Source organism: Sediminicola sp. 1XM1-17 (assembly GCF_037203765.1).
Taxonomy (GTDB): Bacteria; Bacteroidota; Bacteroidia; order Flavobacteriales; family Flavobacteriaceae; genus Sediminicola.
Genome location: NZ_JBBCAS010000005.1, coordinates 1 through 57,671 on the forward strand (window position 1 = coordinate 1; position 57,671 = coordinate 57,671).

Here is a 57,671-nt window from a genome sequence, read left to right on the forward strand (position 1 = left end):
GTAGTCCGTAGGGGAATCGAACCCCTGTTACCAGGATGAAAACCTGGCGTCCTAACCCCTAGACGAACGGACCATTATTTTTGGTAATGCATTGCCCTCCAAACTGAAAAACAACTCCCAAAAAATATTTCAAATTAAACTTGTAGTCCGTAGGGGAATCGAACCCCTGTTACCAGGATGAAAACCTGGCGTCCTAACCCCTAGACGAACGGACCATTACATTGTGTAATTGCGGATGCAAAAATACAATTATTTTTTACTATTGCAACACCTTCAGAATATTTTTTTAAAATTTAATATGCCTTTGCAAATAATACTCTTTTTGTTGCAGGTTTCCCAGTGACCATGCAACTTCCAACCTCGTCCTTTGCATCTATAGGAATACAGCGGATTGTGGCTTTGGTCTCTTCTTTAATCAATTCTTCTGTTTCTCGGGTCCCATCCCAAAATGCGGATACAAATCCACCTTTATTTTCCAACACTTCCTTAAACTCCTCATAGGAGTTAACCTCCGTAATATGTTCCTTTCTGTAATCCAAGGCTTTCTGGAAAATATTTCTTTGGATGTCCTCCATCAGAAATTCAATTTTAGCAACAACCTCATCAGCGTTGACGGTTTCCTTCTCAAAGGTATCCCTCCTAGCTACTTCATAGGTACCGTTATCCATATCGCGCTGACCGATGGCCAAACGCACGGGCACCCCCTTCAATTCATACTCATTGAACTTGTATCCAGGTTTATGGGTATCCCTATTATCGTATTTAACGGTTATTCCTTTTTTGCGCAATTCTTTGACCAATGGGGCCACCCTTTCAGAAATAGCCTCCAATTGCTCTTCTCCCTTATATATAGGAACAATGACCACTTGGATAGGTGCCAACTTTGGAGGCAATACCAATCCATTGTCATCACTGTGGGTCATGACCAGAGCTCCCATCAACCTTGTAGAAGCTCCCCAAGAGGTTGCCCATACATGTTCCTGGTTTCCTTCCTTGGTCGCAAATTTCACATCAAAGGCCTTGGCGAAATTCTGACCCAGGAAATGGGACGTCCCCGCCTGCAATGCCTTTCCATCCTGCATTAATGCTTCAATACAGTATGTTTCAACCGCTCCTGCAAAACGCTCACTTTCTGTTTTTAGTCCCTTTACCACTGGAACAGCCATATGTTCTTCTGCAAACTCTGCATAGACATGCATCATCTGTTCTGCTTCAGCAATTGCCTCTTTTTCTGTGGCATGTGCGGTATGTCCTTCTTGCCATAAAAATTCGGCTGTCCTCAGGAACAGGCGCGTTCTCATTTCCCAACGCACTACATTGGCCCATTGGTTGATCAACAAAGGTAGATCGCGGTAAGACTGTATCCATCTTCTATAGGTATCCCAGATAATGGTTTCTGAGGTAGGTCTAACGATCAGTTCTTCTTCCAACTTCGCATCCGGATCTACAATGATACCACTGCCATCTTCAGCATTTTTCAATCTATAATGGGTTACCACAGCACACTCTTTTGCAAATCCCTCAACATGGCTTGCCTCCTTACTTAAATAGGATTTCGGAATGAACAATGGAAAATAGGCATTTTCATGACCCGTTTCCTTGAACATTTTATCTAACTGGGCCTGCATCTTTTCCCAAATGGCGTAACCATAGGGCTTGATCACCATACATCCCCTAACTCCCGAGTTCTCAGCAAGATCGGCTTTTACAACAAGTTCATTATACCATTTGGAATAATCTTCTGCTCTTTTCGTTAAATTTTTACCCATATCAGTAAGTTTGGCACAAAACTTGCGACTTTATTCTTATAAAAAATAGTTCGGCAAAACTAACTATTTTTACCATGTTCAACAATTAAATTTACAACGATGATACAAACTACACCCCTTAAAAAAATTAGAACGGCATCCTTTCTTGCCCTAATAGGCATTTTAGGGGTCTCCTGTGGATCATACCAACAGGCATCGTACTACAATGACGGTATTTATTCGGACAACGGACCCGTAGTTGAATCCAGGTCCAGAGTCGTCGTTCAAGAGCCACAAGAAAATGAAACCAATACCTACGGGGACTATTTTGGTCAAAGAGCTGATGAATACCAAGAAATCTTGGAAAGTGATGTATTTACCGATGTAGATGGCTATTACAGCAATGTTGAACAGGACAGTTTGGACATCAACCAAGAGGACAATTACTACGCTTATAACAACACCTACAACGGTCAGCCAGGTTGGGGAGATAACCCGCAATCTGTCAATATCAATATTTACGATAATAACTGGGGCTGGGGCGGCTATGGATTGGGATGGGCCGGCTACTGGGGTTACGGAGATTGGTTTTATGGTGGAATCTATAGTCCTTGGGGCTGGAACCGTGGAAGAGGATGGAACAACTGGGGCTGGGGTGGCTACTATGGCTTCAACAACTGGGGTTATGGTTATGGATGGAACAACTGGGGCTGGGGCTATGGCTGGAACAGACCTTGGTATGGAAACTATTACCAAAACAATTTTTACAACAATTACAATAGGGCATACGGCTATAACAGCGGAAGAAGAGGATACTACAATGGGAACAATTCTATCCGTGATATCAACTCCTCAGCACTTAGGGGCAGATCCAATCTGACCACCTCCAGTACAAGAGGCAACGACACCAGATACAGAAGTTCTACCAATAGATCAAATATCAATAACAGGAGTACCACTTCCAGAAACTCCAGTTTGTACAGAAGTGGCAACACCTCTAGGAGATCCGTTGGCGTAGATGCGGCTCAAAGAAATAGATCTTACCGCACCAGTAGAAGTTCTAGAACTGCGCCTAGATATAATTACAACAACGCTAGGAGTACCCAATCATACAGGGGGACCAGACCCCAGGGCAATTCCTATCAAAGATCTACTCCAAACAGAAGCAGCAACTATTCAAGACCCGCTGCTCCAAGTTCAGGTAGATCAAGTGGAACCTATAGAAGTAGTGGCAGCAGTTCCAGGAGCTCAGGCAATGTTAGGAGTTCCGGTGGCAGCAGCTCTAGAAGTTCAGGAAACGTGAGAAGTTCAGGTGGCAGCAGCTCCAGAAGCTCCGGAAGCGTGAGAAGTTCTAGTGGCGGTAGCTCTAGAAGCTCAGGCGGAACTTCCTCACCACGCTCTTCTTCATCTAGAGGTAGGGGAAACTAAATCCATCACATTCAAACTAAAAAAATCTTAAAGATGAAAAGGAAAATCACTTTAGTAATGGTTTTTGCATGCCTAGTCGCAAATGCCCAGAACATTACCGACGTACTCAGATATAGCACGGAAAACATCCAGGGTACCGCAAGATTCCAAGGACTCAGTGGCGCATTTGGTGCTTTGGGCGGAGATTTATCGGCCCTAAATGTAAACCCTGCGGGCTCCGCGGTATTTAATAACGGGCAGTTCTCCGTTTCAGCATCCAACTATTACAGGGACAACAGGGCAAAATATTTTAATAGCACCTCTTTTTCTGATGCAAACTCCCTGGATATTAACCAGCTGGGAGTTGTATTTGTATTTGACAATACCAGTCCCAATGCGGATTGGAAAAAAGTTTCCCTAGCCCTGAATTATGATGTGGTTCAAAACTACGATGATAACATTGCCATTTCAGGGACCAGCAATCAGGGCATCGACAATTACTTTTTAAACTTTGCCCAAGGCGTTCCTTTTGGTCCCTTATTGATCCAAAATGGCGAATTTATCGAAGAAGCTTATTTGGATATTGGCTCCAGTCTGGGCTTTGTGGACCAGCAAGCGTTTTTAGGTTACTACGGTGGGGTCATAGACCCTGTAGACCCAGATGACAATGACAATACTTCCTATATATCAAATGCACAATACAGTACGGTCAACCAACAATATTTCAAAAGCACCTCGGGATACAACAGTAAATTCACAGTGAACATGGCGACCCAATACCAGGACAACCTGTATATGGGAGCCTCTTTGAATTTTCACAGTGTGTCCTACAACCAGTTGACTACCTTACGAGAAACTGGCTATGATAGCGACTCCGAAATTCAGTTTACGACCTTCGACAATCTATTGCGTACCGAGGGAACAGGATTTTCCTTGACACTGGGAGGGATTGCCAAGTTAAATGACAACCTAAGGATAGGAGGAAGCTACCAATCCCCCACTTGGTACCGATTGACTGATGATACCGCACAAAGAATAAATTCCGATTTGGCCGATGCAGATATAGGTTTTATCAATTTCAACATCGTAAACCTTTTTGAACGATATAATATAAAGACTCCGGCCAAGGTAACCGGAAGCATGGCGATCATTTTTGGCAAGAACGGATTGTTGAGCCTTGATTATGGATACCAGGATATGTCCCAGGCAGAATTAAGACCAACGAACGACCCGGCCTTCCAGTCTGAAAATGCTTTTATCGCCAATGAACTTGGAGGTGTGTCCACCTTAAGACTTGGAGGAGAATACAGACTTGACCAAGTGAGCTTGAGGGCCGGTTACAGATACGAGCAAAGTCCGTACAAAAACGGATTTACCGTTGGAGACCTCAACGGATATTCTGCAGGTATAGGCTATAACTTTGGAGGTAGCAGATTGGATCTAGCCTATAACAAATCTGAGCAGGATATGGATCAGCAATTATATAGCACGGGATTGGTTACGCCGGCTTCCATTAATAATAGGAATACCAATATCACCTTGGGTTATACCTTGAATTTTTAAGGCTCTACCATTCAATGGAATACAAAAAAACCAGCGATTGCTGGTTTTTTTTGTTATCGGACCAAAGAGAAATGGGTCCTTAATGTTTTGGCTACAATGATACCCTGTTCATCCCTGGAATATTCTATCTTAAACCAATAGTCGGACGAAGGCAAGGGCTTCCCCAAATACGTACCGTCCCATCCCAAAGTGTTCTGGTTCATTTGTTTTAAGAGTTTCCCGTAGCGATCGAAAATAAAAATTACGGGATCTACCAAGGTCTCTATTCCCTTTATATTCCAAAAATCATTGGCCCCATCGGTATTGGGCGTAAAAAATTTGGGATAGCCCACTACCAAGAAAGGAATTGGGTCTGTAGTTCCACAACCATTCTTATCATTGATGATAACGGTGTTTTCTCCCGGGGGCACATCCAAAAATATCGGGGAATCCTGATATTCACCCCCATTGATGGCATATTCATAAGCACCGTCCCCATCTACTACTATTTCAATATTATTGCTATCTGACATATCTGCCAGGATAATAACTTCATTCAAGACAGGTGTCCCATAATAGGTAATCAATATATCATCAGTAATGACGGTTGCCAAGCTTGTCTGAATCTCCACATAATATCTTCCAGAGTTGGGATTGGTGACCGTTAATTCAGTTGCTGTAGGACCTGATGCCAATACTGCATCAATAGTTCCATCGTCATCATAGTCCACGCTCCATGTAACATTGACAATATCCGGACCGGCCGAAGAGTTCAGGGCACTCAAGACTATATCCGGATCATCCGCACAAGCATAGATATCCAATCCCAAGAACTCATCCCTCAATGTACAATCCAAAGCAGAATCCTGATCTGCATCTACGGAACTTCCCGTAAAGGTCAAAGAAAATGGTTCGGGATCCCCATCAAAGTTGGTATTGAAATTATTGATCAGCAAATAGTAGATTTCCCCTGCCCTAACATCCAACCACTCGTCATAGGTGTTTTGACTGCCCGTTAAAAACGGAGCTCCCTCCTGTCCTGTGGCCGGATTGACCCCTACACCCGTAAAATCTGTATTGTTGACCTCGTAATTACATCTTATTGGCTGGGCATTTCCGCTACTGATGGCACCGCAATCCACATCGGGACCATAAAGTGCAAAATCCCATTCGGCCGTTGCCGAAAGCGCTTCAATATCAAAACCGATCTGTCCGTCGGTACCCGCCCTAAAAACATACCAAGAAGTGTTGTTTTCAATATTTGCGGAAGCCACACTGCCCTTTTCCAAACAGCCTGATTGACGGATCACATCCGGATCAAAATCGTCCACATCTCCACTGCCATCGGTCTGGGAGAGAATGGGTGCATCGGCACAAACAGGTATGGCACTTCTACAATCAGGGGAATTCTGAGCCATGGCTACCCAAGTACATAGGAACCAAAAACACACTGAGTAAAAAAGAATTCGCATAGATTATGGGGCTAGCGTGATACAAATAATCAGTATTATAACTCACGCTACCCAATTTTAGTATACTTCACCCAAAATTTTATACACTTTATCGATGTATGGATCCCCAAGAGGATAATCATTACCGCTTTAGGGAAAAATGACTATTGATGTATTTTGCCGTGGTGCGCTGTCCCCTTGCATCTATGTAGGTGAGTTTAAACCAGTAATCGGATGGTGGCAAACTATTGCCGTTCACTTCACCATTCCAACCCATACTGCCCATATTCATCTGCCGCAACAATTTACCGTATCGGTCATAAATAAAAATGACAGGATCTTGGAGGGCCTCCATACCAACAACAGTCCATACATCATTTCTTCCATCCCCGTTAGGAGTAAAAAACTTGGGAAATCCGACGACCACAATCGGTTCAGAGACCGATCCACAGCCCTTTAAATCGTTTATAGTTACCACATGGTCCCCGGGCGGAACATTGGTAAAGGTATTTTCTTTTTGATACGGACCATTGTCCAATTGGTATTCAAACTGTCCTTCCTGATCAGTTATTACGGTTACCGTGTTGTTGTCCTGTACATCCTCAATGACCACATCCGTAATGGTCGGTGTTTTGGAAATGACTACGGTTATAGGTACCACGCGCTCACAGGAAAATCCGTTTTCCTCATAATCCATGGTCAGGGTGTAAATTCCACCTTCATGTACCTCAATACTAGGGGTTACAGCCCCAGTATCCCAGGAATAGCGATGAGCACCATTGGGATTTAATTCCCCAATAACCACCGAATTACTGTTTTCACATAAAAATATTTCTGTTGGAAAAGCAACTTCCGGTGTCTGCAATACCTTTAATTCAAATTCTTGGGAAACATCAAAGCATTGAGGGTTGGCCACGGATGTGGTCCGAACATAGATTGTTTGCGTACCAGGCCGAATAGGATGCTCCTTGGGCAATTGTCCTGATCCATCTACAGCATCGGTCAAGGTAAGGTGGTAACTGACCCTGAAATCTGTTGGTGACTGATTCCCCAAAGCCTCCTGATCCTTTTGAAAAAGGTCATAAAAACCCAGATCGGAACAGGAAACATCATCTGTTAATGCAAAAGTGGTCGGAGCGGCGATCAATCCTATTTGGACATCGCTAAATATTGTTTCACTTGTAGTACTTACCTTTACCCTGTAGAAAGCAGAAAGGCTCACATTTAAGGTAGGTCCAGTTTCCTCAACAAGCAATCCGAATCCGCTGCCCGTATCGGCAAACCACTCATACTGCAGGGCATCCGTTGTGGTAGCATCCAGAACTATAGTTTCATTGTCACAGGCTACCATAGGCGGACCCAATAAGTTGGTAATTATGGAACAATCCAAGGCATCATAGGGATTCGTTTCAAAAATATTTCCTGAAAACTGAATGGAAAAACCGGAATTACTGTTACTGTAATTGTTGATCAGCAAATAATAATCCTCTCCAGCGACGACCTCCAACCACTCATCATACAAGAGTGACTCTGTATTTCCAGTGGGGTCCTCCCCTACGCCCATATAGATCAATTCATCCCTGTTATCAAAGAAATTACATCTTACTGGCTCCCCTAGGGAACCACAGTCACTGGCTTTATAAAGGGCAAAATCCCAATCTTCGGAAGCATCAAAACCTATATTGAATCCCAACTGACCAGTAGCTGCTGTTTTAAACCGGTACCATGCGGAGTTATCCTCAATGAAGCCACTGAGAGAAGTCTCCAAGCAGCCCGAGGTGGCGGCACCGTTAAAATCGTCTATCCCATAATCGTTTGTTCCACCGTTGACTGGGGTGTTGCTACAAATAGGAATAGCACCACTACAATCTGGTGATATCTGTCCCAAGACAGCTTGTACCCCAAAAAATAATGGCAACCATAGCAGTATAGTAGCCCTTTTCATAAATCAATTCCTATTTGACTGGTTCAAAAATAATCAGAGTCGGACCTTAACACTAATTTATGTTGTCAAACACCCTATACATGGCATAAAGTGGCATTTAATGTATATCTTTGCCTCTTTAAAAAGTCTTAAGTAAATGAAAGTGGATAGCGCATTAGAAGAGCATTTTGAGGAGATGGGAGACAACCATGCTTCTTCCGCTGAGGATACACCCTTGAGGGAGGATGCCTTCGTTTTGAGTGATGAAGAAAAAATAAAAAGAATCAAAGGAAGCATCAAGGAAATTATGTTGACCCTTGGTCTGGATTTGGACGATGACAGCCTTAAGGGAACGCCGAACCGAGTGGCCAAAATGTTCGTAGATGAAATATTTGGCGGGCTGCACCCCAATAGGAAACCAAAATCCTCCACCTTCGAAAATAAATATAAGTATGGTGAAATGTTGGTTGAGAAGAATATAACCCTCTACTCTACCTGCGAACACCATTTATTGCCAATCGTTGGAAGGGCACACGTGGCCTATATTTCCAATGGAACCGTGGTTGGTCTGTCCAAAATGAACCGAATTGTGGATTATTTTGCCAAAAGACCACAGGTACAGGAGCGATTGAATATTCAAATTGTACGCGAATTGCAAAAAGTATTGGGCACGGAGGATGTTGCCTGTGTCATAGATGCGAAACACCTTTGTGTTAATTCCCGAGGTATACGTGATATTGAAAGCAGTACCGTTACGGCGGAATACGGTGGAAAATTTAAAGAGGACGCAGTGAGAAAGGAGTTCTTGAACTTCATTAATCTGGATACCAACTTTTAATCCTACTATTGGAATGCAACTTTACAAATCCCAAACCCTAAAGGTTTACAATTCCCTAACAAGCAAAAAAGAAATTTTTGAGCCTATAAACGAGGGCCATATCGGCATGTATGTTTGTGGCCCAACGGTTTATAGCAATGTGCACTTGGGTAATTGCCGGACTTTTATGTCTTTCGATATGATATTTAGATATCTGAAGCATTTGGGGTATAAGGTCAGGTATGTACGAAATATCACCGATGCCGGGCATTTGGAAAATGATGCCGACGAAGGGGAAGACAAGATTGCCAAAAAGGCGAGGTTGGAGCAGATAGAACCTATGGAAGTGGTGCAACGATATACGGTTGACTTCCACAATACCCTTCAAAAATTTAATTTATTGCCCCCCAGTATTGAACCTACTGCTACAGGGCATATTATAGAACAGATTGAGATCATCAAGGGCATCCTGGAAAAAGGGTTGGCCTATGAGGTAAACGGATCTGTTTATTTCGATGTAGCGAAGTTCAACGAATCTTATGAATACGGGAAGTTGAGCGGGAGAAAACTGGAGGATATGATTGCCAATACCCGAGAGTTGGCTGCCCAGGATGATAAGAAAAGCCCTCAGGATTTTGCCCTATGGAAAAAAGCGGAACCACAGCATATCATGCGTTGGCCATCCCCTTGGGGAGATGGTTTTCCTGGATGGCATTTGGAATGTACTGCCATGAGCACAAAATATTTGGGAGAAACCTTCGACATCCATGGCGGTGGAATGGATTTAAAATTTCCCCACCACGAGTGTGAAATTGCACAGGCAGAGGCAAGCAACGGCCATGCTCCCGTAAAATATTGGCTACATGCCAACATGCTTACCCTCAATGGCAAGAAAATGGCCAAATCCACGGGAAACAATATTTTTCCCAATGAGATGTTTTCTGGAGAAAACGATATTTTAAGCAAGCCCTTTACTCCATCGGTGGTTAGATTTTTCATGATGCAGGCCCATTACACCAGTATTTTGGATTTGAGCAACGAGGCACTATTGGCTTCCGAAAAAGGTTTTCATAAATTGATGGATTCCCTGGAGTTATTGGACAAGCTGGAAACGGCTCCTGCTTCAGATTTTGATGTGGCAACGTGGAAGCAGAAATGCTACGATGCCATGAACGATGATTTTAATACCCCGATCCTTATTGCAACGCTTTTTGAAGCCGTAAAGCATATCAACCTGATCAAGGAAGGGAAAGAAAGCATTGCTGAGGCCGACAAAAATGCGCTGAAGGAAACCATGCACAATTTTATTTTTGAGGTGCTCGGCCTTGACCATAAATTAGATGCACAAGGAGATTCCGATAAGCTACCGGGCGTAGTGGATTTATTGATCCAATTGCGTAACGAGGCCCGTGCCAATAAAGATTTTGCCACCTCGGACAAGATCAGGGACCAATTGGCTGCCTTGGGCATTCAACTGAAAGACGGAAAGGAAGGTACTACCTTCAGTGTATCCTAGTAAGGGGCCCAAGCAAATTGACCTGGTATTATTCTTAAGGGATTGCAACAAAATTAAATCTGCATTATCATTATACAAAACATGGGCAAGCTTCGATTAAAACATATCGCCATTGCCCCTTTTGTATTCTTGGTAAAAGTATACCAGAACCTTATTTCTCCACTCACCCCTGCCAGCTGCAGATACTCCCCCACCTGCTCACAATATACCTTGGAAGCCTTAAAAAAACACGGTTTGGGCAAAGGCGGATGGTTGTCCATAAAGCGTATATTCAGCTGTCACCCTTGGGGCGGCAAAGGTTACGACCCTGTTCCTTAGCAGGTTACCGCACTTGTTTAAAATTATCATTGCAACAAATTCCTTTTACCGCTAATTGGTTATCTTAGCTTCTTAAAATTTAGATGCTAATGTATTTTTTAGGCTTCACCTGGAACCCCAACGAAACGTTGTTCAATTTAGGTTTCCTTCAAATAAAATATTACAATCTCCTTTGGATTACAGCCTTTGCACTTGGCTGGTTCATCATGAAGAAAATCTTTGACCGGGAAAATAAAACTGCCGAACAGCTGGACTCCCTATTCATCTATACCGTGTTGGCCACTATGTTGGGAGCGCGTTTGGGGCATGTCTTTTTTTATGACTGGCCTTATTACAAAGACCATCTATTGGAAATATTGTTACCCATTAGAGAAAGTGCGGACAGCACTCTTTTTGGTTTTATCAATGGCTATGAGTTTACAGGCTTTGCAGGCCTTGCTAGTCATGGTGCTGCCATTGGTGTGATTATAGGCATGTACCTTTACACCAGGAAGTATCCAGAATTTAAATTGTTATGGATCTTGGACCGAGTGGTCATCCCTGTTGCTATTGGCGCCTTTTGTGTGCGTTTGGGCAACTTTTTCAATTCTGAGATCAACGGAAAGGTAGTGGATAAATCCTTTGCCTTCGCTACCAGATTTGTTAGGGATTCTGACGATCTATCCGCTTCTAGAGCACTGGCCATTACCAAAGAAAAAACGGTAAGTGCGGCCTACAATGCCATTGAAACAAATCCGATGTTTTCAGATGTTCTAGAGGCCATCCCATATCGCCATCCTGCCCAATTGTACGAGGGGGTATGCTATATTTTTGTGTTCCTATTATTGTATTTCCTGTACTGGAAAACCGATAAAAAAGATAAGTCCGGCTACCTTTTTGGACTTTTTCTGGTGCTCCTTTGGACCATTAGATTCTTTGTGGAATATGTTAAGAAGAGCCAAGGCGGATTTGAAGAATCCCTGGGTCTATTGTCCACTGGTCAATGGCTGAGTATCCCATTTATTATTATAGGACTTTATTTTATGTTCCGTCCCCAAACCTCAGGAGCCAAATAAAAGCAAAAAAAAACATGAAATTCACCTCAAGGTTGTTATTGTTTCTTTTACTATGTGGTTTGGTATTGCAGACCTCCTGTAGGGAAGAATCCAAAAAAACATTGGAAACGGCTCCCATTACGTTTACCAAAGAGGGGGAACTATCCCTGATCCAGAAAGATCAGGATTCCTTGATCACCACCATGGCCATCGAAATAGCGGAAACTGAATATGAAACGGCTACGGGCCTGATGTATAGAAAGAGTATGGAAGAAGATCAGGGGATGTTGTTCATCTTTCCGGATGTGGCCTTACATTCCTTCTATATGAAGAACACAGAGATCCCATTGGACCTTCTTTTCATTGATGAAAACTTAAAAATTGTCCATATACACCAAGGTGCCAAACCTTTTGATGAAACTGGTATTTCTTCTGAAGTACCCATTAAATATGTTTTGGAAATCAATGCCGGTCTGGTAGACCAATGGGCCTTGGAGATTGGTGACCGCATTGCCTATGACCGCCAATAGGAGAATGGTTTCTTTTCTTGAGCTAGGACCCACGGTAACACACAATGGTTATTACAGCTCAGCTTTAGCTAAATTGACCAAGAATCCCTAAATTCATCACCACTACCCGATGATAAGCTATTGAGGGAAATAAACTGCAAATCGTATGAAGCACTGGGGTATTTTAATGGATAATTCAACTCCCAAGGTCGATTTTGTCCAAGCCCTTTTGGAAAATCAAACAGCAAGTCCTTTCGAAGCCCTTAAAAACAAAAAAGGCGCGTTATTTTCGCCTTTGGAGCTGAGCAGGCTTATTGATGAAGAAGAGCGTCACGATATTAAAATAGTCAATCTAAAGTCCACCCAAAGCTTACGATCCATGTCGAGCGGAGAACGCAAAAAAGCACTTTTGGCCCATATTTTGGACAATAGGCCCGACTTCATTGTTTTTGACAACCCGTTTGACAATTTGGATGCTTCCTCCCAAAAAGAACTCACGGTAAAACTGGAAGAGATTTCCGATAAAGTTTCCATTATACTCCTCATTACAAGAAATGCAGACAGACTCCCATTTATAGACCAGTACTACCATTTTAATGGCGATGTAGTTGTGCCGGATGAGGCACCTTTAAAACCTTCCAATTCCCGCCAATTGGATAGATTGGCCATACCCCGGGCATTAAACCAAGATCCATACCATGGGAAAGTACTGATTGATTTTAAGGATGTGAACGTCTCATTTGACAAGAGACCCATTCTGAACAATATCAATTGGACTATACGTCGTGGTGAGTTTTGGCAATTAAAAGGTAAAAATGGAAGTGGAAAATCCACCCTCTTATCCATGATCACCGGGGAAAACAGCAAAGGGTACGGACAGCAGCTTTGGTTATTTGGCCAACAAAAGGGAAGCGGGGAGACCATCTGGGAGATCAAGGAGAAACTGGGCTATTTTACACCATCCATGGTTGATTCATTTTCCGGACACCATACCGTGGAGCACATGCTGATTTCTGGACTGTACGATTCGGTAGGACTATACATATACCCAACGGAGGCCGAACTGCAATTGGCCAAAGAATGGTTAATGGTCTTGGACCTTTGGGACCAAAGAACCACCTATTTCCACGATCTATCCTTGGGACAACAACGTTTGGTCATGACTGCCAGAGCCATGATCAAACACCCTTTACTGCTATTATTGGATGAGCCCACTTCTGGTTTGGACGACAAGAACAGCGCCCTTCTCGTAGCCTTGGTAAATAAAATAGCAGCAGAAAGCAGTACTACCGTCATCTATGTTTCCCATCGGGAAGAGGCCGGGCTGCGGCCCCAATATATCTTTGAACTTGAGATGACCGATCAGGGTTCTGTCGGCAAAAAAATAATCGCATAAAAAAAGGGCTACTTTACAGTAGCCCTTTTTATTTATATCGAATAATATTCTTATTCTGTTTCTTTACCCAATTTAACATCCTTCTTCAATAAATCGAACATTACTGGTGTTGCGATAAACAAAGATGAGTAGGTACCCACAACAATACCGACGATCATAGCGAACATAAATCCTCTCAAGGACTCACCTCCAAAAATGAAGATGGCCAATAATACTACCAAAGTAGTCAAGGACGTATTCAAGGTTCTGCTCAACGTACTGTTCAAGGCCAGGTTAGTGTTTTCACCAGCCTTCCAACCTCTCTCCGCAATGATCTCACGAATACGGTCAAATACAACCACGGTATCGTTCAAGGAGTAACCGATAACCGTCAAGATAGCTGCAATAAATGCCTGATCTATCTCCATGCTAAATGGCATGATCTTACCAAAGATGGAAAAGATCCCCAATACAATCATCACGTCATGGAATACTGCCGCTACAGCTCCCAATGAGAACTGCCACTTACGGAAACGTACCAAGATATAAAGGAACACTACAAACAATGATCCAATAATAGCCAAGAACGCGTTGTTCTTGATATCATCTGCAATAGTAGGACCTACTTTTACAGATTGCATGATACCAATGGCGCTTTCTCCACTACCTCCAACTTTAAAATCTTCGAAACTTGTACCGTTAGGCAAGTACTTCTGTAAGGTGGTGTATAATTTGTTTTGGATTTCACTGTCAACTTCAACACCTTCAACATCCACTTTGTAAGCTGTAGTAACTTTTATCTGGTTTGCTTCTCCAAACGTCTTCACATTGGTGCCGCTTCCGAAAACAGTTGTAAGCTCAGAGGCAATTTCTGATGGGTTTACCACTTTTTCAAAACGTATCTGATAAGAACGTCCTCCCACGAAATCTACACCCTGCTGCAAGCCTTGTGTGAACAAAGAGAACAATCCGATCAATACCAATACAGAGGATAAAACGTAAGCGAGCTTTCTTTTGCTCAAGAAATCAATGTTGGCATTCTTGAACAAGTTTTTGGTAACCGGGGTAGAGAAATCCAATGTTCTTCCCTTACCTGCAATGTACCAATCTACCAACAATCTTGTAATAAAGATAGCCGTGAACAACGATGTTAAAATACCTATGATCAATGTAGTCGCGAAACCTTTAATAGGTCCAGTTCCAAAAATCAAAAGGATCAAGGCCGTAAGACCTGTTGTAATGTTCGCATCCAGAATGGAGGAAAGGGCATTGCCAAAACCATCTGATACAGCCTGACTCTTTCCTTTTCCTTTTGCCAATTCTTCCTTGATACGCTCAAAGATAAGTACGTTCGCATCCACGGACATACCTATGGTCAATACGATACCTGCAATACCGGGCAAAGTAAGTACGGCATTTAAACTTGCCAGTACACCAAAGATCAATACGATGTTCAATATAAGGGCCACGTTAGCAAACAAACCACCTTTACCATAGTAGAAGATCATCCAAAGCAATACGAAGGCCATTGCGATCAAGAAGGACATAAAACCACTGTCAATAGCTTCCTGTCCCAAAGATGGACCCACAATCTCTGATTGAATGATTTCAGCTGAAGCAGGAAGTTTACCTGCTCTAAGCACGTTTGCAATATCTTTTGTCTCGTTTACGGTAAAAGAACCTGTAATTTCAGAACGTCCACCAGAGATGGGTCCGGTTGAAACACCTGGAGCAGTATATACTTTGTTATCCAATACAATGGCAATTCCCGTTTGGTTATTGAAGGCATCACCTGTAAGCTTTTCCCATTCTTTAGCACCTGTAGTATTCATGGTCATGGATACAGCGGGTCTGTTGAACTGGTCAAAATCTGCCCTTGCATCACTAACTACGTCACCACTGATTCTAGGCGTGGCATCACGGTTGGATTTTAAGGCGTACAAATCTATTACCTCAGAATCTGGAGAAGGACGCTCCCATGCAAATTTCACGAATTGGATATCTGCAGGAATCAAGCGGCGGATTTCTTTCATTCTTAAATACTCCCCAACTTTGGCAGTATCGTTAATAGCAAATTTAGCAATAGCATAACCATCACCTTGACCTTTGATCAAATCCAACAATGGATTCACTTGATTTGTCATGTCCAAAGAATCCTGGGCTACGTCAGATAACAAAGAATCCAATTCAGATTCTGGTTTCGCCATTTGCGCATCATCTTCGGTAACCACCAAGGATTTTAATTTCTCATTGGCATCCACCAAGAAATTAGAAATACTTGGGTTGTTAGGTGTGTAAGTCTCCCAAAACTCCAATTGGGCCGTACTGGAAAGCAGGTCCTGAGCCCTAGCGATATCCTTAGCCCCTGGCAATTCTACCAAAATACGACCAGAATTTCCTTCACGCTGAATGTTTGGTTGAGTCACCCCAAAACCATCAATACGTTCACGCAATACTTCAAATGCAGAAACAATGGATTCGTCTATTTTCGTTCTAATGATCGGTTTTACCTCAGCATCCGTCATTTGGAAATTGATCACATCACTAAGCCCTTTATTTGCAAAAATATCGGGTGATGCCAATTTTGTATCCCCTTTATTGGCGTCAAAAGCCTCAAAAAACAATTCTAAATACGTATCGTCACTATTTTTGGAAGCAGCATCTGCATCAGCCAAAGATTTGTTGAAGACCGGGTTTTTGGTATTATTGGCAAGACCTTTCAAGATATCCTTTACCGATATCTGCAAGGTTACGTTAATACCCCCTTTAAGGTCCAAACCTTTGTTCAATTCCTTCTTTTTGGCCTCGTCATAGGTAGTATATCCCATAATGGAATTACTTCCGATTGAGTCCAAATACCTGGCTTCCAAGGCATCTCTCTTGGCTGCGTATCCATCTTCCGATTCGGGGATACTGCTAGCAGCAAAAACTTTTGCGTCCTTTTCAATTTTACTGGTAATAAAAGTGTAGGATAGCTGATAAATACTAACAATCCCAAACAAGAAAGCAAAAAGCTTTATAAGTCCTTTATTCTGCATTAGTTATTATGTTAATTATGGTATTTTTTAATAGCGAGCAAATATATCATTTCCCATAGGAACTAACAATATATTTATTTAGATTTATAAAATAAGGGCATCCACCTACGGTGAACGCCCTTATTTTAACAAATTAACGGTGATCCATTAAACCTCCAAGAGTCCGTTGGTAGCTCTTACCCCAACTGCACTTTCTTGCATTTTGGCCTTTTCGGCATCATCCAGATCGATATCAACGATTTTCTCAATTCCATTTTTTCCCAAGATAACAGGTACTCCTATACATATATCTTTTAGTCCGTATTCCCCATCAAGCAAAACTGAACAAGGGAACATTTTCTTTTGATCACATGCAATGGCCTGAACTAAGGAAGATACTGCTGCGCCAGGAGCATACCAAGCACTTGTACCCAACAATTTGGTCAAAGTGGCCCCACCTACCTTTGTATCTTCGGCTACTTGGGACAATCTCTCTTCTGAAAGGAATTCAGAAACCTTTACACTATTTCTGGTAGCGTGTCTGGTCAATGGCACCATTCCGGTATCACTATGTCCACCGATCACCATACCATCTACATCAGAGATAGGCGCCTCTAGAGCTTCGGCCAAACGGTATTTGAACCTTGCACTATCCAAAGCCCCACCCATTCCAATAATTCTATTTTTAGGCAATCCTGTACTTTTATGGACCAAATAGGTCATGGTGTCCATTGGATTACTAACTACGATCAATATGACGTTGGGCGAATGTTTGATTAAGTTGGAAGAAACCGTTTTTACGATACCGGCATTGATACCGATCAATTCTTCCCTGGTCATCCCTGGTTTTCTAGGAATCCCCGAGGTGATCACGGCTATATCACTCCCTGCTGTTTTTGAATAATCATCTGTTACACCAACAATTTTGGTATCAAAACCATTTAAGGAAGCGGTCTGCATGAGGTCCATGGCCTTACCTTCGGCAAATCCCTCCTTAATGTCCAATACTACTACTTCTGATGCAAAATTCTTAATAGCAATGTACTCTGCGCAACTTGCGCCCACAGCACCTGCCCCAACTACGGTTACTTTCATTATATCGATTTTTTAGTGTGATTCTTAGAGGTCCAAAAATACTGATTTTAAAAATAATAGCTCAGGGATAACCTTATATATTTTAGAATATTTACACCAAAAAACCCTATCTCTCAGAATTTACTAAAAATGTTAAAAAAATTTGCGGTTCAACGAGTATTGGGTCTTTAGGAGGTCGTTCATCGAATTTTTATAATAGTCCCATCCAAATAGGCGTTAACCTAATACCCGAATCCTACAAAACCTAATTATGAAAAAAATTACCTTTTTCATGGCTATGGCAGTTTTGTTGACCATTTTCGCCTGCTCCCAAATAGCAGAGAACAACGATCCCGTAATTGGGATCTGGACCGATGAAGCCATATCCGCGAAAACAAGTACCAAAGGCCCCTCGGGCCGACAAGAATGGATCTTCAATGATGCCTATTTAGGCAGATATCACGGCTACGAAGGCCATGAGATCAAGGTCCAAACAGATTTCAAATGGAAAAAAACCGATGAAGTTTACATTATCTCCTATCCAGGAACCGATTTCCAAGATGACATTGTGACCATGGAGGAATCAGAGGAAGGCATTATTTTATTGGAGATCGAAGGAGAAGTCCTAGCGGTCAAGGAATAAGAAATGTCCCATCTAATTAAAAGTGCTGCAGTTAACGTTCTGCAGCACTTTTTTTTTACCCTAAATCCAACATGGGTAGCACCTAATACTTGGGCAACCTTTCTATTTTCCATGGAATACAATGCAAGCAATGACCTCCCATAGTTATCATGAAAAGCCTGATTCCTTAGAAGCTGGACCTTATTACAAACTAGCTTCCTTCATATCCGATTAAGCAATACGGATGCACCCTAGAGAGGAATTTCCTTTCTTCGAATGTGTAAGATCAATCGTTTTACCTTTTTCCACTGGACACCCAGGTCGGTGATGGGAAACTTAAAACCAAAAAGGGCGCTGAGATATCTCAGCGCCCTTTTTTATTTTACTATATCAGCTTTCTACCTAAACCCGAAATTAACACCAACCGCAAGGTTGTTGAACTCGGCAACGGTATAATCCACATTGAGCCTAAAGAATCCAAGCTTTAACTTGGCTCCAATGTTACCTGTTACACCACTTACTTCAGATTGGAATGAAAAGGGATCGGTATAGGTCTCAGATTGGAAAGGTCCGGATTGCACCCTATAGGTACCCAAAATATCTGTACTGGACTTTCCGGTGATATAACCCAAACCACCATAAAAATTGATGATAGGCAATTTGGTAGAGACTACGGCCTGAAATGCCCAAGTGTCCATATTGGTATCAATTTTTTGGTTTTCACCATCTACTACACTGGTATTGGTAAAGTCATAGGTACCATTCAAGTGGGTATATCCCACTACGGCCGATACCGCTACAGGCAATACCTTGTCGGCAGGCAAATGTTTGGTCAATTCGTGCTGAACCCCTATTCCATAGAGTCCAACGGCCACTTCTTCGGTGTCTATTTTAGGTAAGAACCTGACTTTTATCTCGGTCGCCTTGATAAGGCCCATACTGACTTGCAAATAAGCCGATGGCACAAAATCTATACCTTCAGCGGACAAACCGGATGGAAGTATAAAATCTTCCCTTGCGGTGATCCCCGGCGCCACTTCCCCTTCCACAAAGACACCTACTCCCTCTATATCCCCCAAAGCGGTGGAAACCAATTTAGAGGAACTGCCATCTTGGAATTGCAAATTGTTATAATCTGCCGTATTTAAGGTAAATGTTTTTTTGTCCTCTTTATTTTTAAAAGAGGTCATGTTACCGATGACAGATATTTCAAACCCCAACAATGGCTTGGCATCTGCAGTATTGTACCACCCATTGGAAATACTGTACAACGCTCCCTCGGAAACAGGATTCAGATAATTATTTAAAAATTGTTCGGCATCGTCTACCCCGGCAGCAAAAATATCGCTGGCATTTGATTGGGCCGAACAGACCATCCCAGTGGCCATACATAATAGCAAAAGTATTTTTTTCATCTATTTCAAGTTTTTTTTCCTGTTCATATAACCCAAAAAGTTGAAAATAATTGTCCGCGTAGGGGTGTTATTCGATAAAATAATGGCCTAAACGAAAAAACTCGCACCTGGGGTGCGAGTTTTAAATTTATAAATGCTTAATGTTATGCGTCAATGTTGGCGTAAACAGCATTCTTCTCAATGAATTCCCTTCTAGGAGGAACCTCATCACCCATCAACATAGAGAATACCCTATCGGTTTCCGTTGCATTGTCAATGGTGATCTGCCTAAGTGTCCTGAACTCCGGATTCATGGTAGTATCCCATAATTGCTCCGCGTTCATCTCTCCAAGACCCTTATAACGTTGAATTCCCACGCTACCGTTAAAACTTTCTGCAATTTCATCACGTTCCTTATCGGACCAAGCGTAGCGTTTTTTGGTTCCCTTTTTCACCAAATATAAAGGTGGGGTCGCAATGTAAACGTGTCCTCCTTCGATCAACTCCCTCATATAGCGGAAGAAGAATGTCAAAATCAATGTTTCAATGTGGCTACCATCAACATCGGCATCACACATGATGACTACCTTGTGATATCTCAGTTTATCCAAGTTCAATGCCTTGCTGTCCTCTTCGGTTCCTATGGTTACCCCTAGGGCAGTATAGATATTCTTGATCTCCTCGTTTTCAAAAACCCTGTGCTGCATGGCTTTTTCCACGTTGAGGATTTTACCCCTCAGCGGTAGGATGGCCTGGAAATTACGGTCCCTACCTTGTTTGGCCGTACCACCTGCCGAATCTCCCTCCACTAGGAACACTTCACATTTTGAAGGATCCTGTTCGGAACAGTCGGATAGTTTTCCGGGAAGTCCACCAATACTCATGACCGTCTTACGCTGCACCATTTCACGTGCTTTGGTAGCGGCGTGTCTTGCCTGTGCGGCCAAGATAACTTTCTGTACGATGGTTTTGGCATCTTCAGGATTCTCCTCAAGATAGTCTGTCAACATTTCGGATACTGCCTGGCTTACCGCGGCAGATACTTCCCTGTTACCCAATTTTGTCTTCGTCTGACCTTCGAACTGTGGTTCGGCAACCTTCACGGAGACAATGGCCGTAAGACCTTCTCTAAAGTCGTCCCCTTGCACTTCGAATTTCAATTTCTCCAACATCCCGGAGGCATCGGCGTACTTCTTCAAAGTAGTGGTCAGTCCCCTTCTAAAACCAGAAAGGTGGGTACCACCTTCATGGGTATTGATATTGTTTACATAGGAATGCAAGTTTTCCGTGTAAGAGGTGTTGTACACCATCGCTACTTCCACTGGAATATCGTTCTTCTCCCCTTCCATGGAGATCACCGTCTTGATCAGGGGCTCGCGGTTTCCATCCAAAAACTTGATAAATTCCTTTAATCCTTCCTCGGAATAGAATCGTTCACTTAAAAATTCCCCTTTGTCATCTTTCTGACGTTTGTCCGTCAAGGTGATGGACACTCCTTTGTTCAAAAAGGAAAGCTCTCGCATCCTATTGGCGAGAGTCTCATAGCTGTATTCCACGGATTGGGTGAAGATGGTATCATCTGGAGAGAAGGTCACTACAGTACCCCTCTCGGTAGTTTCACCGATACTTTTCACTGGATAAAGGGCTTTTCCCCTTTCGTACTCCTGCTCCCAAATTACACCGTCCCTATAGACCGTGGCCCTCAAATGATTGGAAAGGGCATTCACAACAGAAACCCCAACCCCGTGAAGTCCCCCAGAAACCTTATAGGAGTCTTTATCAAATTTACCACCGGCACCAATTTTGGTCATAACGACCTCCAGGGCAGAAACTCCTTCTTTCTTATGAAGGTCTACAGGTATACCCCTACCGTTATCCTTTGTGGTTATAGAATTATCTTCGTTTATGATGACTGATATGGCATCACAATGGCCACCCATGGCCTCATCAATGGAGTTATCCACTACCTCATATACCAAATGGTGAAGCCCCCTGATACCTACGTCCCCAATATACATGGAAGGACGCATACGTACATGCTCCATTCCCTCTAGAGCCTGAATACTATCTGCTGAATAATTACTCTTTTTTTGCTCTCCTTTATTTGCTTCTTCGCTCATAAATTAATGGTTGTTTCATTATAATTTTAGCAATCCTACAAATATAAGCAATACCCCACAGATTATGGTTTTAATACCAAAAAACCACTTCAAGTTATCAACAAAAATTGTGGAAAATGTGGGCAATCCTCAAAAAGTTGAGAATTGCGCTTAAAATAGCTTAAAACCGTCAGAATTAAGGGTTTTCAACTTGCTCGCAAAGATCAAAAATGCAAAAACAAAAGAAGCACCTATAAAAGGTGCTTCTTAAGGACTAATTATAATTAAAAAACTGACTAAAAACAGCTTACCAATTAAAGATACTAAAAAATTTATTTCTGATAGGCATCGGCATGAACTTTAGCAACCGCCCTTCCCGATGGGTCGTTCATGTTTTTAAATGCCTCGTCCCATTCCAAGGCCACAGGGGTACTACAAGCTACAGAAGGCACCGATGGCACACATAATGCCGCAGCATCCGAAGGGAAATGTGATTCAAAAATTGTTCTGTAATAGAATTCCTCCTTGCTCGTTGGTGTCTGCAGCGGGAACCTGAACTTGGCATTTGCCAATTGCTCATCGGTCACCTCTTTGGCAACTACTTCCTTCAGGGTATCGATCCAGCTATAACCTACCCCATCTGAAAACTGCTCCTTTTGTCTCCAAGCCACACTCTCTGGAAGCATGTCTTCAAAAGCCTTACGGACCACCCATTTTTCCATGCGCTCGCCGTTGATCATCTTATCCTTAGGGTTTATACGCATGGCAACATCCATGAATTCCTTATCCAAAAACGGTACCCTGCCTTCTATTCCCCAAGCAGCCAATGATTTGTTGGCCCTCAGACAATCGTACATATGCAGTTTATCCAACTTGCGTACTGTTTCTTCATGGAAATCTTTTGGACTCGGCGCCTTGTGGAAATAGAGGTATCCTCCAAATAGCTCATCCGCCCCTTCTCCCGATAGTACCATTTTAATTCCCATGGATTTTATTACCCTCGCCATGAGGTACATGGGCGTAGAGGCCCTAATGGTAGTAATATCATAGGTCTCCAGGTTATAGACCACGTCTTTTATGGCATCCAATCCTTCCTGAATGGTAAATTTTATCTCGTGATGTATGGTGCCAATATGTTTTGCCACTTTCTGTGCCGCAGCCAAATCCGGTGATCCTTCCAAACCTACCGAGAAAGAGTGCAGTTGAGGCCACCAAGCTTCCGTGGTATCATCGGACTCAATTCGCTTTTGCGAATATCTTTTTGCAATGGCTGAAGTAACTGATGAATCCAACCCCCCTGAAAGCAATACCCCGTAAGGCACATCCGACATCAATTGTCTGTGTACCGCAGCCTCCAAGGCTACCTTGATCTCATCAATACTGGTCTTGTTCTCCTTTACAGCCTCATAATCCATCCAGTCCCTAGTGTACCAGCGCTTCAACTCACCGTCCTTACTGTGAAGGTAATGCCCAGGAGGAAACAATTCAATTTTGGTACAGGTACCTTCCAGAGCCTTTAGTTCCGAAGCAACATAAAAGGTTCCGTTCTGATCCCAGCCCATGTACAGGGGAATGATTCCCATATGGTCCCGGGCCACAAAATATTCATCCTTTTCAACATCGTAGATGGCAAAACCAAATATTCCGTTCATCTCGTCCAAAAATTCAACACCTTTCTCCTTGTAAAGGGCCAGAATGACCTCACAATCTGATTCGGTCTGGAAATTATAGGTATCCTTAAATTGCTTGCGGAGCTCTCTATGGTTATATATTTCACCATTCGCGGCAAGTATCAATTTCTTGTCTTCACTAATCAAAGGTTGTTTCCCGGAAGCTGGATCCACAATAGCCAGACGCTCATGGGCCAAAATAGCCTTTTCATCTGAATATATCCCACTCCAATCCGGACCTCTGTGCCTCACTTTCTTGGACATTTCCAATAATTGAGGTCTTAACACTTCTGTGCTCTCCTTAACATCAAACGCACAAACTATTCCACACATAACAATGAATTTATATCAATTATAAAGCAAAGATGCACTTAATGTTTCAATTGAAAAACACAAAACACAATATAGATTACAATTCAAAACATAAAAACATCAAAAACAACCATATCATAATCTACCTCAGCATGAGTGGCTTTAAATAAGAACATTTTGTAAGTTGAAGAAACTTTTCCGACTTTTATAACCACAATTATGGATACACCATTTTATAATAATCTAAACAAGTTCAATACCATGAAAAAATTAATCACACTAGCGGTAATCGCTTTGACATTTTCTTTCACCTCTGTTACTGCACAGGAATTCAGCGGCTTGGATAAAAGTCCGGCTGACATTGCCTCTTACCCATCCAGTTACAAAATTGCAGATAAATATGTGAAGGTCGTATACGGCAGGCCACAATTGAAGGGACGCTCCCTTGCCGAATTGGCTCCTGCCGGACAGGTATGGAGAACTGGTGCCAATGAAGCAGCAGAAATTACGTTTTACACCACCGTTAAATTTGGAAATGAAATGATTCCTGCAGGTACGTATTCTTTGTTCACCATCCCAGGTGACAACGAATGGACCGTGATCATCAACAGCAAATTGAACCAATGGGGTGCTTATTCTTACGACAAAGGTGCCGATGTTGCCAGAGTTATGGGCAAGGTAAGTCAGGGTTCAGAAACACTGGAAGCTTTTTCCATTGCGTTCGACGAATCAAACGGAGGTTCCACTATGGTAATGGGATGGGGAACTACAAGGGTAGCAGTTCCGTTTAGCGTTCCTATGTAATATTTTCATCATTGAATAATAAAAACCGGAGCTTATGCTTCGGTTTTTTTATTGGGTTAAGATACCGCCCGATAGGATGACAAATATTGCTTTAGATCAAGAATACACACCCAATAAGTAATTAACTTTACACCATGCTAAAAGACTACCTAAAATGGAGCTGGCTGTTTCTAAGAAGTTCTAACTTCTATAGAGGACTTCTTTTGACAGTTGCCGTATTGATCCCGCTGATCGGATTTAATATCGCAGGTCAATTGGCGTTTGGTATTTCCATTGCCATGGGGGTTTTTCTCAATGCTCCCAGCAATACCCCTGGCACTTTTAAAATAAAGACCATTACTACCCTTTTAAGCATAGGCCTGACCATGTTGGTCACCTTGGTGATGAATTATGCGAAAGTTCATTTTATCGTTCTTATCGCAGCACTGTTGATGGTCTCCTTTTTTGTTTCATTGATCGCCGCATATGGATTTAGAGGTTCATTGATAGCCTTTTCAGGACTTTTGGCCATGACGTTGGCACTTGCCAGGGATATTTCCGATTTTGGCATCTGGCTGCATGTATGCCTTATAGGTGTGGGTGGACTTTGGTTCCTGGTCATGTCCTGGGCATTTCAATGGCTGTCCCCTAAAAAGGATGAGGATCAATTGCTGTCCGAGACCCTTTATCTCACCGGTAGTTATCTTAAAATAAGGGGGAAATTATTGACCAAAAGGACCAATCGGGGAAAATTATTGGGTAAAATATTGAATTTACAGACCCAATTATCGGAAAAACACGAGGTATTAAGGGAACTCTTGCTCAGTGAGAGGCAAAAAGTTGGACGTTCAGGGTTTGATGAAAAAAGGCTGCTTATCTTAATTACCCTGGTAGACATTCTGGAGCTCGCCTTGGCAAATACCTTGAACTACAATAAAATAGATGATCTTTTTGGAGATCAACACCACCTGCTTCCCTTTAGGAACCTGAATGTAACCATGGGGAACCACCTCCAGGTCCTGTCAGAGATTCTGGTACGGAAAAAAAAGGTACAGAACAAGGATGAACTTTTGGCCGCAGTTGATCAGGCCCAAATTGCCATTAGGGAGTATCTACAGGAAGTACCATTGCCCGAAGGGCGCGAGGGAGCCATTATCCTGAGAAATCTCTTGGATTATCAGGAACAACAGATAGAAAAAGTACGTTCTATAAGACGTGTCATGGCCAATGTGGAGGATGCGAATAAAATTACCCTTAAAAAAAAGGATGCCAAGCAATTTATTACCACCCAAGAATACAGCCTAAATATCCTACTGCAAAATTTGAGTATTGATTCCCCCATTTGCAGGCATGCCCTGAGACTGACCATAGCTGTTGGGGTAGGTTTTCTGTTGGGCACCTTATTGGGAATACGTAATCCGTATTGGATTGTGCTTACCCTGATAGTCCTGATGCGCCCAAGTTTTGGCCTGACCAAGGAACGCGCCAAAGAACGTATTATTGGCACCCTGATCGGAGCTGCCGTGGCCGTGATCATCATCCTGATCACCGACAACACTTTGGTATATCAAATATTGGCGGTTATTTCCTTGACCTTGGCTTTTTCACTTATTGTACAGAGCTATCGTTCTGCAGCCGCTTTTATCACCCTGTTCATCATTTTTGTTTATGCCCTGATAAATCCCAATAGTTTCCAAGTTGTCCAATATCGGATTTTGGATACTGCCATAGGAGCAGTATTGGCTGTGATTGCGAACTATACCCTTTGGCCAACCTGGGAATTTATGAATATCGATGGTTTTATTCAGGCGATGATCAAAAAGAACAAGGCCTACCTATTGGCCATAAAACAACTTTATCATTCCAAAAACATAACAAGTCTGGAATATAAAATACCACGAAAGGAAGCATTTTTGGCGGTCAGCAATTTAAACGCCGCTTTTCAAAGAATGACACAGGACCCCAAATCAAAACAAAAAGAAATGGGCCTCATATACGACCTGGTAACCTTGAACAACACCTTTCTATCTGCCTTGGCTTCTTTGGGCAGTTTTATACAAAACCACAAGACTACGGCGCCCAGTCCTTATTTTGATGCCTTTATTGCCAATATCCAAAATAATCTGGAGGAAACTGAAGCATTATTGGACAAATCCAAAAGTCCAGTATTTTTGGAGCACCTGGATATGGAGACTGCAAAACAAGAGCTTAAAAAATCATATGACGCTTTGGTCACGGAGCGCAATGAGCAGATACATGCGGGGAAAACTGATATTGGTCAAGATATGCGGGTATTGTTGCAAGAGGCACATTTGATCTCCAATCAGCTCATATGGCTAAAAAGCCTTTCTGAAGATATTAAAAAGAACACCGCCAAATACGAAACCGTATTCAGCGGGTGATCTATTTTTTTAATTGACTTTTTTCCCGTCAATGAACACTTGTTCGGCACGGATTGCGGGAATTTGGTTCTCTGGGACTTCCATGATATCGGAATCCAGAATGACAAAATCTGCCATTTTTCCAACTTCTATACTTCCTTTTTCCTCCTCTTCAAAATTGGAATAGGCCGCCCAAATGGTCATTCCCTTTAATGTTTCCTCCCTGGTCAGGGCATCTTTCATCTGAAAACCCCCTTCTGGGTAATTGTCCGTATCTTTTCTAGCGACAGCAGCATAAAAGGTCAAGAACGGACTTACCTGCTCTACCGGGAAATCTGTCCCCAGCACCACCTTTCCGGCACGGTTTAACAATTCTTTAAAGGCGTAGGCCCCTTTCACCCTTTCGTCTCCCAATCTATCTGCTGCCCAATACATATCACTGGTAGCGTGGGTAGGCTGAACGGATGGAATGATTCCCGTTTCAAAATAGTCAAAATCTTTGGGTGCGATCACTTGTGCGTGCTCCACCTTCCATCTTCTGTCCCCTTTTCCTTTCAAAGCTTCGGCATAGGTTTTCAACACCACAATATTGGCCGAATCACCAATGGCATGGGTGTTCATTTGATAGTCCGAAGCGACAATCCTATCCACTAAGGTCTGTATATCCTCCACGGATGTTACCATGGCTCCAAAATGACCGGGCTTATCCGAATAGGCTTCCTTCATGGCAGCTCCTCTTGATCCCAGGGCACCATCACCATATACTTTTACCGATCTAACATTGAGCTTCTCGGTCTTTACAATACCCTTGTCCAAATAATAGTCAAGGTTTGCCGGGGTATTGCTCACCATGGCGTACACTCTGATGTTCAATTCCCCTGCCTGCTGCAGGCTATCTATCAATTCAATGGTACTGCGGTCCAGTCCGGCATCATTGACCGTAGTGAGGCCATAACTTAAACTGATGCGTTCGGCATCTTTGAGGGCCTGTATCTGTGTGGCCTTATTTGGGGTCGGGACCACGGCATCGATCATCCCCATGGGGTTATCTACCAAAATACCGGTGATCTGTCCGTTCTCCTTTACGATCTCTCCACCACTAACCATGGTCTTGGCAGTAATCCCGGCCATATCCAAGGCCTTTTGGTTTACCAGATAGGCATGCCCATCTACCCGTTCCAGGGCAACGGGAGTATCTGGAAAAAGGGCGTCCAATTCCTTTTTGGTCGGAAACTCCTTTACTTCCCAGTCGTTTTGATCCCATCCCCTACCACGAATGAAATCCGCAGGGTTTTTGGCTTGAAATGCCTGTACCCTGTCCAATACTTCCTGGTAACTTTTGGTCCCTACCAAATCAACAATCTGTTGGTTGAGGCCCAAACCATAGAAATGGCAATGCCCATCTATAAGACCCGGGGTTATGGTCTTGCCTCCGGCATTTATAGTTTTTAGGGAGGTGTATTTTTCATTGATCTCGTCAGCAGCACCAACGGCTACAAATTTACCGTCCTTAACGGCAAAAGCATCGGCTTTTGCAAAGGCATCATTTACGGTATACACATTGGCGTTGACAACGATGAGATCAACGGTTTCTTTGTTTGGGGCACAACTGGCCAAACTTATGGCCATGAGAAGTAGAATCTTTTTCATGAATTTTAAATTGATTTTCCCAAAAATAAGGATTTATAAGAAGTATTTTGGCATTGGATATTTTTAATAGAGCCAACGGCCAGTTCCATCATAGGCCGGGCATTTTCAATATTGGAACATTCCCCTTTTATTGCACTTCTTTGCTCAAAATGAATTCTACGCGACGGTTGCGCTGCCTTCCTTCTTCCGTACCATTGTCGCCAATAGGTATAGAAGCTCCAAAACCCTTCCATATGATTCGCTCTTTTTCAAGCCCAGACTGGAGCAGGTAATTGGCTACTGCCTCGGCCCTTTTTGCCGATAGTTTCTTGTTGTAGGAGGCAGATCCAATTTTGTCCGTATGTCCCTTGATCATCACCTTAAAAGAAGAATTGGCCATTAAATGGGCATAGAGGGCATCGATCCCTTTTTTTTCAGTTTCAAGAAGGTGTGACCTATCAAACTCAAAGAGCACATCTTTAAAAATATGGGTCTTATTGAGCTCATAATCCTGTTCCACGACCACGTCTTTATCGATGCCAACCAAGGAGACCATGTCTATATAATAATAGGCACCGATCTGAAGGTCTTTTTTTGTTTCTATTCTTCTGGTTGTCGTATTATTGTTGAAATTGCCCAGAATCATAAAATTCTCACTGCCCAGAGCGGTAAACTCTGTACTGAGCTTCACCCATTTTTTTTCACTCGACATAAATTTGGAACTGCTCACTTCTTGAAAATTGAACGAATTATCCAAAATGGAATAGATCTGGGTTTTGGACAGATAATTTTTACTGTTCATGGCCACCTTTTTTTCAGCAAACAAAACGCCAAGCTCACGGATGGCATAATCAGATTTTTCGGCCAAACTCACATAAAACGAAATACGGTACTTTTTGCCCTTTTTCAAGGTACTCGATATCTCTGCCTGAATATATTCCCTATAATCTTCGGGAGCAATGACATACAATCCGGCATAGCCCTTGCCGTGAAAAGGCTCCTGTTTGCCCTTAAAATTATCATTGGTCCCCATTAGGGTACTGCAGGAATTGAAATAATCGGTGGTACCCCTGGTAGGGGTACTCCAATGTGGAAGGTCAATATTAAAATTTCCCATTCGTTTTGGGCATTCGGAATTCATCTCAAAGCTTGGATTTTCAATAAGGTTCTGACCCATGGACACGGAGGCATACCCCACTAAAAATAATGTCAATAACGGCTTAGATACCATGTATATGATGTTATTTGCTTCCAATACTATTGATAAGACCAGAACCGTACTACGTCCCGTATTTATTTTCTACCCGCTCTAATTTATGAAATAAAAGGTTTGAATAAAATCTAACACCCCTGGTCTTTTAGATTGAATGGAATTCCTATTGATTTTATTGACCATAAAGTGTCGCCAACAAAATTTGCCCGGTGTTAAGATTGTTCCTTATTAAGTTTACAGTCGGTACTTTAGGAAAATAAGACCAACTGCACTACATTTAATTCAACTGAAAACGAGATTTTATGAAATCCATTACCTTAAGACAGACATTATGGGCAAACATCATTCTATTCCTTTTTGTCATTCAGCTTCGGGGCCAAGAAGAACAGCGGGAACTTATCCAATTAAAGACCTATACTTTTATCAATGAGGCCCAGGAAAAAATCACGCATGACTATTTAAGCAAGGCCTATATACCGGCATTAAAAAATCTAAACATTGACCGCATTGGTGTCTTTAAGAAAAGATCCATGGAAAATGACACCCTGAACCAACTACTGGTATTGATCCCTTTTAAAGACTTTGATCAATTTGAAAGCTTGGAAAGTACATTGATCTTGGATAAAAACTACCTCCTTGGAGGTAAGGAATATTTACAGGCTTCCCATGACCAAGCCCCCTACCTCAGAGTTTCCTCTACCCTTTTAAAAGCTTTCAAGGACATGCCTGTATTAAAACCCACGCCATTGGATGGCCCCAGAGCGGAAAGGATTTATGAACTCCGCAGTTATGAATCGCCCACAGAGGAACGCTATCGGAACAAGGTAAAAATGTTCAACGAAGGAGGTGAAGTGATCCTCTTTGAGGAACTTGGTTTTAATGCCGTATTCTATGGTGAGGTACTTTCTGGATGTCAAATGCCAAATCTTATGTATATGACTACCTTTTCCAATCAAGAGAGTAGGGATGCCCATTGGAAGACATTCATAGATTCTCCCAAGTGGAAGTCACTATCTGCCATGCCAGAATATCAGAACAATGTTTCCCACATCGATATTGATTTTCTGTACCCCACGGATTATTCTGATTATTGAATTATACCGTGACACACTAAACTTATGGATATCTATTCAACCACTGTTGGTCAATTATAGTAGAATGAAACACGTTTTGATAAAGAGGTAGTTCCTAGCGATTGTATTTCTCGCTCTCGATCCACTTTTCAATTTCGGCCTCCAACAATACCAATGGCAAGCTCCCTGAGCCCAAAATTTGGTTGTGGAATTCCTTGATCGAAAAAGAGTCGCCCAAGGCTGTTTCCGCCCTCGTGCGGAGCTCCCTGATCTTTAACTGGCCAATTTTATAGGACAACGCCTGTCCTGGGGCAACCATATAACGCTCAATTTCCGAGGTAATATCGGCTTCGGATTCGGCTTCGTTTTCCAAAGAGTATTGAATGGCCTCTTCCCTTGTCCAACCCTTGGCATGTATCCCCGTATCTACCACCAATCTGATGGCCCTGTGGATTTCCATGCTCAGCATTCCAAAATACTGATATGGATCTGTATACAGACCCAATTCTTTGCCTAGGGATTCGCAATAAAGGGCCCAGCCTTCCACAAAAACACCCATTCCTTCCCCATGTAAAAATGATGGCAATTTCGTATTTTCCTGTTGCAGGGACAATTGATAGTGATGTCCTGGGATGGCCTCGTGCAAGAACAGGGCTTCATCCATAAATTTATTATAAGTGGCAACATCTGGGATCGGCACATAAAAAGTCCCGGGTCTGGTCCCGTCATTACTACCTGCAAAATACTCCGCACTGGCCGAGGCTTCCCTAAAAGATTCTGTTCTGCGAACTTCAAATTTGCCCTTTGGTTTAAGATCGAACAGTTTGGACAAATAGGGCTGCATTTTCTTTTGGATGGCCTTAAAGTTTTCAATGACCTCTTCCGGTTCTTTAAAGGGCATCTGATCTTTGTTATTTCGAACAAATTCAAAGAAACTGTTCAAATCACCTTCAAAGCCCAAGGAATCTTTGATCATTTCCATTTCCCCTCTGATCCTAGCCACTTCCTCCAATCCCAGTTCATGGATCTCCTCTGGCGTCATAGTGGTGGTGGTATGGTATTTGATCAAATGTTTATAGGCCTGCTTACCTCCTTTTAGCTCACCAATTCCTGCGGTTTCAGTGCCGGCAGGAAGGTATTCCTCCAATAAAAAGAGTTTTAATTTCTCGTATGCCGGATTAATATCATCCAAGACCATTTTTCGATAGGCCTCTTTCAAACGTACTTTGTCCTCTTCCGAGAAATTCTCCGGCATGAGTCTTAAGGGACCATAAAATAGATTGTCCTCTGCCTCTGCGGTGGCAAAACCCTCCAACTGCTCCAATATCCTTTGTATGATCACCCTGGGCAATACCACATCCTTATCAATGCCCCGCTGCATATTCAGTTTGGCCGTATCCAACCATTCCAGATAATCATCCACCCTTTGCATCCAGTCATCATAATCCTCTACCGTTTTGAAAGGTTGCGCCCCCTCCCCACTGCCCAGTAAACCTATTTCCAGATGAAATGAAAAAATCTGATTGATGGGCATCAGTTCAAAGGTAGGCAGGTCGAACATGGGAGAAGGTATCGTCACCAATTTATTGGTAAGTCCATCCCTTTTTATTTCTGCATCCCAGACCAATACCTCCAGACTCAGGGCCTGGGAAGGTGACAACAGGGCCCTATCGTATTCTTTGGCGATATTCAAAAAATAATCGTAATGTTCTTCAAGGTCTTCCTGATAGGATTTGGAGATATAGTCGGCCAATACATCGTTATAACCTACAACCCCAGATTTTGTGGCTTCCAAGGGATTCATCCGCAATTTGAACTGATAATATTCTCGAAAGAGGCTATCAATGGGTATAACCTGCACCACTTCCACCTTCTCCTGCTTATTTTTACATGCGGTACAAAAAAGCAAAAGTGATATAAAGGCTATGTATATGTATTTCATACTGGTATCAGTTTGATCCAAAAATAAGGATTTAATGGGAATACCTATCATGCAAAAACGGACCGTTGGAATAATTTTTTATCCTTAAAAAACACCCTTATTATGACCATGGTACACCCCAAAAAAAGAAAATATCCTTCTTGGACCACTTGAGGATTTATACATTAAAAAATGTTCCCGAACTTTGTCCTTACTTTACAGACCGTATGAGCAACAGCTATCCTTCCAATTTAAACAACAGCCAGGAACAAGAGGCATTACAAGTCAAGCTCGACTCCCTTGCTCTTGAGCTTGAGGTTGTACAGCAAAAGACGGTCAGTTTTGAAAGTATGCTTCGGTCCCATCTGGAGAGTTCCATAATAGAAGTGCAGGAATTGACCGTATTGTACAAGCAGCAAAAGTCCGCAAAAAAAGAAAAGAGGATTACCCAGAAAAAACGCGGCAAGAATTATAGGGAAGTAGCTGGACTTCAAAAGGTACCAACGCAAGACCCCCCTCCCATTGATCCAACAGAACAACAGGAAAAAAAGCGACTCTACAGGGAAGCCATGTTCCATGTGCATCCCGATAAATTTTCCATGGATGAGGATAAGTTGGACCTGGCTACCACCATTACCACAAAAGTCATCGATATTTATAAGTCCGGGGATCTGGAAACCCTCAGGGCCTACCATGCCCATATTTTCCACGGTCATGAAATGCCGCTGGGCAAAAGCGCACTTTCCCAGGAAATAGGCCTTCCCAAGAACAGGTATTTGGAAATGGAAATCGAGAAAATGGAAAAGCGGCTTGAAGAAGCCAAGAACAGGCACACCTATAAAGTTCTTGAAACTTATAAAAACCCAATGACCTTCTTGGAAGAATTAAAGGAGTATTATGAAGACCGACTTTTCAAATTGAGAAAAAGGACCAGAAAGGGATGATCCATTATCTCGTAAAGGGCCATAAAAAAAGCCCATCATTACTGATAGGCTTTAGTTTACTGTAATAAAAAGTATATATTAAATAACTTTTACATTTACTGCGTTCAATCCTTTTCTACCTTCCTGAAGATCAAATTCAACTTCATCGCCTTCACGAATTTCGTCTACTAATCCAGAAATGTGTACAAAATGTTCTTTACCAGAACCTTCTTCTGCGATAAATCCAAATCCTTTGGTATCATTGAAGAATTTTACTGTTCCTTTGTTCATTGTTAAAATTTAAAATTAATACGTATTTGTTGGCAAAGATGATACCATTTATTTTAACTAGCACTATAAAGCACTACATTTATTTTTGACAATCCCCAAACCCCCTTAATTTACTCAATGATAATAGATTGCGGTGGTTTTCAGGTTTCAACTTTTTAGGCTCGATACCAGCTAAAAATCGAACTTATATTTAAATCCTGCCAACACTTGAAATCCTTGTACGGGATAATTGGCCCATCTTTGGTAATCATTGTTCGCTATGTTGCTCAATTTTAAAAAGATGGAAAACTGATCATTAAATCGGTATCCCATATGGGCATTGGCATCAAAGTATCCCTCCAGAGTGATCAAGGTTGAAGGAAATTGCGATGGCATTGTATTTTGAACCACTTGGGAGCTTAGATCCTCCCTTTCCCCAACATAAAAAACATTGGCACCTATATACCAGTGCTCATCAATCTGATAATCCATAAATAGAGAACTTGTCATATTGGGCAGGTTCCATGCGGGATTGTCCGTTTCGGTATCGTAGTCATATACCTCAGCATTGATCCCAAGGGAGAAATTACGGTTGATATCCAAATTCAATTCACCAAAGATCCCCAGCGTTTTTACATCATCGTAGAACACCTCAAATGAGTTGCCGTAGTAGTAACCCTTTTCATCATTCCTAAAATCATTGGAAGGATTTAGCTTGAACAAAGGCTTCCTATTTTCTGCCGTATAAGATCCTTTGATATTATAACTCAAACTTGGAAGCAATATCCCCTTTAGTCCAATATAGGCATCGTACTGCTTGTCTGTGGGCGTTATGGTCAGGGTAGGCGACACAAATGGATTGTCTCCCACAAATTCATGGAAGGAGTTTTGTTTTAAATCGCCCACAATCCCACCATAGGCAATAACGTTTTCATCCAATACCCTAAAAGATGCGGTCACCGCAGGATAGATATAAAAATTACTATCACTAATTTGGGTATCCATTCCATAGACAATATTGGCCCCTAGGTTAATACTTACATCATCACTAACGATCAAAAGGCTTGGGCTCACACCTACCTGAAAATGGCCATAATTGAACGCACCCGTATTGTTGGAATTGTTCACATTGGCATTTTTAAACGTTCCGCCCACATAATCAAAGTTCGTGGTAAGGGTCAGGGATTGTTCTTGAAGTGGAAATTCAAAAACGGGTTTGAACTTAACCCTGTTCTCACCGGAATCCGTCACGTCCCAGAAGCGCCTTAACAATAGGTCTGCACTTTTGAAAAGGGCATCTTCTACCTTGATATTGGCACCCAATTCTGCATTGTAATAGTTTTGTTTGGCATCGATATCTGCAATAACCGCATCCGGATACGCTCCTTCAGGTACCCCATACCAATTGTAGATCTGGTGTTGTAGACCAATATTGGTCCCCCAACTCACGTCCCTATCTTTTTTGGAATAGGAGGCATCCAATTTTGTATTGTAGAAATCATTGTCCAGTACCGTACCATCTATATCCCCTCTTGAGGAGAAGTGGTTGAGTCCTATATCCAATCGCTCATCCCGGTTCAAGGCCCTACTGGTATAAAAATCCAACATGGCATTGTTATAATTCCCTAGGCCCAGGGCCAAATAGGAATTATAGATCTTTTCAGGTTTCGCCTTTTGTACTTCTGTGGCCTTTCCTTTGGCCGGGGCAAAAGTGGAGGCAACCGGAATTGAAAAAATACTGTAATTGATCTTCTTCTTTTGTAGAACGATGGAATCGTTCAAATTTGGCATTGATTTAATTTTAAAGGCATCAGAGATGGTTGGGGTGTACGCTTTGGTCACCGTCACGGTTTCTGTTCCAATATCATTTTTGTCCTTTTCCTGGGCGATCCCAAATTGAAAAACGCCCATTATTGATAGGATGCCTATATATAGCTGCTTTTGCATAGTGTTCTCTTTTTGCAAGGTATATTTAATTCTTGTCAGGATTAATAGATGAATTGCTCTCGGCCTCCTTGGTTTTTATTCTGATGAGCTCTTGTTTGGCCTCATCAACAACCGCGGTATATTGCCCGAAATTGGTAATTACGCTCTCCAAAATATAGGTGGCCTGGAAAGCATCACCCAGGGCATAGAAATTCTTGGCCATGATCACCAATCCTTTACCACCCCATTCCTTATATGCAGCATAATCTTTCGCTATTTTAGAGACCGATGCATTGGATGCCTCATAGCTCTTGGCCTTATTTTTAAAGTACGCATCATAGTACAAGGCTTCTGCAGCCAATTCCCCTGAGGCGATCTTCATAACCTCGGCATAGGCCTTTTCTGCTTTTGCCTCATTATTGGTAGCAATGGCAGACCTCGCAATCATGATCTGCGCATCACTTTTGATCCGGTTATCTATTTTTGAAGTTGCCAATACTTTTTCCGCATAGGCTATGGTCTTGTCATAATTCTTTTGCTCGTAGTATCCTTTCATAAGGTTGGATTGAGCAAAAGTGATATTCTGTTGAATATTGGCCGTATTTTCCAATTGTTCCAAAAATGGAATGGCCGTGGTATAATTTTTATTCCCCACATGGATCTCACAAACACGGGTCAATGCCTGCTCGGAATACTCACTGCCACCTCTATTGGCAACAAAGGTGTAATGGGCAAGTGCCTTGTCTTTTTCCCCTTTGGCAAAATACAATTGTGCCAAATTGAAATTCGCCTTTAGGGCATTTAAGCCATTGGGGAATTGTTGGATATAGCTCTGATATCCCTTGATGGCCGCATCGGTGCGCCCTTCTATGTATTGTTTGTCCGCAGATTCAAAAGTGGCATTGTCCAGTTCAGCATCGGTCACCTCCACAAAATCCAAGTTTTTCACCCAGTCGGCATATTCGTTTACACGCCCCAGGTCCACATAGATCAATTTGGCCGTGGCCACTGCCTGTACCGCTTCTTGGGTATTGGGATAGTCGCGCACCACCGTTTTGAATTTTCCAAGGGCCTGATCGTTCTGACTGCCATTGTAATATACCAGACCTTGTCTCATCAGCGCCTGTGGCACCAATGAACTCGCCTTGTACTGGCCGATCAATTTGTCATAGGAACGCAATCCCTGATCTATCCTGTTCTCCTTTACATAGGAGTTCCCCAACTCAAAAAGAACATCGTCCATCAAAGTGGAATTGGGATACTTGGTCGTAAAGCTGTTCAATTCCTCAATTTTGGTAGCCGTTCTATCGACAAACCCATACGAAAGAGCCTTTTGGAATGCCGCATAGTCCTTCTCTGGCCCGGTCAATGCCAAAGCCTGGTTATAGGCTTCCATGGCCGGCCAGTATTTACTGCTCACAAAATGGCTGTCTCCCAATCGCAGGAAGGCATCGTGCAATTTATTGGTATCGGAAGGGCGGGTAGCCGTATATTTTTCAAAATAGGAGGCGGCGTTGTTATAATCCTTGAGCTTAAAATAGGTGTAGCCCAAGTTATACCCCAATTCCTTGTACTCCGGTATGGAGCGTGCATTTGGATTGGCTTGGAATTGAATAAAATCTACCAGGGCCTCCCTGTAATTGTTCAATAGGTATTCGGACTCGGCCTTCCAATATTGGGCCCTTGCCTTAAAAAGACCATCCTCCGCACTTGCCAAGGATTTTTTGAAATTGGCCACGGCACCGGAATAATCCGCATCTATAAAAAGTTCAATGGCCCTGTAATACCCCACTTTTTGATAAGTGGCCTTACTGGCATAGTTTTTATTTTCTTCGAGCAGGGCCATGGCCCCCTTGAAATTTTTGGAGGTAATATAGGAATCAACCAACAGCTCCTGAATTTCCTTGGTCTCGGCACTTCCCGGATATTTGTCCATATAAGTGGTCAGTACCTTGGGGACACTCTCATACGCATTTCCAATCTCATAGCTCAATCGGGCATAGTTCAGGTAGGCATCTTTTTGAATTTCCGGAACAAATTCCATTTGGGAGGCATTTCTAAAAGCATTCAACGCTTCCTGCTTTTTGTCCAAGTTCAAATAGCATTCCGCCAAATGGTAATAGGCATTTTGGGCAACGCTGTTATCGCCCCCAATAATTTTATTGAACTGCTGTATGGCATTGGCATAATCTTCCTGCTTGTAATAGGAATAGCCGAGGAAATAGTAATCCGTATTGCTCCATTTCCCTTTTTTGCCCTTGTATTCTTCCAGATAAGGAATGGCATTGCTGTATTGCTTTAGGTTGAAATAACTCTCCCCAATAATCTTATTGAGTTCGGATACCTCTTGTCGGTCCGCTTTTGCCAATTGCTTTTTGGCAAGCTCAATGGCCTTCTCAAAATTACCTTGCTTAAAATTTAAGTCGGCCTGGTAATACGATAGGTTTTCATCGAGTAGCCGTTGATCGGTTATTTGATCGAAACGGGCACTTGCACCTGCATAATCATCATTCTGATATGCTATAAACCCCAAATAATACTTGGCTTGGGAACCATACTTGGGCGAATTGCTCACCTTGTTCAGGTACTGCTCCGCCTCTTTGGACTTATTGGAAGAAAAAAGGGAATATCCATAATTAAAGTTATATCGGTCCCTATCTGCTCGGGAAATGGAATACTGATCTACTTTACCATACCATTTTAGGGCATAGGGATATTTACCGGTCTCAAAATAATAATCGGCCACATCGAAGAAAGCCGAATTTCTCTTGGTGGAGGTAGGATAGTTTTCCACAAAATCCTCCATCAAACGGTCTGCCCCAATTTGGTTCAGCCGTATGGCCGCATTGGCCGCATAGTAGGCACTGTTGGCCTTGACCTCCAAATCGTTGGTGTTGGAGTTCACCTTGTCAAAAATAGTCTGTGATGCTTGGTACTGTTTGTTGTTGTAAAGCGCCAGCGCTTCTTGATAGTCTTTTTGATCATGGGTATAGATCTTTGATTCTTGGCCATGGCCGAACCTTACCATCCCTATAAGACACAGTAGTAAAGCGGTTTTTTTATTTCGCATAATGTTCTCTAGCTGTTAAAAATTAACCGTAAATGAATTTATATAACGTTAAAAATTGTGCTTAAGTATTCTTGTCGGGCTACATTTTGCAACCTTTTATCAAGAACCCCCAAGATCGATTTGAGTCAACAAAATCCATGCCTTGTTTAACTTTATTTAAGGCGAAAGATATATATTTTTAAAAGACCTTGATTTCTTTTAACAAGAACTTATTACCTTTATCTCAATTATTAAAAACATGGGCGAAAGCATACTGCACTTAAAGGACGTGGCCGTTTTTCAGAAGGAAAATTTGGTACTCAACGAAATCAATCTAGAAATAAAAAAAGGAGAGTTTGTTTACCTCATCGGGAAGACCGGTAGTGGCAAAAGTAGCTTTATGAAACTGCTCTATGGGGACCTCCCCCTATTGGAGGGTTCCGGCAGGATCGTGGATTTTGACCTTAAGACCCTAAAGGAGAAAGACATCCCCTATTTACGGAGAAAGCTGGGTATTGTTTTCCAAGATTTTAAATTATTGCCCGATAGGAGCATCAACAACAACCTCCGTTTTGTCCTTAAGGCTACGGGCTGGAAAGATGACAACCTTATGGACGCCAAGATAGAGGAGGTCTTGGGCAAGGTAGGTATGAAGACCAAAGGCTTTAAGTTCCCTCACGAGCTTTCCGGTGGGGAGCAACAGCGCATAGCCATAGCCCGCGCCCTGTTGAACGACCCAGAACTGATCTTGGCCGATGAGCCGACAGGGAATTTGGACCCACAGACCAGTGTGGAGGTCATGAAAGTGTTGCAAGAGATCAATGCCACGGGACGTACCATATTGATGGCCACCCATGATTACGCCCTCATATTGAAATATCCATCCAAAACCTTGAAATGTGACGGCAACAAGGTCTTTGAAGTAGTTCAAAAGGCCGTTTAATAACACATCACCTTCTAAAACCCATCTGTAGTCCACCTTCCCGGCAAAGCACATATGATCATAAAAAAACAAGTCTATAGCGCGGATAAGAAGGTAAACCCATTGGTAGGTATCCTCCTTTTTCTTATTTCCATATTGCTCCTGGTCATCACGGTGCCCTTTGGTTTTGTCTATGGGCTTTTTTACAAACTCTTTACCAGGGGATTAACGGGAATTGGGGAATACACGCTCAAAATAGCCATATCCATTGACCAATTGGGGAATGTGAGCATGCAGCATTTGTTGAATTTTCTCTGGATCAAAAAAGGCGGCTACTATTTTGGGAATCGGGATGAAACCATTTCCAGCGCCATCGGCAGAAACAAAAAATTGGGAAGTCTGACTGTCTTCGGACGGATCATCGATAAACTATTGGATACCATAGACCCCAACCATTCCCTCAACTCAATTGACTATTATATAGAACCTACGGAAAGAATAATCGATAAATTGGCCTGGATACATCTGGTAGACCGTAAAATATTGAGCACACGCTCCAAAGGCAAAACAAAGTACTACATTCCCGGAGGAAAAAGGGAGCTTGGGGAAACAGATACGGCAACCTTGGCACGAGAGATCAAAGAAGAACTGAGCGTGGATATCCATGTTGGCTCCTTGGAATATATAGGAATTTTTGAAGCCCAGGCTGATGGCCATAAACCTGGAATTCTGGTGCGCATGACCTGTTATGCCGCCCATTATGAAGGACAGCTCCTGCCCGATTCCGAGATTGAGGAAATGGTTTGGCTTACGTATGGCGACCGGGATATGGTCTCTGCTGTGGACCAATTGATTTTCGATTTTTTATACAAAAAGGGAGCCCTGGCACAGTAGCGTATTACCAATTGCGAATCTTTTTTGTTACTTTGTGCGCATACGAACTAAAAATTTTACATGGAAATACTCGGTATTGATATAGGCGGCTCTGGAATAAAAGGAGCAATGGTAAATGTGGAAACAGGGGAAATGCTCACGGAACGCTTCCGCATTCCGACACCAGACTCCAAAAAACCCGCCGAAATAGCCGAGGTGGTCGCTCAAATCGTATCCCATTTCAATTATACCGGTCCTGTAGGTTGCGGTTTCCCCTCTGTGATCAGAAATGGAATTTGCAAATCCAAGGGCAACCTCCACAAATCCTGGGTAGGGGTGCATGTTGGCGACCTATTTGAGAAGGCCACAGGGCAACCCTTTACCGTAGTGAACGACGCCGATGCCGCCGGATGTGCCTGTATGAATTTTGGTGTGGGCAAAAACGAAAAGGGACTTGTTATCATGATCACCATAGGTACTGGATTGGGAAGCGGTGCCTTTTTGGACGGTAGGCTGATCCCCAATTTTGAATTGGGACAGATTCCCTATAAAAAATACGATAAGATAGAATCCTGGGCAGCAGGGTCCGTGAAGGAAAAGAAGAACATGAGCTATAAAAAGTGGGGCAAGCGCTTCAACAAATTCCTGAATTATGTGGATTTGATTGTAGCCCCAGACCTGATCATATTGGGAGGTGGCGCCTCCAAGGATTGGGACGAGTTCAAGGAACAGATCGATTTGGAGACCCGGGTAATTCCCGCCGGATTGGAGAATACGGCCGGGATTATAGGAGCAGCCACCGCCTGTAGCCAACATTTATAAAATAGAACACCCATAAAACAAAAATCCCCGAACCATTGGTCCGGGGATTTTTTTATGAACTGATATTGCTATTAAGCGATCTTAAAACGCTTACGATCTACTTCTTTCAAGTAAATTTTACGAAGTCTGATATGCTTTGGCGTAACCTCAACATACTCATCTTTCTGTATATATTCCAATGCCTCCTCCAAAGAGAATTTGATGGCAGGTACAATTTTGGCCTTGTCATCTGCTCCAGAAGAACGTACGTTGGAAAGTTTCTTGGTCTTTGTTACGTTCACGGTCATATCGTCTCCCCTGGAGTTTTCACCGATCACCTGACCTTCGTAGATATCCTCTCCCGGATCAACAAAGAACTTACCTCTTTCCTGCAATTTATCAATAGAGTAAGGAATGGATTTCCCTGTTTCCATTGAAACCAAAGAACCGTTCTGTCTTTGTGGAATATCCCCTTTCATCGGCTGGTATTCCAAGAATCTATGGGACATGATGGCCTCACCTGCGGTAGCGGTCAACAATTGGTTTCTCAATCCGATAATTCCACGTGATGGAATCATGAACTCACATACCATACGCTCACCTCTAGCTTCCATACTGGTCATCTCCCCTTTTCTTATGGAGACCATTTCCACTGCCCTACCAGAAACTTCTTCCGGCAAATCAATGGTCAAATGCTCAATAGGCTCACATTTAACACCGTCAATTTCCTTGATGATTACCTGTGGCTGTCCAATCTGAAGTTCGTAACCTTCCCTACGCATGGTCTCGATCAATACAGAAAGGTGCAATACCCCACGGCCAAAGACCATGAATTTATCCGCACTGTCCGTAGACGCAACACGTAATGCCAAGTTTTTCTCCAATTCTTTCTGCAACCTATCATTGATATGTCTGGAGGTTACAAATTTACCATCCTTACCAAAGAAAGGACTATCGTTGATGGTGAACAACATACTCATGGTAGGCTCATCAATGGCGATGGTCTTCAATTGCTCTGGATTTTCGATATCGGCAACGGTATCACCAATTTCGAAACCTTCCAATCCAACGATGGCACAGATATCACCCGTGGCAACTTCCTGCACTTTTAGACGACCCAAACCTTCGAAGGTATATAATTCCTTTACTTTCGTTTTTACGATACTTCCGTTTCTTTTCACCAAAGAAACCTGCTGACCTTCCTTCAGTGTACCTCTTTGCAATCTACCAATAGCGATCCTACCGGTAAAAGAAGAGAAGTCCAATGAGGTGATCAACATTTGCGTATTTCCTTCCTTTGGTTCAAAAGTTGGAATATGCTCAATGACCATGTCCAATAATGGCTCTATGTTATCTGTTTGGTTTTTCCAATCATCACTCATCCAGTTGTTCTTTGCAGAACCGTAAACGGTTGGAAAATCGAGCTGCCATTCTTCGGCACCCAATTCGAACATCAAATCAAATACTTTTTCGTGCACCTCTTCTGGGGTACAGTTTTCTTTGTCAACCTTGTTTACGACCACACATGGCTTTAAACCAAGATCAATTGCTTTTTGCAATACGAAACGGGTTTGTGGCATAGGACCTTCAAAAGCATCCACCAATAACAACACCCCGTCGGCCATGTTCAAAACACGCTCAACCTCACCACCGAAATCGGCGTGACCAGGAGTATCAATGATATTAATTTTGGTTCCCTTATATACTACGGAAACGTTTTTGGATGTGATGGTAATACCTCTTTCACGCTCCAAATCGTTGTTGTCCAATATTAAATCGCCTGTGTTCTGGTTCTCCCTGAACAATTGGCAGTGGTACATGATTTTATCTACTAACGTAGTCTTACCGTGGTCTACGTGGGCAATAATTGCAATGTTTTTTGTTGCTGACATAACTATAATTTAAATGCATTCGACCTTCCTGAATGCGCGCGCAAAGATACTCCTTTTTTTGAACCTTTCGACAAAAGGACAGTTTTTCTTAAATAATTGATTTTGAAGCAGTTTCACAAACCAACATTGTACTTTTTATATTGACAGAAATACGGTCCAAACATCACCATTGGACTATCTGTCATTGCTACCGACAGGTAACAGCGGTTTTGTACACCCATGGACAGGTTACTGTTCATCTGCCGATGGGCCATAGGAAGCAGGTACGGACTCATCCAACAAACGGAGACACACCCCCAGCTGTGCTCTATGGTGTGGGATTTGGTTCAGCACCATGCCTCTTAACACTCGGTATTTTGGCATTTCCATGAGCGTTTTGCCACCTTGGGTCATTTTCCAATGTTTTTCAAATTCGCTATCGGCAACCTTTAGGGATTCCTTGGCTTTCTCTGCAGCAGCTTTCATCACCTTGACCATCTCATCCACTGTTTCGTTCACGGGAGGCTTATAATCATCCATGGACATTTCATCCTGTACCATGGTGCCTGTTACCCAGCTGGGTATCTCTGCCAAATGGCTTCCCAATTGCTTTAGCGACATGGATTTGGGATGGGGCCGCCAATCCAATTTATCCTTGGGAATACGCTTTAAAAATTTTTCTGTGAGTGCTACTTCATTCTCCAATTCTTCGATCAACAAATCTTGTAGTTTCATGATTTATGTAGTTAATGGTTTATCCTATAATTTACGAAAAATTAAAATTTATTTGTAATACTAGGGGCGCGTTTCAAGTTATAATTTAAAAACAATAACAGATGGAATAGTCCCTAATAAATTTGGGGGAGTCCAAATTCTTGTTCCAAAACTCCTATCTTTGTGACCTAAATTTTGAAGCATGAAACTAGAGTTGATCCCTCAGATAAAACACACCGACAGCAACAACTTTTTCCTACTCTGTGGCCCCTGTGCCATTGAAGGGGAGGAAATGGCCATGCGTATTGCGGAAAAGGTAGTCTCCATTACCGATAAACTGCAGATTCCCTATGTATTCAAAGGTAGTTTTAAAAAGGCCAACCGCAGCAGGGTTGATTCTTTCACCGGGATTGGCGACGAAAAAGCGCTTAAAATTCTCCGTAAGGTTTCCGAAACCTTTCATGTGCCCACGGTAACGGACATCCATGAAATTTCAGACGCCATTATGGCCGCAGAGTATGTTGATGTCCTGCAGATTCCTGCTTTTTTGGTCCGTCAGACCGATTTGGTGGTGGCAGCTGCTGAGACCGGAAGGGCCGTAAACCTAAAAAAGGGTCAATTTATGAGTCCCGAGAGCATGAAGCATGCGGTCATGAAGGTAGAGGAATCCAATAACGAGCAGGTAATGGTGACGGACCGGGGAACCATGTTCGGATATCAGGATATGATCGTGGATTTTAGGGGTATCCCTACCATGAAACAATACGCACCCGTAGTATTGGATGTTACCCACTCCCTACAGCAACCCAACCAATCTTCTGGGGTTACCGGTGGTAGACCGGATATGATAGAGACCATTGCCAGGGCAGGTATTGTCACTGGGGCCGATGGTATTTTTATGGAGACCCATTTTGATCCTGCCAATGCCAAAAGTGATGGCGCCAATATGTTGCATTTGGATCATTTGGAAAAATTATTGACGAATTTAGTCGCTATTCGAAAAACAATCAATAATTTGTAGTCCATAAATGATGGCTCTCCAAAGGAAGCCATAGGACCAAATTATTACATGACCACCAAGACTTTTACCACTTGGGCTGCCCTTCTATTTGTTGGGTGCCTGTTTTCGCAATTTGATAGAACCTTTGGCAACCTATCCAAAGATGAGGAAGCCTTTACCGTATTCGCCAAAGACAGTACGGCCAATGCTGTGGTCCTTTATGAAAAGGGCGAAACCTATTTTAAGGGTATAGATCGGCGTATTCAATTGGTAAAAACCTACCATGCGAAGATCAAGATCCTTGATGAAAATGCTTTTTCTGAAGGTAATATTGCCATCCCCTATTACAACAGCGGGGGTATTTCCGAAGTAGTAAAAGATATCAGGGCAATCACCCATAATGGGCGTTCAAAAATAGGCCTGGCACAAAATACGATATACACCAACAACATTAACGAACGGTGGTCCGAAATAAGATTTGCCTTTCCCAAGGTGCAGGTTGGTAGTATTCTGGAATACCAATACACTATTATATCTCCCTATCTATTTAATTTGACCGGTTGGGTTTTTCAATCCCACATTCCCAAGGTTTACAGTGAGTTCAACGCCATGATTCCCGGAAATTATATTTACAATCGCACATTTGTTGGGAATTTAAAATTGGATGTCAATGCTGCCACCGTAGAAAAAAATTGTTTTCATCTGGATGGTGTGGCCAAGAGTGCCGATTGCGAGGTATTAAAATACGCCATGAAGGACATTCCCGCCTTTAAGAAGGAGGAGGAGTTTATGCTTTCAGAATCAAATTACATTTCCAAAATAAACTTTGAACTTTCCGAACACTACAATGTGGAAGGATCGCACTTTAAGCATACCAAGACTTGGGATGACGTGGACAAAGAGTTTAAAAGCGATAAGGACATTGGCAGGCAATTGACAAAGCAGGGATTTTTGGAAAAGAGGGTACCTGATGTATTATTATCGGAAGGGGATGATCTTACGAGAGCCACCAATATCTTCAACTACATAAAATCTCATTTTACCTGGAACGGGAGATATGGGATATACCATAATGTGAGGGTAAAGGAAGCTTTTGAGGAGCGGAAGGGGAATGTAGGTGAAATAAATATTTCCCTCATAAACCTGTTGCGGTCTGCCGATATCAAAACAGATTTAATGTTGTTATCAACAAGGGAAAATGGCCTGCCCACCAAAAGCCACCCTGTCATATCCGATTTCAATTATATTGTGGCCAAGGTGGAAATAGATGGACAAGATTATCTATTGGATGCCACGGACAAATTAAACCCGTTCGGAATGCTCCCCTTCAGGTGCCTCAATTATTACGGTAGGGTGATGGACTTTGAAGATCAAAGCTACTGGTATACTATTGAAGAAAACGAAAACAACAATAATGTTGTAAGGGTTCAATTGGACTTAGATGCCACAAACAACAAAGCCAGTGGTATGTTTGACAATATCAATATGGGCTATGAAGCGCTAAAGAAACGTAAGGTGCTCACAGAAATCGGAGAGGAAGCGTATTTGAACCAATTATCACGTCCCAATTTTTTTATTACCGCTTACGATCATCAAAAAGAAAGAAGTGATGACAAAAAGGTCGCGGAACGGTTCAGTTTTGAGATGGAAGACCTTATGGATTCCGATCTCATTACCATCAACCCATTTATAATCAGGTTTTTCAGCAAAAACCCATTTCTATTGGAGGAACGTAATTACCCCATAGATTTTGGATACAAAAGAAGTTATAGCTATTACATCAACATCAACGTTCCCAAGGAATATTCGGTCTTGGAAATTCCTGAGAAAAAATTAATCGCCTTGACCTCCAATAACGGCTCATTAAAATTTGATTGTACCAAATCGCCCAATGGGATCAGTCTTTATTTTCATTTGACCCTGGACAAGGTCAGTTATGATCCCAATGTGTATCCAGACCTAAAAGAGTTGTTCAAGATTGCTACCAACATTCAGAACCACTCCCTTATTGTCTTGAAGAAAGTATAGGTCTACTCCTTCCCATCCACAAAATCCTGTAGGTAGGAATAGCGATCTGTCAGTTTCCCGTTTTGCGTCATTCTGGCACGTAACAGTACTCCATCGGCATCATCGTTAAAAAAAGCGGGGATGACATTTTTCAAAAATGCATCTCCGAAGCCTGCACTGGCGTCCCTGGGCAATTCGCAAGGGAGGTTATCCACGGCCATCACGGCTATGGCATCTTCCTTTCTATAATCAACCTCTTTTTCTGACTGTGCATCATACCCATAAATGGGATCGGCAATGGTAGAAGGTTTTATGGTGGTCGCTACCGGCCCGTCAATATCACAGCTCACATCGGCAACGACTTTGATCTTAAAACTCGGATCTTTGGCATCTTCTCGGGTGAAGAGATAGGGAGCCCCATCCCCGTAAAAGTGTCCGGCTATATAGAAATCGGTCACTTTGGCAAAGCGCATAAAATTACTTTTATACTCCTCGGGGTTGGCAAAAAAGTCGGCCTTATTGCCCCTGACCCCATCTTTGCGTTTGTTGTATTCCGAGGCATCGATCTGGCAATAGACAGCTTCCTGATATTGTTGGTGCAAATACTCATCCACGGTGACTTTTTTAAGGCCCATGGCATCCAGCATCTCTTTGGCGCCATTCCCTACCCTGCCCCTACCGGTAAGCAAGATTTTAATATTGGGAAGTTTGATATTCTGTAATTCGATGATCAGCGCTTTCTGGTCCACCAGATCCTCGGCCTTTGGCAGGTTGAACAGACCAAATTTGAGTCCGTATGCCCTAATACCGTTATAAGCCCCCACGATACCCGCATACCGGCCAAAGGCTACCAAGCGCTGCCCTTTGGCATTGGTGATCACCTCGTGATCGTAGAGCTCAATATTCTTTTTTAATATGGTCTGTAGCAGATCCCGATTATAGGGTTGCTTTTTTATGGTATGGGAAAAGAAAAAATACTTTTTATTGGGAATCAGGTCTTCCATGGGCACCTCTTTTACCCCTAGGAGCACATCACATTCTTCCATTTTGGAAGCTACTTCAAAACCTTTGTTGGCATATTCCTCATCTTTGAAGACCCTAATGGGCGAAGGTTCCACAATGATGGTGGCGTTGGGATATATACTTCTTAATTTCACGCATGCCTCGGGTGAAAGTACCACTCTCCTATCGGGAGGATTCTTGCGTTCCCTGATGATTCCAAATTTCATAGAAAATAACTATTTATAACTTTAGGAAGATGTTCAGTGGTAAATGTAACATATGACATGTTGACAAGCAAAACTTTTTTTGGAATACTTTTTGAAGTACCTTTGCCGACCGCGTTAGGGATAGAAGCGGCATCTTTTTTGGTTTTGTCTCGACTCCGCTCGAGATGACATCAAAAAAATATAGCGCATAGCCCGACCCGTTAAAGGGGAACGCCCAAAAGAAGTTCATTGATACATATAGTATTGGAACGTTGTTCCACATATTATGGGGCCGACTGGTTTTGACAGCGAGACCAATTGGAATGTAAGCATGCCGAGCGCTGGGCTACAGCTCGTTAATCTCATTTTCCACACTTTTTAATTGGCGAAAATAATTACGCTCTTGCCGCTTAATCCGAATCATAGTAGGATTTAGCCTCGTCCCTACAAGGTAGGGAAGCGAGATGTTTCTGGGAAGCCCTTGTTGACGGCGTCCCTTTCAGAAGCACCATCAAAGTCAACACAAGGGTAGTGAAGCTTCGGCACTATCACCAAAACTTAAGAAGATAAGTGTGTATTAGGCTGTTTTTGGTCAGGTGCACATCGAAAATCAATCAAAGACTACGCATGTAGAAAGCATTGTAATTGCTTGTTTGGACGAGGGTTCGAATCCCTCCGGCTCCACGACACTCAAAAATACGCAGCAGCCTAAAGGCATGAAAAAATGCCAAGCTCGCTTGAGTATTTTTGAACACTTTAGGATGCCCGTTGTGTTAACAACGGGTATTTTTATTTGCAACATTGCGAGAATCAGGGATATGCAATCCTCCGGCTCCACTTCAAAAAACCACCTACGGGTGGTTTTTTTCGTTGCGCCTTCGGGATTCGAAGGCCAGGGCTACAGCTCGCTCCGGAGCCTGTCCTGAGCGGAGTCGAACGGACTAAAATGGTCCAGTGCACCATTTTTTAACGCACGGCCGTCTCCGGCTCCACGACACTCAAAAATCAAAATACGTTTAGGAATGGTTTTTTGGAGAAGTAATTGCATTTTATTGTTTTTTAAAGGTATTCCTGAATTAGTAGCATCATATTGCCACTATTATTTCGGCCGTAACCTGATTATTTTCGAAAAGTCTTCAACAATTTCTTGCTGATTACGGTTAACCGTAATGAAGTACCGTATAGAACCTATATTTTTACAATCCAATACTTCGGTATTGGTCGAATATATAACAAACCAAAGTAAATATTATTTATCTTTTGGATAAGAATTAGTTTTGGTTCACAAGAGTGCCTTCTGGGGGGAAGGCACTTCTTTTTTTATAAGATTATCCTCATTTGTTCTACGTCTTTTTTCTACATTTGAATCATGATGAAACATCTTTTCTTCCCCCTATTCTTGCTATTATGTATCGTTGCCATAACAGCTGCTCCTACTCAGAACCTGTACCAAAATCAATCTTTTGACAGCAGTAAAAGTGACTCCCTACGGCTTGCCGAGATAAAAAGCACCATTAAAAATCACGTCAAAAAAGCGGAATATGACAGTGTGGTCTTATACAGTAAAAAAATGCTGCGGTTATCCCAAAAGATGGCGGACAGTATCCAAATGGCCGAGTCATATTTCTATTTGGGGTACTATCTCCAGATACAATTTAAGTCGGACGAAGCATACGAGTTTTACAACGAAGCTTTTAAAATTGATGTCCTTTTGGGGGATTACGAGGCGGCAGCGGACATGCTCAATGCCATGGCAAATATCCAAAAAGGTTTGGGTGATTATATTGGTGGCCAGATCACTGCCGTTGAGGGTCTTGACTATCTGGAAAAAACAACAAATTACCACGTAACCGCTGCCCTCCAACATGTCATATCGGTCTGCGCCAAAGAGATGGGTGATTATGATGACGCCCTGCTTTGGAACAAAAAAGCGATCCAATTGGCGAAGAACCATCCCGATCAGATTTCGAGTGCATCGTTGTTGGTGTATGAAAATACGCGGGCCAATATCTTGGTAAAGTACAAAAAATACGCCGAGGCCATTGCCTTATATTCTTCCCTATTGGAAGCAGCGGACCCTACCAATGCAAGGGAAGGTGCTCGGATAAAGGACAATCTGGCGTTCACCTCTTGGCTTTCTGACCAAGAAAACACAGAAACCGAACAAAACCTGCTAGATGCCCTAAACATAAGATTGGATCTCAATGACCTAAGCGGCCTCATATCCAGTTACATTCACCTCACACAATTTTATTTGGAATCCGATAAGGCCAAGGCCCTTCTCTATTCCGAAAGTGCCTATGCGATAGCTCTGGAGAAAAAGAATCCCATAGCCGCTATGGAAGCTTTGGACTATATCATAGGTTTGAAACACGACCTGGGTAAAAATGCTACATCTGAGGCCCTTGCCTATTCAGAAATTAGGAATGGCCTGGAACAATCGAAACAAAAGATCAGACGTATTTATGCCTCCACCAAATACGATAATGACAAGCTGAATAAGGATGTGCTTTTACTTAAAACGCAAACGGCAGAAAAAGAGAAGCAAAATATCCTCTACCTGTCCAGTTTTATGCTCGTTTTGATGGGCTCTTCCTTTGTGTTCATACTCCTTAGGAGGAACCATAGAATAGAAAAAATCCAGGAAAGCTATAAAACAGAAACACGGATCTCCAAAAAAGTCCATGATGAACTTGCCAATGATGTGTACCGGGTCATGACCCAATTACAATTGGGAAAGAACGACAGCAAGGTATTGGACGACATGGAATATATCTACAACCGAACCCGTAATATATCCAAAGAGAACCACAGTATTTTTACGGACAAAAGGTTTCCTACGGACCTAAAAGGCATGTTGGGGAGCTATATCTCGGAGGGCACCAACCTCTACCTTCAAGGTATGGAAGACATTTCTTGGACAAATTTCTCCGAAGAAAAGAAAGTGACTTTGTACCGCGTGCTCCAAGAACTCATGACCAATATGAAAAAACACAGCGGGGCATCCTTGGTTGCCCTTACCTTTAAAAAGGAAGGGAAATACCTTTGGATCGGGTATACCGATAATGGTCGGGGCATTACTTTGGACAACAAAAAGAATGGCAGTGGCCTCTTAAATGTGGAAAACCGTATTTCTTCCGTCCATGGAAGCTTTACCTTTACCTCAGAACCAGGAAAAGGATTTAGGGCAGAACTTAAAATTCCCGGTTAAAAAAGACCTTATGTATACAAAAGTTTTGGTAGCAGAAGATATTGATAGCATCAGTATGGGAGTGGATATGATCCTACAACAATTGGAGATCGCAGAAATACAACATACCTCCTATTGTGACGATGCCTATTTAAAGGCTAAGAAAGCTCAGTTAGATGGGGCACCATTTCAACTATTAATTACCGACCTTTCTTTTAAGCCAGATTACAGGGAGGCCAATTTAACGTCCGGGCATGAACTCATTGCTGCCCTCAAAAAGGACCAACCCAATTTAAAGGTCATTGTCTATTCTATAGAAGACCATCCACAGGCAGTAAGATCTTTATGGGAAAGTAGTCTAATAGACGGGTTTGTATCAAAAGATCGAAAGGGGCTTTTGTCACTAAAAGACGCTATTACCGCGGTCCACAAAAACACAAGTTACCTATCGCCACAATTGGAGGGACTCATGGCCCAGAAAAACATATTGACCCTTGGCGATTTTGAAATTGAGCTAATGAAAAAATTGGCCGGCGGACATACTCATGACGAGATTGCCACTGATTTTAAGGCAAACGGAATTGTACCGAGCAGCAAGAGCTCCATTGAAAAGCGCATTAAGGAACTAAAGGAAGATTTTCAGGCAAACACTACCGCCCATTTGGTTTCTATTCTTAAGGACCTAAGACTGATCTAAAACGCCAAGTGGAATACCGCCCCAACACCATGGGAACTAAATGATACACATCTAAATAATTGACATCCAACATATTTTAACATAACAAACACTTTGTGAAGTAGATTTTTTTCTATATTTGTAAACACCAAAAGAAGTCAGCCCCCCAAACTTACTATTGGAATTGTCATAAACCCATTATACCTAGCTTATGCCACCTACTACGATCAAGAGCAAAATATTCAATATTTTATCTATTGTGTGCGCCTGCCATCTATTTTTTGCAGGCTTGAATTTACCAGAAGTATTCTATGCCTATCTCCGGGTTATTGTTACCTGTGTTGCCTTGTTGACCATGATGAACAATATTGGCAAAAACAGATTTTTTGTCATCTCCTTCGGACTGGTAGCGGTAGTTTTTAATCCCATTTTTCCTTTGTATCTATACGATAAGGCCGTTTGGGTGCTATTGGATATCCTAACCGCTCTTTTATTTCTCTATGAAGCCTATGAGATCCCTGAGGTTTCCGCTACTGCAGTTAAAACCAGAAAAAGAAGAAGAAGGTTGTTTCGATAAATATCTTATTTTAGACAGCATTAAAAACTATACATGAAAGAACAGCTGTTGCAGTTCGCAAAATCCTTCGGTACACAACTTATAGATCAACGCTTTCATTTTATACATAAGCAACAGGCTAAAAACGTCTTAAAAAGTATAGAAAGCTGCAAAGGTGTCACAGAACCAAAATTCATAAAATTATCGGATGAATATGCCAATGACATATTAGGTTGGGGTGGGTATGCTCCATGGCTCTATGTATATAGTGCCATAGCAGAAGAGTTCAAAGAAGGCTGGATCCCAGATAATTATTATGGTGCTGTTGTGGTGCCTTCAATTCAGGGTGATTATGGCAATGTCTCCCACCTCAAAGGGTTTACCAACAAAATTTTCCAAAGCCCTGTTTTTCCTGATATTGCTTATTATAACAATGGCTTATTTTTCACTAGGGATTACGAATCAATACCGAGAAACCAGGTTAAGAACTATGTATTCCAACATACGGATGTTCTCGTATTCAAATCAGACCAATCTGCACAGGGAAAAGGTGTAATTTTCTTGACAGAAAATTCATTTGACGACAAATCTTTCTCACATTTAGGGAATGGAGTTTTCCAGCCCTTTATTAAACAGCATTCTTTTTTTAATGCATTTACCCCAGATTCAGTGGCTACCATCAGGCTTACCACCGTCATAGAAGAAAATGGTATTTCTTCTCTAAGGGCCGGATACCTACGTCTTGGTAGATCTAAGGATTCCCATGTACAATCCAGCTCCCACATTCGTATACCGATATCTATTGTGAAAGGGCAATTGGAGGATGTAGGGTATATGCCAAATTGGGTAGGCATACCACAGCACCCAGATTCTGGTGCTCCCTTTGCCAATAAAATAATTCCCGGTTTTGGCAACTGTATTTCAACCGCTTTAAAGCTTCACCAAGCCATGCCCATGGTACGATCTATAGGTTGGGACATGATTGTTGATGAACAAAATAATGTGAAGGTTATGGAATGGAACGGGCATCAAAATGATATTAAATTTTCAGAAGCTACCCAAGGCCCTTGCTTTGCCGATTTAGGCTGGGAGCAGCTGTGGCAAGGCAGAAAGAACAATATGGTTACCAATCAAAAAGTGAAGTCCTTCCTGAAATAAGTCCATGCCCTTTTTTCCATCCTTTACTAAGAATGAAATACTAGTATTGATACCAGGATTTTTCTTGATTCTTTATAAGATATTGCTCTTGATCTTACTCCAAATCTTGGTCATCAAAAATCCAGAAACGACCGCAATTCCCGTTAGCACCCCTGCATACCTATAATCGCCATAAATCCAATAGCCCGTTGCGAACATACAGCTATAGATCAGGACACAGCCCAGTAGCATGGCCACGATGCCCGAGGGGACACTCCAGCCTTCTTTCGCAAATACAATTTCCTCACCTTCTGCTTTGGCCTCCCGAACCACTTTTGCCCACCCCGGTCCTCCCGGTTGGATTCTTTTATAGAACGATTGCAGTACTTCCTTACGTTCCGGTTGGGTCATAAAAGTGGCTCCCACCCATATGATGGTGGTAAACAATACCACAAAGGGATATTCATAATAACTTTCGAAAACGCCCGACTCCGCATGGAACAAATAAGCCCCAAGGGGCGTTAATTTTAACAGGATGGAAATGATTCCTGAGGCAAACATGGCGGTGATCTCACTCCACGCGTTAATGCGCCACCAAAACCATCTCAAAATAAAGATGAGCCCGGTTCCGGCCCCAAATACCAACAGCACTTCAAACAGTTGAAGGGCATTTTGAAGGACCAGTGCCAATAGGGCACTGAATACCATCAAAACAACGGTTGAAATACGACCTACCAAAACCAACTTCTTTTCTGAGGCCTTGGGGTTGATCATCTGTTTGTAAAAATCATAGACCACATAGGAGGATCCCCAATTCAATTGGGTAGAGATAGTACTCATATAGGCGGCTACCAAGGAGGCCAATACCAATCCCAACAGGCCACTGGGCAATTTGGTCAGCATGGCGGAATAGGCCAGGTCGTGTCCCAATTTATCATCTGTAATATTAGGAAAAGCTTCTTGTATACTGGCCAAATCCGGATATACCACCAAAGAGGCCAAAGCCACCAAGATCCATGGCCATGGTCTTAGGGCATAATGCATGATATTAAAGAAAAATGTGGCCCCAATGGCATGGTTCTCATCCTTGGCGGCCAACATCCTTTGTGCGATATACCCACCGCCACCGGGCTCTGCCCCCGGGTACCAGGAACTCCACCATTGCACGGCCAAGGGAATGATAAATAAGGTAATCAAAGCTTGGGTATCACTAAAATCGGGCAAAATAGATAGTTTACCGGCTACCGCATCATGGTTGATCAGCGCGGACACCCCACCCACTTCCGGTAGATTCACCAAATAATAGGCTGCTCCCAAGGCTCCGCCCATGGCTACAAAAAAGAGTAGAAAATCGGTATAGACCACCCCTTTAAAACCGCCTGCGGCACTGAAGATCACCGTAATGACCCCACCAAAGACCACGGTCTGCCATGGCTCCAGCCCCAACATGATACCACCGATCTTAATGGCCGCCAAGGTGACGGCCGACATGGTAATGACATTAAAAATGACCCCTAAATATATGGCCCTGAACTTGCGCAAAAACCTGGCCGGGGCTCCGCCATAACGGAATTCGTAAAATTCTATATCGGTATTCACGTTCGATTTCCGCCATAGTTTGGCATACACAAAAACCGTGAGTAGGCCGGTCAGCAAAAACGCCCACCACACCCAGTTGCCGGAAACGCCGTTGGTACGGACAATATCGGTCACCAAGTTGGGTGTATCGGTGGAAAAGGTAGTGGCTACCATGGAAACCCCCAATAACCACCAGGGCATGGTACGGCCCGAAAGAAAAAACTCATTGGAATCGGTGCCTGATTTTTTGGAAACAAAAAGCCCTATGGAAAGGGTAATGGCAAAGAATATTGTAATGATCAAATAATCCCAGAAATTCAGTGATACCATAAAGAGGCTGGTTTGGTTGGTTTTATATTGCGGTTGAAAATACTATTTTATGCATTGTTTATACCCTTCCCATTTAGAAAATTTCCAAGTATTTGTATCCACCAACAAACAATCATCAACTATCAACCACCAACCATCAACCATCAACTATTCTTGGGATAAGGGCAATGGCTTTTGTAATACCCGGGCACTGCTATCTTTGACTATGGAGTCTAGCTTTTGCTCTAATGGGGCCAAGGAATCATTTTCTATTTCCATAATGGGCACCACTGCTCCCCTAATGGAATCACGGATCCTTAAATATTCCCGGTAGGTGGTATCGGACAGGGCCAAAGGAGCGGCTTCTGCTGCCGATAACATACTATAGGGCCAACAAGGAAAATAATCCATTTCGTATTCAAAATTCGTTAGGATGGGACGTCTCCAATAGCTAAGGTCCCTGAAAACCGAGGCTACCATTGGTAAGGCCGTATTGGCTCCAGATCCCATGGTAGTGGAACTGAACTGTACGCGTTTGTCAAAGGTACCAACCCAGGCCCCAACGACCAGTTCGGGAGAAGCTCCAATAAACCATCCATCCCCATTGTTTTGTGTGGTCCCTGTTTTTCCAATGATATTAAATGGGATATTATATGCTGCCAATCGGGAACCTGTGCCCCCTTGTGTTACGCCTTCCATCATTTTTTGGATGGCCTTTACATTTTTGTAACTGGCGACCCTCCCTTCATAGGCAGGTTTGGCTTCATAGATCACCTCCCCTTGTTCGTTCTCTATTCGCTCAATCGCGTAAGGCTTTACTTTGTTGCCCCCATTGGAAATACTGGCATAGGCCCTTACCATTTCCAAGAGACTGATATCGGCAGTACCCAGTACAATGGAAGGCACGTCTGGCAATTCCCTTTCTATTCCCATTTTCTTGGCCTGCTCCAATACCCTTTCTGTTCCCGTACGCAATTGTATGGCTACGGATACCGTATTGATGGATCCTGCCAATGCCCCGTGCATACTGTAGCTGCCCCCATAGGAATGGTCTGCATTCCGCGGTCTCCAATCTTCGTATTTGGAATAGGTCAGCAATTGGTTATCATAAAAAGTACAAGGATCCTGCCCTGTTTGAAGGGCTGCCAAATAGGTAATCGGTTTAAACGTGGAACCCACCTGTCTTGGGGTGATAATATTATCGGTCTGGCTAAACCCATAATCGATGCCCCCTACATAGCCCATGATCCTCCCTGAGGTACTGCTCATGACCAGCACTCCGGCGTGTAGCCTATTGATACTTTTGGTAATGGAATCTTCCAAGGACATCATTTGGTCTTCATAACCTTTGCCGACCTCCCAATATTTACGTGGTTTCTTCTGTTGGATAAAGGCATTGATCTCGGCATCGGTCTTTCCTGCCTGACGCATATTTTTGACAACCCCCATGCTCTCCTCTATTTTCTTTAGGAGGGCCTCTTTGCCCCCTTCGGTCGTAGATGCAGACCAATAGCGGTCCATCAACGATTGGAGTTGGTCTATTTGCCTTTGAATGGCCAGTTCCGCATAGTGCTGAATATCTACATTCAGGGTGGTGTACAAGCTAAGTCCATCGGCTTCCAGGTCATAGGTATGTCCGTCTGGAGCAGGGTTTTGCTCGGCCCAGGCCTTAAATTCGGCAGCTACAAATTCCTTGTAGTAATTGGAAAAGGAAGAAGCCTTCTTCGGCGTTTGGTAGTCGAGCTTTAATGGCGTTTTTGCCGCTACGTATTCCTCATCGGTCAGGTAACCATATTTTTTCATTTGGGACAATACCACGTTGCGTCTCTGTT

42 protein-coding genes, 2 tRNA genes and 1 other RNA gene (1 of these 45 running past the window's edge) are annotated in these 57,671 nt (G+C 42.7%); 23 read left to right on the forward strand and 22 right to left on the reverse strand.

The genetic code is table 11. From position 1 onward, the window contains the following. Window position 1 precedes the first annotated feature (1 nt). The 3 genes from WAA86_RS08510 to proS all read right to left on the reverse strand — a co-directional run bounded on the left by WAA86_RS08510 (window position 2) and on the right by proS (window position 1,769). Window positions 2-73 (reverse strand) — tRNA-Glu (locus tag WAA86_RS08510). A gap of 70 nt (window positions 74-143) precedes the next feature. After that, window positions 144-215, reverse strand: a tRNA-Glu gene (locus WAA86_RS08515). A 78-nt stretch (window positions 216-293) separates the two neighbouring features. Beyond that, window positions 294-1,769 (reverse strand): proline--tRNA ligase, encoded by a 1,476-nt coding sequence (gene proS, locus WAA86_RS08520; RefSeq protein ID WP_337300578.1) that lies wholly within the window; start codon window positions 1,767-1,769, stop codon window positions 294-296. A gap of 99 nt (window positions 1,770-1,868) precedes the next feature. Between proS and WAA86_RS08525 the strand changes: the two genes are divergently transcribed. Both WAA86_RS08525 and WAA86_RS08530 read left to right on the forward strand, forming a co-directional pair. After that, entirely contained in the window at window positions 1,869-3,176 is a 1,308-nt protein-coding gene (locus WAA86_RS08525) for a hypothetical protein (protein ID WP_337300579.1), read from the forward strand. A gap of 33 nt (window positions 3,177-3,209) precedes the next feature. Next, entirely contained in the window at window positions 3,210-4,718 is a 1,509-nt protein-coding gene (locus WAA86_RS08530; protein ID WP_337300580.1) for an OmpP1/FadL family transporter, read from the forward strand. Between the two features lie 53 nt (window positions 4,719-4,771). Here the strand turns inward: WAA86_RS08530 and WAA86_RS08535 are convergent, their stop codons facing one another. Continuing rightward, the gene (locus tag WAA86_RS08535; RefSeq protein ID WP_337300581.1) at window positions 4,772-6,115 is read right to left on the reverse strand and encodes a T9SS type B sorting domain-containing protein; all 1,344 of its coding nucleotides are present in this window, start codon (window positions 6,113-6,115) and stop codon (window positions 4,772-4,774) included. A 175-nt stretch (window positions 6,116-6,290) separates the two neighbouring features. Beyond that, window positions 6,291-8,093 carry a T9SS type B sorting domain-containing protein gene (locus WAA86_RS08540; RefSeq protein ID WP_337300582.1) on the reverse strand — a complete coding sequence of 601 codons (1,803 nt, stop codon included), beginning with the start codon at window positions 8,091-8,093 and terminating at the stop codon, window positions 6,291-6,293. 136 nt (window positions 8,094-8,229) lie between these two features. Between WAA86_RS08540 and folE the strand changes: the two genes are divergently transcribed. The 6 genes from folE to WAA86_RS08570 all read left to right on the forward strand — a co-directional run bounded on the left by folE (window position 8,230) and on the right by WAA86_RS08570 (window position 13,662). Beyond that, complete coding sequence (folE, locus tag WAA86_RS08545) at window positions 8,230-8,910, forward strand: GTP cyclohydrolase I FolE (RefSeq protein WP_337300583.1); 681 nt, start codon at window positions 8,230-8,232, stop codon at window positions 8,908-8,910. A gap of 13 nt (window positions 8,911-8,923) precedes the next feature. After that, entirely contained in the window at window positions 8,924-10,405 is a 1,482-nt protein-coding gene (cysS, locus tag WAA86_RS08550; RefSeq protein ID WP_337300584.1) for a cysteine--tRNA ligase, read from the forward strand. 81 nt (window positions 10,406-10,486) lie between these two features. After that, complete coding sequence (gene yidD / locus WAA86_RS08555; RefSeq protein WP_337300585.1) at window positions 10,487-10,723, forward strand: membrane protein insertion efficiency factor YidD; 237 nt, start codon at window positions 10,487-10,489, stop codon at window positions 10,721-10,723. A gap of 89 nt (window positions 10,724-10,812) precedes the next feature. Further along, the gene (gene lgt, locus WAA86_RS08560) at window positions 10,813-11,778 is read left to right on the forward strand and encodes a prolipoprotein diacylglyceryl transferase (RefSeq protein WP_337300586.1); all 966 of its coding nucleotides are present in this window, start codon (window positions 10,813-10,815) and stop codon (window positions 11,776-11,778) included. 14 nt (window positions 11,779-11,792) lie between these two features. Continuing rightward, window positions 11,793-12,287, forward strand: a complete 495-nt coding sequence (locus WAA86_RS08565) for a DUF192 domain-containing protein (protein ID WP_337300587.1) — start codon at window positions 11,793-11,795, stop codon at window positions 12,285-12,287. Window positions 12,288-12,432: 145 nt separating this feature from the next. Next, entirely contained in the window at window positions 12,433-13,662 is a 1,230-nt protein-coding gene (locus WAA86_RS08570) for an ATP-binding cassette domain-containing protein (protein ID WP_337300588.1), read from the forward strand. A 50-nt stretch (window positions 13,663-13,712) separates the two neighbouring features. Here the strand turns inward: WAA86_RS08570 and secDF are convergent, their stop codons facing one another. Continuing rightward, the gene (gene secDF, locus WAA86_RS08575) at window positions 13,713-16,679 is read right to left on the reverse strand and encodes a protein translocase subunit SecDF (RefSeq protein WP_337300589.1); all 2,967 of its coding nucleotides are present in this window, start codon (window positions 16,677-16,679) and stop codon (window positions 13,713-13,715) included. Between the two features lie 147 nt (window positions 16,680-16,826). Beyond that, on the reverse strand, window positions 16,827-17,753 hold the full coding sequence (gene mdh / locus WAA86_RS08580; protein ID WP_337300590.1) for a malate dehydrogenase: 927 nt from the start codon (window positions 17,751-17,753) through the stop codon (window positions 16,827-16,829). Window positions 17,754-18,003: 250 nt separating this feature from the next. On the opposite strand from mdh, the gene WAA86_RS08585 reads away from it, so the two are divergent. Beyond that, on the forward strand, window positions 18,004-18,375 hold the full coding sequence (locus tag WAA86_RS08585) for a hypothetical protein (RefSeq protein ID WP_337300591.1): 372 nt from the start codon (window positions 18,004-18,006) through the stop codon (window positions 18,373-18,375). Between the two features lie 377 nt (window positions 18,376-18,752). Here the strand turns inward: WAA86_RS08585 and WAA86_RS08590 are convergent, their stop codons facing one another. The 3 genes from WAA86_RS08590 to asnB form a co-directional block, all read right to left on the reverse strand. Then, window positions 18,753-19,769 carry a DUF6588 family protein gene (locus tag WAA86_RS08590; RefSeq protein WP_337300592.1) on the reverse strand — a complete coding sequence of 339 codons (1,017 nt, stop codon included), beginning with the start codon at window positions 19,767-19,769 and terminating at the stop codon, window positions 18,753-18,755. 143 nt (window positions 19,770-19,912) lie between these two features. Further along, window positions 19,913-21,868, reverse strand: coding sequence for a DNA topoisomerase (ATP-hydrolyzing) subunit B (gene gyrB / locus WAA86_RS08595; RefSeq protein ID WP_337300593.1), 1,956 nt, complete (start codon window positions 21,866-21,868; stop codon window positions 19,913-19,915). A 311-nt stretch (window positions 21,869-22,179) separates the two neighbouring features. Further along, a complete protein-coding gene (gene asnB / locus WAA86_RS08600) occupies window positions 22,180-23,850 on the reverse strand; it encodes an asparagine synthase B (RefSeq protein WP_337300594.1) in 1,671 nt (556 codons plus the stop codon). Between the two features lie 240 nt (window positions 23,851-24,090). Here asnB and WAA86_RS08605 point away from each other — a divergent pair, with 240 nt between their 5' ends. Then, complete coding sequence (locus WAA86_RS08605; protein WP_337300595.1) at window positions 24,091-24,633, forward strand: DUF2911 domain-containing protein; 543 nt, start codon at window positions 24,091-24,093, stop codon at window positions 24,631-24,633. Between the two features lie 134 nt (window positions 24,634-24,767). Next, the gene (locus WAA86_RS08610) at window positions 24,768-27,014 is read left to right on the forward strand and encodes an FUSC family protein (protein ID WP_337300596.1); all 2,247 of its coding nucleotides are present in this window, start codon (window positions 24,768-24,770) and stop codon (window positions 27,012-27,014) included. Between the two features lie 9 nt (window positions 27,015-27,023). Here the strand turns inward: WAA86_RS08610 and WAA86_RS08615 are convergent, their stop codons facing one another. Together WAA86_RS08615 and WAA86_RS08620 are read right to left on the reverse strand one after the other, a co-directional pair. Next, on the reverse strand, window positions 27,024-28,643 hold the full coding sequence (locus tag WAA86_RS08615) for an amidohydrolase (protein ID WP_337300597.1): 1,620 nt from the start codon (window positions 28,641-28,643) through the stop codon (window positions 27,024-27,026). Between the two features lie 127 nt (window positions 28,644-28,770). Continuing rightward, complete coding sequence (locus tag WAA86_RS08620; protein WP_337300598.1) at window positions 28,771-29,853, reverse strand: OmpA family protein; 1,083 nt, start codon at window positions 29,851-29,853, stop codon at window positions 28,771-28,773. A 284-nt stretch (window positions 29,854-30,137) separates the two neighbouring features. Here WAA86_RS08620 and WAA86_RS08625 point away from each other — a divergent pair, with 284 nt between their 5' ends. Next, complete coding sequence (locus tag WAA86_RS08625) at window positions 30,138-30,929, forward strand: NIPSNAP family protein (RefSeq protein ID WP_337300599.1); 792 nt, start codon at window positions 30,138-30,140, stop codon at window positions 30,927-30,929. Window positions 30,930-31,023: 94 nt separating this feature from the next. On the opposite strand, the gene WAA86_RS08630 is transcribed toward WAA86_RS08625, so the two are convergent. Beyond that, window positions 31,024-32,850, reverse strand: a complete 1,827-nt coding sequence (locus tag WAA86_RS08630) for a DUF885 domain-containing protein (protein ID WP_337300600.1) — start codon at window positions 32,848-32,850, stop codon at window positions 31,024-31,026. A 206-nt stretch (window positions 32,851-33,056) separates the two neighbouring features. On the opposite strand from WAA86_RS08630, the gene WAA86_RS08635 reads away from it, so the two are divergent. Beyond that, window positions 33,057-33,773 (forward strand): hypothetical protein, encoded by a 717-nt coding sequence (locus WAA86_RS08635; RefSeq protein ID WP_337300601.1) that lies wholly within the window; start codon window positions 33,057-33,059, stop codon window positions 33,771-33,773. A 78-nt stretch (window positions 33,774-33,851) separates the two neighbouring features. Here the strand turns inward: WAA86_RS08635 and WAA86_RS08640 are convergent, their stop codons facing one another. The 3 genes from WAA86_RS08640 to WAA86_RS08650 all read right to left on the reverse strand — a co-directional run bounded on the left by WAA86_RS08640 (window position 33,852) and on the right by WAA86_RS08650 (window position 39,018). Beyond that, window positions 33,852-34,043 (reverse strand): cold-shock protein, encoded by a 192-nt coding sequence (locus WAA86_RS08640; protein WP_337300602.1) that lies wholly within the window; start codon window positions 34,041-34,043, stop codon window positions 33,852-33,854. A gap of 171 nt (window positions 34,044-34,214) precedes the next feature. Next, complete coding sequence (locus tag WAA86_RS08645; protein ID WP_337300603.1) at window positions 34,215-35,969, reverse strand: TonB-dependent receptor; 1,755 nt, start codon at window positions 35,967-35,969, stop codon at window positions 34,215-34,217. A gap of 25 nt (window positions 35,970-35,994) precedes the next feature. Further along, on the reverse strand, window positions 35,995-39,018 hold the full coding sequence (locus WAA86_RS08650; protein ID WP_337300604.1) for a tetratricopeptide repeat protein: 3,024 nt from the start codon (window positions 39,016-39,018) through the stop codon (window positions 35,995-35,997). A gap of 238 nt (window positions 39,019-39,256) precedes the next feature. Between WAA86_RS08650 and WAA86_RS08655 the strand changes: the two genes are divergently transcribed. The 3 genes from WAA86_RS08655 to ppgK are packed head-to-tail and all read left to right on the forward strand — an operon-like array spanning window position 39,257 to window position 41,614. Further along, window positions 39,257-39,940 carry a cell division ATP-binding protein FtsE gene (locus WAA86_RS08655; protein ID WP_337300605.1) on the forward strand — a complete coding sequence of 228 codons (684 nt, stop codon included), beginning with the start codon at window positions 39,257-39,259 and terminating at the stop codon, window positions 39,938-39,940. 54 nt (window positions 39,941-39,994) lie between these two features. Continuing rightward, entirely contained in the window at window positions 39,995-40,813 is an 819-nt protein-coding gene (locus tag WAA86_RS08660; RefSeq protein WP_337300606.1) for an NUDIX hydrolase, read from the forward strand. Window positions 40,814-40,873: 60 nt separating this feature from the next. Then, the gene (gene ppgK, locus WAA86_RS08665) at window positions 40,874-41,614 is read left to right on the forward strand and encodes a polyphosphate--glucose phosphotransferase (protein WP_337300607.1); all 741 of its coding nucleotides are present in this window, start codon (window positions 40,874-40,876) and stop codon (window positions 41,612-41,614) included. 71 nt (window positions 41,615-41,685) lie between these two features. Here ppgK and typA read toward each other — a convergent pair whose 3' ends face one another. Both typA and WAA86_RS08675 read right to left on the reverse strand, forming a co-directional pair. Further along, window positions 41,686-43,485, reverse strand: coding sequence for a translational GTPase TypA (typA, locus tag WAA86_RS08670; RefSeq protein ID WP_337300608.1), 1,800 nt, complete (start codon window positions 43,483-43,485; stop codon window positions 41,686-41,688). A gap of 228 nt (window positions 43,486-43,713) precedes the next feature. Continuing rightward, the gene (locus WAA86_RS08675; RefSeq protein WP_337300609.1) at window positions 43,714-44,199 is read right to left on the reverse strand and encodes a DinB family protein; all 486 of its coding nucleotides are present in this window, start codon (window positions 44,197-44,199) and stop codon (window positions 43,714-43,716) included. 181 nt (window positions 44,200-44,380) lie between these two features. Here WAA86_RS08675 and kdsA point away from each other — a divergent pair, with 181 nt between their 5' ends. Together kdsA and WAA86_RS08685 are read left to right on the forward strand one after the other, a co-directional pair. Further along, a complete protein-coding gene (kdsA, locus tag WAA86_RS08680) occupies window positions 44,381-45,199 on the forward strand; it encodes a 3-deoxy-8-phosphooctulonate synthase (protein ID WP_337300610.1) in 819 nt (272 codons plus the stop codon). A gap of 48 nt (window positions 45,200-45,247) precedes the next feature. Beyond that, window positions 45,248-47,206 carry a DUF3857 domain-containing protein gene (locus WAA86_RS08685; protein ID WP_337300611.1) on the forward strand — a complete coding sequence of 653 codons (1,959 nt, stop codon included), beginning with the start codon at window positions 45,248-45,250 and terminating at the stop codon, window positions 47,204-47,206. A gap of 2 nt (window positions 47,207-47,208) precedes the next feature. Here WAA86_RS08685 and WAA86_RS08690 read toward each other — a convergent pair whose 3' ends face one another. Then, the gene (locus WAA86_RS08690; RefSeq protein ID WP_337300612.1) at window positions 47,209-48,414 is read right to left on the reverse strand and encodes an NAD(P)-dependent oxidoreductase; all 1,206 of its coding nucleotides are present in this window, start codon (window positions 48,412-48,414) and stop codon (window positions 47,209-47,211) included. A 267-nt stretch (window positions 48,415-48,681) separates the two neighbouring features. Here WAA86_RS08690 and ssrA point away from each other — a divergent pair. Beyond that, window positions 48,682-49,080: a transfer-messenger RNA gene (gene ssrA, locus WAA86_RS08695) on the forward strand. 211 nt (window positions 49,081-49,291) lie between these two features. Here ssrA and WAA86_RS08700 read toward each other — a convergent pair. Next, window positions 49,292-49,441 carry a hypothetical protein gene (locus WAA86_RS08700; RefSeq protein ID WP_337300613.1) on the reverse strand — a complete coding sequence of 50 codons (150 nt, stop codon included), beginning with the start codon at window positions 49,439-49,441 and terminating at the stop codon, window positions 49,292-49,294. 321 nt (window positions 49,442-49,762) lie between these two features. On the opposite strand from WAA86_RS08700, the gene WAA86_RS08705 reads away from it, so the two are divergent. From WAA86_RS08705 to WAA86_RS08720, 4 genes are all read left to right on the forward strand, one after another. Then, window positions 49,763-51,604 (forward strand): tetratricopeptide repeat-containing sensor histidine kinase, encoded by a 1,842-nt coding sequence (locus tag WAA86_RS08705; protein WP_337300614.1) that lies wholly within the window; start codon window positions 49,763-49,765, stop codon window positions 51,602-51,604. Between the two features lie 10 nt (window positions 51,605-51,614). Next, window positions 51,615-52,280 carry a DNA-binding response regulator gene (locus WAA86_RS08710; RefSeq protein ID WP_337300615.1) on the forward strand — a complete coding sequence of 222 codons (666 nt, stop codon included), beginning with the start codon at window positions 51,615-51,617 and terminating at the stop codon, window positions 52,278-52,280. Window positions 52,281-52,470: 190 nt separating this feature from the next. Next, complete coding sequence (locus tag WAA86_RS08715; RefSeq protein ID WP_337300616.1) at window positions 52,471-52,836, forward strand: DUF6804 family protein; 366 nt, start codon at window positions 52,471-52,473, stop codon at window positions 52,834-52,836. 33 nt (window positions 52,837-52,869) lie between these two features. Then, on the forward strand, window positions 52,870-53,973 hold the full coding sequence (locus tag WAA86_RS08720) for a sugar-transfer associated ATP-grasp domain-containing protein (RefSeq protein WP_337300617.1): 1,104 nt from the start codon (window positions 52,870-52,872) through the stop codon (window positions 53,971-53,973). Between the two features lie 72 nt (window positions 53,974-54,045). On the opposite strand, the gene WAA86_RS08725 is transcribed toward WAA86_RS08720, so the two are convergent. Together WAA86_RS08725 and WAA86_RS08730 are read right to left on the reverse strand one after the other, a co-directional pair. Beyond that, window positions 54,046-55,860, reverse strand: coding sequence for a sodium:solute symporter family protein (locus WAA86_RS08725; protein ID WP_337300618.1), 1,815 nt, complete (start codon window positions 55,858-55,860; stop codon window positions 54,046-54,048). Window positions 55,861-56,007: 147 nt separating this feature from the next. After that, a protein-coding gene (locus WAA86_RS08730) for a transglycosylase domain-containing protein (RefSeq protein ID WP_337300619.1) crosses the window boundary here: on the reverse strand, window positions 56,008-57,671 show its 3' portion. The gene runs 736 nt beyond the window's last position; only the last 1,664 of its 2,400 coding nucleotides appear in the window; its start codon lies off the right edge, out of view; its stop codon occupies window positions 56,008-56,010.

Bases quoted from the DNA above. Each gene is read 5' to 3' on its own strand.
- proS (WP_337300578.1), bottom strand. From the start codon at position 1,769: ATGGGTAAAAATTTAACGAAAAGAGCAGAAGATTATTCCAAATGGTAT.
- WAA86_RS08525 (WP_337300579.1), top strand. From the start codon at position 1,869: ATGATACAAACTACACCCCTTAAAAAAATTAGAACGGCATCCTTTCTT.
- WAA86_RS08530 (WP_337300580.1), top strand. From the start codon at position 3,210: ATGAAAAGGAAAATCACTTTAGTAATGGTTTTTGCATGCCTAGTCGCA.
- WAA86_RS08535 (WP_337300581.1), bottom strand. From the start codon at position 6,115: ATGGCTCAGAATTCCCCTGATTGTAGAAGTGCCATACCTGTTTGTGCC.
- WAA86_RS08540 (WP_337300582.1), bottom strand. From the start codon at position 8,093: ATGAAAAGGGCTACTATACTGCTATGGTTGCCATTATTTTTTGGGGTA.
- folE (WP_337300583.1), top strand. From the start codon at position 8,230: ATGAAAGTGGATAGCGCATTAGAAGAGCATTTTGAGGAGATGGGAGAC.
- cysS (WP_337300584.1), top strand. From the start codon at position 8,924: ATGCAACTTTACAAATCCCAAACCCTAAAGGTTTACAATTCCCTAACA.
- yidD (WP_337300585.1), top strand. From the start codon at position 10,487: ATGGGCAAGCTTCGATTAAAACATATCGCCATTGCCCCTTTTGTATTC.
- lgt (WP_337300586.1), top strand. From the start codon at position 10,813: ATGTATTTTTTAGGCTTCACCTGGAACCCCAACGAAACGTTGTTCAAT.
- WAA86_RS08565 (WP_337300587.1), top strand. From the start codon at position 11,793: ATGAAATTCACCTCAAGGTTGTTATTGTTTCTTTTACTATGTGGTTTG.
- WAA86_RS08570 (WP_337300588.1), top strand. From the start codon at position 12,433: ATGAAGCACTGGGGTATTTTAATGGATAATTCAACTCCCAAGGTCGAT.
- secDF (WP_337300589.1), bottom strand. From the start codon at position 16,679: ATGCAGAATAAAGGACTTATAAAGCTTTTTGCTTTCTTGTTTGGGATT.
- mdh (WP_337300590.1), bottom strand. From the start codon at position 17,753: ATGAAAGTAACCGTAGTTGGGGCAGGTGCTGTGGGCGCAAGTTGCGCA.
- WAA86_RS08585 (WP_337300591.1), top strand. From the start codon at position 18,004: ATGAAAAAAATTACCTTTTTCATGGCTATGGCAGTTTTGTTGACCATT.
- WAA86_RS08590 (WP_337300592.1), bottom strand. From the start codon at position 19,769: ATGAAAAAAATACTTTTGCTATTATGTATGGCCACTGGGATGGTCTGT.
- gyrB (WP_337300593.1), bottom strand. From the start codon at position 21,868: ATGAGCGAAGAAGCAAATAAAGGAGAGCAAAAAAAGAGTAATTATTCA.
- asnB (WP_337300594.1), bottom strand. From the start codon at position 23,850: ATGTGTGGAATAGTTTGTGCGTTTGATGTTAAGGAGAGCACAGAAGTG.
- WAA86_RS08605 (WP_337300595.1), top strand. From the start codon at position 24,091: ATGAAAAAATTAATCACACTAGCGGTAATCGCTTTGACATTTTCTTTC.
- WAA86_RS08610 (WP_337300596.1), top strand. From the start codon at position 24,768: ATGCTAAAAGACTACCTAAAATGGAGCTGGCTGTTTCTAAGAAGTTCT.
- WAA86_RS08615 (WP_337300597.1), bottom strand. From the start codon at position 28,643: ATGAAAAAGATTCTACTTCTCATGGCCATAAGTTTGGCCAGTTGTGCC.
- WAA86_RS08620 (WP_337300598.1), bottom strand. From the start codon at position 29,853: ATGGTATCTAAGCCGTTATTGACATTATTTTTAGTGGGGTATGCCTCC.
- WAA86_RS08625 (WP_337300599.1), top strand. From the start codon at position 30,138: ATGAAATCCATTACCTTAAGACAGACATTATGGGCAAACATCATTCTA.
- WAA86_RS08630 (WP_337300600.1), bottom strand. From the start codon at position 32,850: ATGAAATACATATACATAGCCTTTATATCACTTTTGCTTTTTTGTACC.
- WAA86_RS08635 (WP_337300601.1), top strand. From the start codon at position 33,057: ATGAGCAACAGCTATCCTTCCAATTTAAACAACAGCCAGGAACAAGAG.
- WAA86_RS08640 (WP_337300602.1), bottom strand. From the start codon at position 34,043: ATGAACAAAGGAACAGTAAAATTCTTCAATGATACCAAAGGATTTGGA.
- WAA86_RS08645 (WP_337300603.1), bottom strand. From the start codon at position 35,969: ATGCAAAAGCAGCTATATATAGGCATCCTATCAATAATGGGCGTTTTT.
- WAA86_RS08650 (WP_337300604.1), bottom strand. From the start codon at position 39,018: ATGCGAAATAAAAAAACCGCTTTACTACTGTGTCTTATAGGGATGGTA.
- WAA86_RS08655 (WP_337300605.1), top strand. From the start codon at position 39,257: ATGGGCGAAAGCATACTGCACTTAAAGGACGTGGCCGTTTTTCAGAAG.
- WAA86_RS08660 (WP_337300606.1), top strand. From the start codon at position 39,995: ATGATCATAAAAAAACAAGTCTATAGCGCGGATAAGAAGGTAAACCCA.
- ppgK (WP_337300607.1), top strand. From the start codon at position 40,874: ATGGAAATACTCGGTATTGATATAGGCGGCTCTGGAATAAAAGGAGCA.
- typA (WP_337300608.1), bottom strand. From the start codon at position 43,485: ATGTCAGCAACAAAAAACATTGCAATTATTGCCCACGTAGACCACGGT.
- WAA86_RS08675 (WP_337300609.1), bottom strand. From the start codon at position 44,199: ATGAAACTACAAGATTTGTTGATCGAAGAATTGGAGAATGAAGTAGCA.
- kdsA (WP_337300610.1), top strand. From the start codon at position 44,381: ATGAAACTAGAGTTGATCCCTCAGATAAAACACACCGACAGCAACAAC.
- WAA86_RS08685 (WP_337300611.1), top strand. From the start codon at position 45,248: ATGACCACCAAGACTTTTACCACTTGGGCTGCCCTTCTATTTGTTGGG.
- WAA86_RS08690 (WP_337300612.1), bottom strand. From the start codon at position 48,414: ATGAAATTTGGAATCATCAGGGAACGCAAGAATCCTCCCGATAGGAGA.
- WAA86_RS08700 (WP_337300613.1), bottom strand. From the start codon at position 49,441: ATGCAATTACTTCTCCAAAAAACCATTCCTAAACGTATTTTGATTTTT.
- WAA86_RS08705 (WP_337300614.1), top strand. From the start codon at position 49,763: ATGATGAAACATCTTTTCTTCCCCCTATTCTTGCTATTATGTATCGTT.
- WAA86_RS08710 (WP_337300615.1), top strand. From the start codon at position 51,615: ATGTATACAAAAGTTTTGGTAGCAGAAGATATTGATAGCATCAGTATG.
- WAA86_RS08715 (WP_337300616.1), top strand. From the start codon at position 52,471: ATGCCACCTACTACGATCAAGAGCAAAATATTCAATATTTTATCTATT.
- WAA86_RS08720 (WP_337300617.1), top strand. From the start codon at position 52,870: ATGAAAGAACAGCTGTTGCAGTTCGCAAAATCCTTCGGTACACAACTT.
- WAA86_RS08725 (WP_337300618.1), bottom strand. From the start codon at position 55,860: ATGGTATCACTGAATTTCTGGGATTATTTGATCATTACAATATTCTTT.